Origin of the sequence: Chlamydia sp. 04-14, from assembly GCF_036632095.1 — a bacterium.
Taxonomy (GTDB): domain Bacteria; phylum Chlamydiota; class Chlamydiia; order Chlamydiales; family Chlamydiaceae; genus Chlamydia.
The window spans coordinates 1-57,671 of sequence record NZ_JAPYKW010000001.1; the positions used below are offsets into that span (position 1 = coordinate 1).

The following is a 57,671-nucleotide window of genomic DNA, read 5'->3' on the forward strand; positions in this document are numbered from 1 at the left end:
GGGGGGGGGGGGGTTACGCCCTCTTCGACTGCTAAAGTCTATTCTCAAACCGCAAGTCAAGACATTACTGTCACAGCTATAAGCTTTGTTGACGAAGATGGCAACGGTTACGAGTATCCCATATTCTCCAAAACTCGCGATTTTGCAAATACCATAACACTTCAAGCTACTACCGCACCAACAGCACCACAAACTCCTTCCATACCACAAACTCCATCAACCCATTATGGCTATCAAGGAAATTGGACTATTGCTTGGGCTAGTGGAACCAGTAATGATCAGCTAGCCACCCTAACCTGGACAGAAACAGGCTATCTCCCCAACCCTGAACGTCAAGCGCAGTTAGTTCCTAATACCTTATGGGGATCTTTCACGGACATGCGCGCGTTGCATCAACTTATGAGCATAAGCGCTACAGGTTTAGAACACGAACGTGGTCTTTGGGGAGCTGCTATTACAGATTTCTTACACAGAAAAAAAACAACGACAAGCAAGAAATACCGTCACGTTGGTGTTGGCTATGCTGTAGGCGCTAGCGTACAAACACCAACTGAAGATCTATTTTCTTTAGCTTTTTGTCAGCTCTTTGATCATGATAAGGATTATGTAGTATCTAAAAACCGTACACATGTGTATGCGGGTTCTTTGTTCTTTGAACATTTTCATATGCTACATCCTCAAGCCTACTTCATTAAAGCGGGATCGAAATTTCCTTCTTCGTTCTTAGCGAAACTTCCTGAAGATGTTCCTATGATTTTCAACATACTGTTTAGCTACAGCCATGCTGAAAATGATATGAAAACACGCTACACAAAGCGTTATTCTCCTAAACCTCTTACATATCCCGAGGTTAAAGGTAGCTGGGGAACTAATTGCTTCGCTGGTGAAATTAGCGGGAGTTTCCCCATGGAGCTTCCTGATTCCTACATCTTTGAGAGATTTGTTCCTTTCATGAAGGTACAGATGATCTACGGTGAACAGGAGAGCTTCCAAGAACCTACAAGTGAAGGACGTTCTTTTGAAAATAGCCATCTTGTGAACTTAGCTTTACCTATCGGAGTGAAGTTTGAAAATGTATCTTCAAATAACAAAGATACTTTCGATCTTACACTTGCCTATTCTCCAGATGTCTATAGGGATAATCCCCACTGCGCAACTTCTTTAGTTGTTACAGGAGCTGCTTGGGAAACAAAAGCTACCAACTTAGCTCGTCATGCTTTTGTAGTTCGTGCTGCTAATAACTTTACCTATTCAGAACATGTAGAGTTATTTGGACACGGAGGATTCGAACTTCGTGGATCTGCATATAGCTACAACTTTGATCTTGGTGGAAAAGTCCGCTTCTAAGATTTTTAATATTCCCTGCTTAACCTAAGCAGGGAATATCCCCCATATTTTCCACATCACTATATAGCAACTCTTGCTTTATTTTCGGATTTCCCCTATGTCCTGTAGAGCCGCAAAATATGCAGGGAATACTAATGAAAAACTCTATTTATGGGGTTTTACTGTTTTCCTCTTTTGCCTTGTCCATTGCTACCGAACTTCTTGCAGATGCCGATACTGTCAATCTTGCAGCTGGATTCAACGGCTCCTCTAGTGAAACTTTCGATGTAAAACAAACAAATAATGCTGACGGAACTACATACAATCTATCCAGTGCGATTTCGTTCTTAAACGTAAGCAAGTTAAATCCAGCAAATACAAGCTGCTTTGCCAATTCCGCTGGAGACCTTACGTTTACGGGGAATCGTCGTCTTCTCTATTTCGATGATATTATATCAACAGCAAAAGGTGCTGCCATCAGCACTACTGCAGATGCTAAGACTCTTACCATATCGGGATGTTTGAGATTAATTTTCCATGCGTGCCCTAGAGCAGAAATAGGAAATGGAGCGATTTATTCAAATAGCTCCATGTTAATAGAAAGCAATCTTGAAGGAAGCTTTGGATATAATAAATCTTCAGGGAAAGGCGGTGTTATTTGTTGTGAGAAAAGCACAACTGTAGGCGCAACATCACCTACATTAACAATGCAAAATAATGGTGAGCTTCTCTTCTTAGGGAACCTAGCCACATCTTCAGGTGGGGCAATTTATGCAGAAAAAATGCTTCTATCTACCGCAGGCAATACGGTTTTTCAATCTAACGTTACTAAAGATAAGGGCGGAGCTATTGCCATTGCTGCTAACGGAGAAATCAGCCTGTCTGCAGATAATGGCAATCTGACTTTTGAGAGAAATATCATAATCACAAATAATCAAACTATCCGTAATGCTATTCATCTAGAAGACGGAGCAAAGTTTCTTCAGCTACGCGCTGCTAAGAATAGATCCATTTACTTCTATGATCCGATTACTACTACAGGAGATATAGCTGATCGCTTAACTATCAATGCCCCTAACGGAGCTAATCCCTATGAAGGGACAGTTGTATTTTCCTCAGCAACATCTTATGTAGATTCACCTATTTCTAAACTCACCTCATTCTCTCAAGATCTTACACTAGCAGCAGGATCCTTAATTTTAGAAAAAGAAGTAAGCATAAAGGCAAAATCTTTCGAGCAGAATCCACAGTCCCTATTGTTCATGCATCCTGGAACCAAATTAGAGACCGTCAATAATATCTCAATAAAGAATCTTCATTTAGATCTTAAAGATATCGCAAATGCTCCTGCAATACTAACCGCAACTGCTGACGGTGCTGCTATTAATATCCGTGGGCCTGTGGTTATGCACCTCAATGATGAGATTTTTTATAATCAGGAAGCTTTGGCTAACACATTATCTTTTGAATGTTTAAATGTTGGTGCACAACATTTGGACAACATTATTATTGATGATATTCCTGACATTCCTACGATCACAATGGAAACTCATCGTGGATATCAAGGGAAATGGACGCTTTCTTGGGAAGAACAACCTGAAATTGTTATTGGTAACGTTGCATTACAACCTAATAAAAAGATGTCTTTAGTTTGGAAACCTTCTGGTTACATTCCTTTTGTAGGAGGCACAGGAGAGTTTAGCTCATCTTTAGTTCCTAATAGCTTATGGAATCTCTTTTTAGATACACGCTTTGCCCAACAGGCTATAGAAACCAACGCTCAATCATCAGGTAATAACCTTTGGATTTCATCACTCACCAACTCTTTCCGTAAAGGCTCTACTGACAATAACCATGGGTTTCGTCATAAGAGTTCGGGATATATTGCAGGAGGGAAACTACACACTCCTCAAGATGATATATTTAGCATAGGGATCTGTCAGCTATTTGGAAGATCTAAAGATTTTGGATCTGCAAAATCTAAAGATAAATTCTTCTCAGGATCATTATATGCTCAGCACTCGAGATATTTACTTCCTATTGCACGTTTCCTTGCGGGAACATCAACATACAAACCAAGATTCTTATTAAATATCCCTAAGGACTTCCCTATCAACTTTGATGCTCTCATAGGCTATAGCTATGGTAGAAATCATATGACAGTAAAATACTCTGATCGCACACGAACAACAAGTTCATGGAATACCTACGGGTATTCTGCCCAAATTGGAAGTTCTTTACCGTTTGCTTTGGATGTTTCCCATACATTTTTCCAATACATCTCTCCATTTATCAAATTACATTGGATTTATGCACATCAAGTCCAATTTCAAGAACAAGGAATAAAACGACGCTCTTTTAGTAATAGTAATTTAAAAAATCTCTCATTGCCAATTGGTTTAAAAATCCAAGGACAATCACTACATCGTCTCTCTTATGAACTCACTGGGATGTATATTGCCGATCTCTATCGTTGCAATCCTGAGAGTGTGACTTCATTAATATCTGGAGGCTTGCTCCCCTGGACAACAACAGCGACAAATCTTGGTAAACAAGCTGCTCTGTTGCAAGGATCAGGCAACCTCTCCCTTACATCACACATCAATATCTTTGCTCAAGGAACTGTAGAATTTCGCCGTTCCTCCTATAGCTACAACATGGATTTTGGCAGTAGGGTGCATTTTTAACAGTGTAAATCCCTGATATCAGGGATCTACACTCTTAATGACACCTTTGATACCGAATTAATCTGCTTTTTTGAGTAGGCATAACTGCTAAGGTTATGCCCACTCCTAAAAGCAGAAAACATTTTTTCCTATAAAACAACAGGGAATATACTATGAAAAACTCTCTCTACGGGTTTTTAATCTTTTCTTCTTTTACCGCATCTATGGCGTTTGCAGACGCTACCGACTTACCATCTTCGACGAGTTTTGATGGTTCTACAGGAGCTGGACAATTTACTCCGAAAGAAACAACAGCCTCTGGAGGAACTAACTTCACACTCACCGGTGACATAACCATTCAACATGTTAAATCAACAACACCAGCAAATACAAGTTGCTTTAAAAATTCTACAGGGAACATTACCTTCGCAGGAGCAAACTATTCTTTAATATTTGAAGATATCATTTCCACAGCTAAAGGAGCTGCTATCAGTAATAATACTGATGCAAAAACACTTACAATGTCAGGATTTAACATCTTATCCTTTATTGCTGCTCCAAAAGCAACCACAGGAAATGCAGCTATTTATAGTGTGGCATCAACAACTATCAAAGAAAATAAGAAGTTAACTTTTGATACAAACCACTCTATAGCAGCAGGCGGAGCTATCCATTGTGCAAAAACAGGATCAACAGCGGCAACGCTAACTCTTCAGCAAAATGAATCTATGATATTCAAAAACAACTCCTCAGCAACTACAGGAGGAGCTATTCATGCGGAGAAACTCGTCCTTAAAGCTGGCGGAGCTACCCTATTTGAAAATAATCACGCCACGCAAAAAGGCGGGGCAATTTCCATTGCTGGATCTGGAGAGATTAGCCTATCTGCAGATGACGGAAGTATTATCTTTAAAGGAAATACCATTACTGACGCAGGAAATAAGGTAAATAACGCAATTCATGTAGGAGCTAACGGGAAATTTTTAAAACTAGAAGCTAAAGAATCTCAGTCTATTCTATTCTATGATCCTGTGGTTGTTGAAGGAACAGCTGCTGATAATTTAGAAATTAATAAAACTTCAGGAGCAACCACCTACACAGGATCTATAATCTTTTCGGGAAGATATATAGAGAGTCCTCACAAAAGGAGAAAACACATTTCTAAATTCACACAACCTCTGACTCTATCCGCAGGATCTTTGGTTTTAGAAAAAGGTGCGCATTTAGAAGCTAAATCTCTAACACAAACTGCAGGATCTAAAGTTATCTTAGATCAAACGTCAAGTATAGAAACTAAAGAAAATATAGATATTAAAGAACTTTGGCTACGTCTTGATGAGTTCAAAAATCCTACAACAGCAACTATCTCCACAACAGGAAGTGCTCATACTGTCACTGTTAAAGGACCTTTAGGTATTTTTGCAGATCATGAAACCTTCTATGACAATCATGCTCTTGCCTATGACGTAAATCAAGAAGTCCTACAACTCTCTGATAAAGATATATCAAAAATTGCTTTAGTAGACATCCCCCAAGCAGTTAGGAAAAATATCGCTTCGCATCGTGGATATCAAGGCGATTGGACTATAGATTGGAAAACGATTCCAGGTTCTACAAATGCAGGCGTTACAACTTTAGGGACAAAAATAGCAACGATACATTGGAGACCTACAGGCTATATCCCTTTTGGAGGAGCTCAAGAAATCACCACTCCTTTAGTGGTTAACACTCTATGGGGAAATTTCTCAGACATTCGTAATTTAGAAAGAACAGTAGAGTCCTTAGCAACAAATTCTCTATCCTCTGAAGGATTCTGGGCTGCAGGAATTAAAAACTTCCTACATTCTAATAGCTCTGCAAAAAATTATGTCTTCCAACATAACAATGCTGGCTATGTCATTGGTATGAATAAACATACACTATCAGACAATGTATTTTCTGCAGCATTTTCCCAGCTATTTGGTAAGGATAGAGATGACGCTAATGGTCAAGTAGATCATCAAACACTTTCAGGATCTTTTTATGCACATCACGTAGGCTCGCTACCTATGTTGCGCTTCCTTTGTGGGGGATCTACAGATTGCCCTCCTGAACTTCAAGCATCTCCGTCTATCCCTGTTATTGTAAACGCTCAGCTAAGCTATAGCCATAGCAATAACCACCTTATAATAAATCACACAGACACAACGAAAACAACAGGCATGTGGTCTAACTATTCCTTAGCTACAGAACTAGGATCGACATTCATCTATACTCTGAGCAAATGCCCTTCTATACTTAAACACATATCTCCATTTGTTAAACTCCAAGGAGTATATTCTGAACAAAGGAAATTCACAGAAGAAGGACTACGTCGCTGCTTATTCTCGAGTACATATCTAGCTAACCTAGCTCTTCCCCTAGGGATTAAGATCCATGGAGTATGTCCTAGAGAACTCCTCGCCTATGATCTATCCGCTATGTATGTCCATGATGTATTTCGCATCGATCCTGAAAGTATGACACTATTTCTAATTGGAGGCTTGGCTCCTTGGGCTACACAAGCCACCAACTTAGATACCAAAGCTGTGGTCGTTCAAGGTTCTGGAAGATTCGCTGTTAGACCAAACATCGAAATTTTCGCAGAAGGTAACTGTGAACTACGCTCCTCATCTCATAGTTATAACTATGATTTTGGCGCTAAAATACATTTCTAGATCTCCCTTACTTCCTGCTCTTTAAGAGCAGGAAGTCCCCCCTTCTCCCCACAAACTCTCTTTGATAAGCTTGAAATTTTTTATTTTTTTATCTATTTCGCGAGATAGTCCCTCATAACCCAAGATACCTTCATGAAACTCTCTGTTTATGGGTTTTTACTCTCGTCATCCTTGCTATCCACCCACATAGCATTTGCTGAGAATGCCTCAGTATCCCCAGCAGTTCCGCAAAATGTTCCCGCAGCAGGAGCTAGTAAAACCATCACTGAGCTAACTGAAGGTTTCGATGGGTCTGTGAATCCACCAAAAGAATTCACATCGAAAGCAACAAGTAATGCGGCAGGGACAACTTATAGCCTAACTACTGATATTTCTTTCACGAATATTACAACACTTACTCCTACGCCTCCTCCACAACCAGCATCTGGGAGTAAAACTAATGAAGGAAGCTGCTTCAGTAATACTGCTGGAGATTTAACTTTTTCAGGAGCCACTCACTCACTCACATTTGAAAATATCTCCCTAACAGCAAAGGGTGCTGCCATTAGCAACACAGCATCTGGAACAACACTACAGTTAACCAATCTTACTAATCTTACTTTCTCCAATTCTCCAGGATCTTCTGTTTCTACAGGTAAGGGAGCTATTTATTGTGAAGGATCCTCACTTAAAGTAATTAACAACGGAAACGTTACGTTTTCAAATAATCATTCCGAAGAAAATGGTGGAGCAATTTGTTATAAAGCAGCAACCGTTTCTCCACCAGTCTCTCCTCCTCCGCAACCTCAGCCACAGCCACAACCATCTCCCATAACAACTGTAACTACGCCCCCAACAACAATTGCACTACCAAATACTCCTATTCTCTCGTCTTCCACTGCACCAACACAACCTCCCGGAGGTAGTGGGAGTCCTGGTAGCCCTAGTGGTCCTGCTCCAGCCCCCGATGTTCCAGGTTCTGGAGCACAACAAGCAGCTCAAAATACATTCACCTTCGGTGGTAATGATAGTCTAACATTTTCAGGCAATTCGTCTGATAAATGTGGTGGGGCGATCTATGCTCATGATTTAATCATTACCGCTACTGGTCAGACATTATTTACTAATAATACCGCTAAAGAGAAGGGTGGCGCCATTGCTATTGCTGATGGAGGTACAATTTACTTATCAGCAGAGGGGGGCGATATTATCTTTGAGGGAAATACAGCAAAAGACAATACGCCCAATGCTATAGATCTTGGATCTACTGCTAAATTTGGAGATTTATGTGCTTTAAAAGGTCGCTCTATAATCTTCTATGACCCAATTACATCAAACGGTACAGATGTTTCTGATAAATTAATAATCAACGGTCCGGTTACACAGCCTGCTCCCTCTCGCGGAGGTTCTTCAACACCAACTGTGAGATCCGCAGCAGCTGTTCAACCAGTACCTAGACTTTATGAAGGCACTATAGTTTTCTCAGGTAAAAAGCAAAATACATCGAAGACTAAAGCATTAACTAATGCCTCTAGCTTAAAACAACCTGTAGAACTAGCTGCTGGAACACTTGTCCTAGAAGATGGAGCTCTATTTTCTGCAAAATCTTTCTCTCAAAAAGATACTACTTCAACAGTTGTATTAGAACAAAACACGCAATTACAGGCATCCGATTCAATAGATTTGAAAAACCTATGGATAGGAGTTACAAATGTAAATTCACCAGATTTTGCAAGAGTTAGTACTACAGGAAGTACCGGAACTGTCAAAGTTACAGGAGCTATCACACTTGCTGTTTCTGATCCTAAATTTTATGAAAATCCAGATCTTGCTAAACAGCTTAATAAAGAATTCATAAAAATATCAGCACAGGGAAGTGTCACTATTACCGACAGCCCTAACACACCTAATCAAGATATCTCCTCACACCTAGGTTATCAGGGTGTGTGGCAATTGACCTGGGCAGATGTTCCATCTGGAGGCTCAGGTCAACCAACTGAAAAAGTAGCCACCTTAGGTTGGCAACCCCAAGGTTACCTCCCCACTCCTGGAGATACACAAAGCTACACCTCTTTAGTTCCTAATAGCTTGTGGGGAATGGTTTCTGATGTTGCTGCTATCCAACGTTTAATTGAAGGAGAAGCAAATTCCGCACAGGGCAAGGACATCTGGGGTGCAGGATTATCTAACTTCTTAAAAGGTAAGAAAACAGATAAGAATCGCAAGTTCAGAAATTTCAGCTCTGGCTATGCTGTAGGAACAAGCTCTCAATCCCTTCATGGTTTTAAATTCAGCTTTGGTTTTTGCCAGCTATTTGGAAGAGCTAAAGATTACGCAGGTGCAAGGATTCATGAGAAAATTCTTTCAGGATCTTTGTATACACAATATGACACAGAGCTATTACCTATTTTAAAATTCCTTGCAGGAACGTCCGTATTCAGACCAAAAATTTTAAAACAGATAACTGATGATTTTCCAGTAACCTTCCAAGCACAATTTGGTTATTTTTACGGAGACAACTCCATGAAAATAAAATACCTCGATGCTACACAAACAAACAGCTCTTGGGAAAACCATTGTTACTCTGGAGATATTGGTACATCTATAGCTATTCCTATACAGAGTAAAGATGGCATTATCCAAATGGCATCGCCGTTTGTAAAAGTACAAAGTGTCTACGTATATCAAAAAGGATTCCATGAAAAAGGCTTAAGACGTAGAGCTTTTGATCATACCTATTTGACAAATATCTCTATACCTTTAGGGCTGAAAGTTTATGGAGATTCTGTATCTAAAGATCTCCATTACGAACTCTCTGCAGCTTATGTAGGTGATGCTTACCGTCATAATCCTAAAAATACAACAACACCAATTGTAACGAATGTTGTTGCTACACCATGGATAACAACCGCCACAAATCTACAAAGACATGCAGCAAGATTCCAAGGTGCTGGAGATTATGCCCTAACCTCATATATCCAGCTATTTGCTCAAGGAAGTATCGAGCTACGTAAATCTGCAAGAAGCTATCACGCTAATGCAGGTAGCTCTATCCATTTCTAAAGGATTTCCTCTGCTCTATAGGAGCAGGGGAAATATATTCATGAAAAATCTATCTGCTCTAATCCTTTAGATATAAATATCTTTAGAAAAACATCCCCTATTAATCTTGATTAATTTCAGAAATTTTTCTATGTGAGGAAAGGCTTTTTCTCATTTCCCTCCCCTAAGCAAAAAAAACATTCTAAAAATATACTTTTATACCATATGACGCAAAGACCTAACCCATGGATTTTTTGCTGCTGTGCTATGTCCTGTTTGTGTTTTTCACCAGCATACTCTGCTGTGTTAAAAACACTCACCTCTGCTGATAATTTTAACGGCATAAACAATGCGGCTTTTTCTATTAAAGCTTCTGACAATGACGAAGGAACAACCTACATCTTATCCGACAATATTTTAATACAAAATGTCGCCGTTACTAAACCTGAAAATAGTAGCTGTTTTAAAAATACCAAAGGAGACCTAATCTTTAATGGCAATAACCGAAATTTAACCTTCGATAAAATTACCACTACAGCCGAAGGGAAAATGATTTGCAATTCTGCGGGAACCTTCCTTACCTTATCATGCTTCTCCAAGCTTGCGTTTTTAGAATCTAACAACTTAAGAACAGGGAAAAGCGCAATCAGATCTAAAGGATCTTTAATGTTTAGATCCAATGATCAGATCATCTTCTCAGAGTGTTACTCATCAGATAAAGGGGGTGCTATCCATTGTATACCTACTCCAGGATCACGAAACACATGTTCCTTATCATTTCATAGAAATCGCGGGATAACATTTTCTAATAATACATCCGTTCAGGGTGGTGGAGCTATTTATGCTAAACAAATGCGTCTAACCGCTATGGGCCCCACTCTATTTCTTAATAATACAGCTTCAGGAGATGTCAACTCAAGACCCGCCGGGGGCGCTATTGCCATTGCTCCTAATGGAGAGCTTTCTTTATTTGCTGAGGAAGGAGATATTATCTTCGAGGGAAATAGGACAATAAGAGGCGGTCATGGCGGCCATATTGAAAGAAATGCTATTCATTTAGAAAATGATGCATTTATTAGCTATATAGGTGCTGCTGAAGGGAAAATCATTAAATTCTATGATGCTATTACTGCCACGTCTTCTTCTGATGTTCCCCTCCTAATCAATCAAATAACAGGCGGGGCCATCTATAAGGGCACAGTGTTTTTCTCTTCAGGGGCATGTACTCATACTTGTTCTTCACTGGCTTCCATAAATATGTCTAGAATTTTACAGGATGTAATACTAGCAGGAGGCACTCTAGACTTAAGTTCAGGTGCCATTCTTGGAGTTTTGAACTTTATTCAACGTCCTGACACAACATTTATTCTAGACCAAAGTACCATGCTTAGAGTACACGGAAACGCTGAACTTTTAAATATTACTATTCCTGTGAAACTTTCTATTTTAAATCCGAAACCAAAAGATCCGAAAATAAAGTTTCATTCCTTATCATATCGACAACCGGGGCAGATTTTAATTCTATCAGGAGATAAGAAAATATCTCTATCGGGATCTATGAATATCGATATTCAAGATGAAGATTTCTATGAAAATATAGAGTTAGCAAAATCTGTAAAAATTCCCCTAATTAAAATTGAAACTCGTGAATTAGATCTTGCACATACAGAAGTTAATCGTATTAATGTTTCAATGGATCCCTATGGGTATCAAGGATCTTGGAAACTCGAATGGTTAGAACAAGCACCGAAACCAATAAATACACGTTCAAGAACGAATGCAGAAAAAATTGCTCATCTTGTCTGGACACCTAAACATTATCGACCACGTCTGATTGATTCCCAGGGAAATTCCTTAGTCCCCAATAGTCTGTGGAATGCTTTCGTAGATATCCGCGGTATCCATAACCTTATGGACACCGTTTCTGATGGCAGCTTATATCGCAATGGCTTATGGGTTTCAGAAATCTCTAATTATTTCCATAAAGATCATCATAAAGATAACCACGGCTTCCGTCATACCAGCGGAGGCTATGCTTTAGGGCTATCACAACAAACTCCCTCTAAGGATATTTTTAGCATAGGCTTTTTCCAAATGTTCGGGGTTTCTAAAGATGCCTCTTTAGCAAAAAATCGTGAAAATATTCTCGCAGGATCTGCATATTTGCAGCATAGCACACCTATAAAACCTATCCTAAATTGGTCTTTAGGGAACCTGTTTGCTCGTCCTGAATTCTTATCCAAGATTTCTTCAGATCTCCCATTAATTTTAAATCTTCAAGCAACGTACAGCCATAGTAAAAATAAACTCACGATAACACGAAAATCTTCAGAAATTACTCATGGGTATTGGAATACCCATTGTGTAGGTGCTGAACTAGGATCTTCTCTATCCTTTGATTTCCACGAAGAGCATAATATCTTCCATCACATCCTTCCCTTTATGAATCTTCAAGGTGTCTATGCCTATCAAAGGAAATTTAAAGAAGAAGGAGAGAAAAAACATGAAATTACCAGTAGTAAATTAGGAAATGTCTCTCTACCTATCGGTATACGTTTGGAAGGACATAACTCGCGTTGGCCTATTTTCTATTCGACATCTGTAGCCTTCATTGCAGATCTATTCCGACAAAATCCATGTTCTACAATTACCTCCACCTACGCACCTTTTGCTACATGGAAAACTTCAGGAACAAATCTCTCAAGGCAAGCACTAGCAGCGCAATTGTCGATGCATTGTGCAATCTTAGATAACATTACGCTATTTTCAAAATGCTGTGCAGAGATACGCAAATCTTCACAATACTATTTAGGAGATATCGGTAGTCAGTTCTTATTTTAAGACATAACATTTAAAAAGCATGACATCTTAAGAAATTCAGAAAAATTTTTTATAAAAAAATTTCTGAATTTCTTCTATGGCTCAACTTGCAATATTTTCGGAAGAATCTCTCATGTAATGATCATTCTCACAGAGAGAAAATCAATAAAAACTCCCATCTACACAATAGATTATCAAACAATATAAAGCTTTTAATGCTAAGCATTTCATTGAAATGCTTTCCTATCCTATTGATCTTTTAATACTTTTTATTTATTAGCAAAATCAATCTTGTTGCATCCTCTTGAGCAAATGAAAGCGTCTCTCCGTAAGTTTCTAATTTCAACAACGCTAACACTTCCTTGTTCATTCCAAGCCTTTTCTTTGGAAATCGTAGTTCCTAACGGAACTTACGATGGTAACCTTAGAGAAATGTTTCCCTATACGATTACATCAAATGCTGAGGGAACTACGGCGATATTGTCAGGAAATCTGAATCTTTTAAATCTTGACAATTCAATGGTAGCAACACCTTCAAGTTGTTTTTTCAACTCCGTTGGGCCCATGACAATTGTGGGTAAAAACCATAATCTAACATTTACAAACCTGCGCACATCGGTAAACGGTGCTGCCCTAAGCTCTATTCCGGCAACAACTCCCGAATCGTTCCCTTATACGATTACGGGGATGAATACCCTGTCGTTTTCTAACTGCGTAGCCTTAATGGCTCGTACCACTCCTGCAAATACTCCAACGAATCCAAAAGGCGGGGCGTTATACTCCAAAGCTCCTGTATTTCTACAGAATATTCAGAATCTGATATTTAAAAATAATAGCGCTGCAGATAATGGTGGTGCTCTATGGGCACAAGTAGTAGGAATTAGCAATATCAAAAAATCTATGCAATTCCTTAGCAACGTCGGTGCAAACGGCGGAGCTATCGGTGCATCTAAAAGTCTAGATGTTACACAATGCCCTTCTATTCTCTTCAGATCAAACTCTGCTGAGAAACTTGGCGGTGCTATTCATTCGGTTGATCCCACTACAGCAGGAAGTCCTCCTCCTCCAGCAAACGGACCAGTAAATACTGTCGTCAGTTTTTCAGGAAATGGTGCCATACAATTTGACGCGAATAATGCGAAATCCGGTGGAGCTATTTATTCCAAAGGGAACATCAACTTCACAAATAACGCACAATTACTCATGCAGAATAACTCTGCATCTCCTGAAGTTGCTGATAATAATGAAGTATTAGGACAAGGTGGGGCTATTTTCTGTATAAAACAGACTACAACACCTCCTGCTCCCACCTCTCCAGAGTTCACAGGATTAACTATAAGCAATCAAAACGAAATCTTCTTTGCTAATAACTTCGCTGCAACCGCAGGTGGAGCTATTTATGGAGAAAAAGTCAGCATTACCTCTTCAGGAAAAACGGTGTTTACAAACAACATCTCAAAAGATGGTGGTGCCATCTATATCCCCTCTGGAGGAACTCTAAGCTTATCTGCTGATTATGGGGATATGATTTTCTATGAAAATCTAAAAAATGATGGCAGTACTACCACAAGAAATGCCATCAACTTAGAAAAGGGAGCAACCATTACATTATTAGCGGCCTCTGGAGATCATAAACTCTGTTTTTATGATCCTATTGTGACTACACTTCCAGAAACAGCTCCTAACGGCAATAATACTCTAACTATCAACCAAGATAGACAACAGAATACTCCTTTTACTAACTACATCGGAACCGTACTATTCTCTGGAGCCCATGTAACTTCTGCGACGGACACAAAGAATTTTGAGTCAACTATCTATCAAAAAGTGGTTCTAGGTGGCGGGAAACTTGTTTTAGCTGATAAAGCAAACCTATCCGTTGTTTCCTTTGAACAAGAAGCTGATTCTATTCTCTTAATGGATAATGGAACTACCCTAGCAATTACAGAGCATTCTCACACAACTGCTGCTGCCGCGGGAGGTGGTGGAGGTGGTGCTGGAGCAGGCGGTGCCGCAGCTCCCACCAATCAAGATAATGCTAACGGAACCATCTCAATAAAAGATCTCCATATCAACGTTAGTTCTCTTACACAACCCGGTGAAGGAGCTAAAATTGAAACAAAAAATACTGCAGGATCTATTACATTAACAGGCCATATATCCCTAGATGATGTCTCAGGAACTGCTTACGAAAATCACGATCTTTTCAATAAAGATACTATTACTCTCAAAGTGCTTTCTCTTTCTACAGCAGGGGATAATAAAACTACTACAGATGCTCTTACACTCACTCCTAGAGGAGATGCTGAGCCACAATATGGCTATCAAGGATCTTGGAAACTTACATGGGAAGACGGTACAGGTAGTGATTTAAATAAAAAGAAAACTCTAAAAGCTGTTTGGACAAAAACAGGATTCATTCCTAGTCCTGAACGTCAAGCATCTTTAGTCCCTAATAGCTTATGGGGAGCTTTCATAGACCTACGCTCTATGAATGCCCTAGCTACAGCAAGCTGTGATGGCTTTGGCTACGGTAAGGGATTATGGGTGGCTGGACTTTCGAATGTCTTCCATCATGATCGCAACAGCGTATCCCATGGTTTCCGACGTATTAGTGGTGGCTACGTTATTGGAGCAAATTCACAAACAATTTCTGATTCTGTATTTGGAGTAGCCTTCTCCCAGGTATTCGGTAAATCTAAAGATTACGTAGTCTCCACAACAAAATCACAAGCTATAGTAGGTAGTGCCTACCTATCCATAAAACATCCGTTAAGCAACACTATCTTCACATCCTTTGCTGCAAGAATTAACTACAGCCATACTAACGAAGATATGAAAACACGCTATACCTTCATGCCTGAAGAAGATGGCAATTGGGATAACAATTGTTGGTTAGGAGAAATAGGTGGAAGCTTACCTATTGTTTTACAAACCACTAAATTACATCTAAATCAATTTGTTCCTTTTGTGAATGTTCAGCTTGGCTATGCTGAACATGGATCCTTTAGAGAAAAACTTGCAGAAGCACGCTCATTCTGTTCGTCTCGTTTGATTAACTTAGCGATTCCTTGTGGATTTAAAATTGATAGGCGTTCCCACTCCCATCCGGATTTTTATAGCTTAGCTATATCCTACGTTCCTGATGTATGGAGAAGGAATCCAGGATGTGACACTTTATTACTTGCAAACGGATTCCGCTGGAAAACACCTGCAACAAATCTAGATAGACATGGTTTATTGATGCAAGGATCCACACATACAGCTGTGAACAATAATATTGAAATCTTTAGCCATGGCAGTTGCGAATTACGTAGATCCTCACGCAACTACAATATAAATGTAGGAAGTAAATTTCGATTCTAAATACTACTAACGATAGGGTTGAGGCATGCCTCTTTCTTTAAGATCTTCTTCTTTTTGCTTTTTGGCTTGCTTATGCAGCTCGGGGTGGGTTTCTGCCCAAACCATAAATCAAGCTAAGCTTACGCCTCCTTTGTATGATATAGGAGAAGCTTTCCACCTGACTTCGAATTGTTTCATTGAAGATGCCTATGGAGCTAAGTTCCCCTCATCTTTCTTAGGATCGAGCACAAACTTCACTATATTCGGAAGAAATCGCTCACTAACATTTGCGCAATGTCATGCTCCTGTAAAAGAAGGTTCATCGTTAATCTCAGCTACAGAAGCACTGACATTGACAAATCTTTCTAAGCTTGTTCTTAACGAAAACGTCTCTACAGGAAAGAATGGCCTTATCTCAGGGAAAAATATCTCAGTCACTTCCTCAAGATCCGTAATAGTTACAAATAACAGAACCCCCTATACTCCTGTAGTTACTAGCGTTACCACTCCTAACGCCTCAACCACAGTAAACTGTTTTTGCGGTTCTGCAATTCGTACAGAGACAAAATTAGATATTACGAAAATTCGTGGTAATATTACCTTTGATAGCAACTCCGGAAACTTCGGAGCAGCTCTCCTTAATGATACGGCAGCCACCTGCAACATTGAGAATAACTCCGCAGCAATCTCTTTCTCTCAAAACTTTGCTGCTTGTGGTGGAGGAGCTATTTATGACGGAACGATTACCTTTAAGAATAACTCCGGACCGATTACCCTAGCGGGAAACACTGCAGCAAATGGATTACTAACAACTACTCCCACTCCTGCTAAAGTTATAGGTGCAGGTTGTGGAGGTGCGATTTGCGCACCAACAAAGTCTGTGAGCTTTGCTAATAATACTGGTGAGTGTGCCATAAATTATAACCTTGCTGAAAAAGACGGCGGGGCAATTTATGCGACTACATGTGATCTTACAACTAGTTCTAATACCTATTTAAATAAAAATGCTGCCAAAGGAAACGGTGGAGCTATCTGTACAAAGGCTCTTACTATAAATTCTAAAGGCCCTATGGTGTTCTTTAACAACAGGGCAGAGAAAGGTGGGGCTATTTATGTTGCTTCTACTGTTGGTGAAACTAATAATCCTCCAAATTCAACGTTAAGTTTAACAGCAAGTTCTGGGGATATGGTCTTTATCGGCAATATGCTCGACAATCGTCCAGGAACACGTAATGCTATCCAAGTTGAAGGAGATGGTAAAATCACCTCTCTTAATGCTACAGGATTATCTAATATAATCTTTCATGATCCTATTACAAATAAGGGTCCCACAACTACAAATCCCACAACTTTAGACACGATTAAAATCAACTCTACTGGCTTTGCTGGATCAGTAAAATTCACTTCAGAGACACTTACCATATCAGAGAAGTTAAACCCAGCAAACTCTACAACTTCCTTATTTGGTAAAGTTGTTATTGAAGACGGTCAACTTGTTGTAACTAACAATGCTACAGTCAATGTTCTTGGTTTAACTGCAGAAACAGGCAGACTAACTTTAGGTTCTGGAGCATCTGTTGGCTTGCTTACAACAACAAATAATCAGCCTACTCCAGAAAACTTTAGCATTAAAAAATTAGGTTTTGATGTTAAGTCTTATCTAAATCCCAATTATACCACCGCCACTGTCACAACATCTAATAGTAAGACAATTACATTAGAAGGTTCTTTAGATGTTGTTTCTGAGGATAACGAAGATCTCTATGATAATCCCTTATTGTTAGCCTCATTGTCTATTCCTATAGCTACCTTCACAAGTAATAACGGTAGCGCTACTGATCCAATAAAAACGAACTTCACCGTAGGAGATCTTGCTGTTTCTCAACATTACGGCTATCAAGGAGTGTGGTCATCTACATGGACAACACCATTACTAGCTCCTACACCTAATGGCGGCATCCCAACAGGAACAAATAATCGTACTCTCTATGTTGTATGGAGACCAGATCCCGCCTACCATGCTCCCTATGTTTTAGATCCTGAACGTCGTGGAGAACTTGTATCCAATACCCTATGGACTTCCTTCTTAGCAACGCAGGCATTCTCAGAAGCTTTAGAAGAAACCTTCCTTTCTGAACACGAAGGTGTTCTTGTTTCTGCAAAAGCTATCGGTAGCTATGTCCGTCATCCTGTACAGAAGACACATGATGGATTTAAAGGAAGATACGGAGGTTATCAAGCCTCTATTGGTATCCATTATCCTGATGATGCTTCTGTAGGCTTAGCTTTTGGTCAGCTTTATGGTCAGGTAAAGAGCAAACCTTACGATGCACAAAGTACAGAACAAATCAGTTTAGTTGCTTTCTTCGGGAAATTCCCCGTTGTTACAGAAAATACTGCAACGAGCATCTCCTGGGAAGCTTCATATGGTTACGCAGTAAACCATATGAAAACAAATTACCTAAACTCCATCACGCAAAGAACCAGAAAGTCTAAGGGACGTTGGCATAACAATACATACTATGCTTCCGTATCTGTAGAACATCCGTTCTTAACATGGTGCACTCTTACACGTAAAGTTGCTCGTGATCTTGAGCTCTCAGGATTTATATCCGCAGAGTTTATGGGTGGTTGGCAAAATGCATTTTCTGAAAAAGGTGCGCTACCACGTAGTTTTTCTAGAGGTCGTGGGCACAACATTACCCTACCTATTGGATTTACTTCCGAATGGTACACACCATTTAAAAAGGCACCTTCAACTCTGACATTAAAACTCGCTTATAAGCCTGATGTCTATAGAGTGAACCCACATAACGTAATCACTATCTTAGCTAACGGTGAGAGTATTCCTATAACGGGAGCACAAATCCCTCGTAATGGATTCTACCTACAGATGCATGACAGTGTAGAACTCTCCCAACACGCTACAGGATTCGTAGATTACGTATTTGATTCGAAAAAATCTTATGCAGGCCATCGCATCACGACAGGACTGCAAGGAAGATTTTAAACACCTACCGAGAGAAATTTTCTTTGCCCTAGGGGAATTTCTCTCTCTTTCTTCTGCTTCATTCAACACTCTTTTAATTCACAAGTTACCCGTAATACCACAGAAAATTTAGCTGTTTTTCTCTAACCTTTTGCTAGCAAAGTAAATATCTTCAGTAGGCACTAGACAAAGATCCAAAAAAACTTTATATAGCGGGAAACCATATCCTCTACGACCTTCTCAGATATGTATTTAGCGCCTCTCTCTTTAGTTTTGTTCCTTTGTTTCTGCTCTTACGGATACGGAAAAGAGCATTCTACAACGGATGATAATTCTTCTCTTTCTCATTTCGACTTTCCTATTCCTATGAGGGAATATTCTCCGATAGACAAACGTTTATCGAGAGATGTCTCTAAAGATCTGTCAATATCGAATTATCTTCAGACGGAATTCTTCTCTGATCAATCTAACAGAGATAAGGGGGGCGCGGTTACCTGCAAATCTCTGAATCTAACGAACAATCTGGGGACCATTTTCTTTGTAGGAAATAGGGCTTTACAAAACGGTGGAGCCGTTTATGCTGTAGAAAACGTTTCAATATCTAAAAATACCAGTGTTGTTTTTTCCAAAAATAATTCTTTAGATTTATTTTCTACACCGATGAGTTCTACTTGTTTTGGAGGAGCGATAGCCACGAAAAATTTTGAGGCTTCTTACAACACGAAATCCTTAGAATTCATTGCCAATAGTGCGAAAATGTATGGCGGGGCTATTTATGCAGAAAAAACATGTTCTTTTTCTAATAACTCCGCTGATCTTCTCTTTAAAGGAAATCTCTCTACATTCATGCCTAGTTTTGGCGGGGCTATTTACACTGAGACCTGTGAGATTGCCAATAATTCAGGGAAAATTACCTTCATTAACAATGCCGGACAGGGTGGTGCTATTCAAGCCACCACATCAACAACTATTAAAGATAATACGGGAACGATTATTTTTATGAATAATCGTGGGTCTATCTCTCAAAGGAACCCTTTCACAGTTGAAGATGAATATTCCGAGGGCGGAGGCATTCTCAGTCCAAAAATCACTATAGAAAACAATACCGGACCTATTTACTTCGATGGAAATATGGCTTCTGCTTATGGAGGAGCACTAGATTATACCAACCTTACTATCAAAAATAATGGGCCTATATATTTCTTAAACAACAGTGCTCACCAGGGGGCCGCTTTATATGTGAAAAATGCAGGAGGTACTACTACCATCTCTGCGGATAATGGAGATATTATTTTTGATAATAACGTTATGAATGAAGGCAATCGTCTTCGACGTTCCATAAATTATTTTCGAGGTGCTCATACTCTATCCTTAGGAGCAAGCCAAAACTACAAAATATGTCTCTATGATACGATAAATACCACTAATCTTACGACTCTATCTCTCAATCCCGAATCCTACCATACAGGTGCAGTTGTCTTTTCAGGAAAGCATGTACAGCCTGCCTTAGCTAATGATCTACAGAATTTTCAAACCAGCTATAATAATGAAATCACCGTTAAATATGGCACTCTAGCCATAAAGAGCGGGGCTCAACTTTCTGCATATAAAATCACACAAGATAATTCTACCTACCTAGCTTTAGGGAAAAATACTGTTATTAAGACTCAACAAAAAGATGACTCAACTAAAGATAGTAATCTACAACTGAAGAATCTCCTCATTGATCTTCCAGAAGTTTTAAGTCCTCAATCTGAACCTCCGATGATCTGGATTTATCCAGATACAGCTAGTAGTAAATTTACGGAAAATGCTACGGCGAAAATCACGATAACAGGCTCTGTGGAGCTTTACGACGGGAAAGAAAAAGATTTTTACGACAATTTAGATCTCTCACAACCCATCAATGGCGTAGCTTTGCTACACCTTTCCGAGACTTCAGGCAATCCCATTACAACTACAGATTTGAATATCCAAACGATAAATCCTGGTGAGCACTACGGTTATCAAGGTCTTTGGTCTCCCTATTGGGGAGAAATTACAACAGTAACAAACGATGCTAGTGCAGCTACAGCTAATACTAAACATAGATATCTCTATGCCGATTGGACACCGTTAGGCTACACGCCAAATCCTTTATACAAAGGCGATCTTGTCCCTAATCTCCTTTGGCAATCTGCCTACCTTATAGCAAATATCCCCTCCTCTATGCCTAAAAGCAATCTCGAAGAAAATATGTTTATCGAGGGAGAAGGATTAGGACTCTATATCCATCAAAGGAATAAATACGGAAATTCAGGGTTTTCCTCCCGAGCCTATGGTTATACTGTTAGAGGACAAGCTAAATCAGTAACAAATCAGTGCTTCGCTTTATCTTTTGCTCAAATCATTGACAAAACTTTAGAAAACGAAACGGATCATAAAAGTAACTCCCATAGCTACCTTGCTAGTCTTTCCTGGCACATTCCTTGGTTTAATGAGTCTTTAATCACATCAGCATCTTTTAGATACTGCTATTCAGATCACCATCTGAAAAACTCTTACAATGATGGGCAAGAAAAATCACAAGCTGAGTTTTATAATCACGCTTTATGTGCAGTTTTCGGATGGGCTTTACCCGAATGGTATGCTTTTTCTCATTTTTCAATCACACCATTCATGCAAATGATTGCTCTACAAGTAGAGCAAACAAATATAAAAGAAGTTGGGGATCATGCGCGTACATTTTCTAATCAAAATCCTCTAAGAAATATAGCCTTACCTATAGGAGGAGAACTTTCAGGTTCTTCATACTCTAAAATTCCTACAACATGGGAATTAGAATTTTCCTATCAGCCAACAATCTATAGAAATAAGCCCAAAGTACTCACCGCATTATTAGCAAGTAAAGGATCCTGGACATCTTCAGCAACTTCCGTAGAGAAAAATGCCTTCCATGCCAAAGGAAAATATTCTATCGATCCTTTCTCTAATTTACGTATTTTCCTGAACTACCAACTCGACCTATCTTCATCTACAACAGCACATTATATACATGCAGGAAGTAGGTGGTTATTTTAAATTATGAAGCTTAAAAAGATCCCCATGCGCAATTACTCTCTACGTCTACTTGCTTTCTCCTCTCTCGCTTTTATTACCTCCTTAGAAGCTAGAGATCTATCTTTCCCCTTCATTGTTCCCTCCATCAATCTTCCTTCTTCAGAGATACTAAAATCTTATGTAGAGGAGACAAATTTATTGGGAAATACACGTGGGATAGCTTCACTTACACTAGATGGTTATCAAAAGCTTATTGCCTCTTCACAGATAACAATAGAACAAGGTGCTGTTTTAAACTGTTTCGACTTAAACATTTGCAATACACAAGGCCCTATGATTTTTGTAAACAATAGTACTCAAAAAAGAGGGGGAACATTTCAAACAGAAAATTTGCAAATAGACAATAATAATGGCTTTATTTTATTTTCCAATAACTCAGCAAAAAATAGTAATACTAATATCAATGCCAGCATATCCTCACCTGGAGGAGCTATCCGAACAGAACGACTTAGAATAACAAACAACAAACGGCCTATCTATTTCTTAATGAACTCCTCATCTACTGATGGAGGAGCTATCCGAACAACGAATATCATATTATCAAATAATGAAGCTCCCTGTCTGTTTTATAGTAATGTATCCCTTTGGGATACGGGTGGTGGTGGAGCCATAATGACAAATAGTTTTGAAAGCTCAAACAATTCTGATGATATTTTATTCATCGATAATCGTGCAGGAACAGGAGGAGGAATTATCTCATACGGAGGCTGTTCTTTTTCTAGAAACCAAGGGAATATCGTCTTTTCAAATAATGTAACTTCAAATCTAAGTGAGGTTAACAATTCTAATGGGGGTGGTATAACAGCATCCTCTCTAGCATTTACTGGAAATTCTGGAAAAATCATTTTCCAAAATAATTCCTCGACAGGATTAGGAGGAGCTTGTCAATGCAGCTCTTTAAATATTAGCGAAAATCATGACATATATTTCCTTGATAATTCTGCAGAAAAAGGCGGAGCCATAAGCAGTGGATCCCTATCTATATCCGCAGATTATGGCAATGTAACTTTCAGCAATAACCTTTGCCTTCCTGCTAGCGGGGATATCTATAGAAATGCCATAAATGTAGGGAACAACTCTAAAATAGAGTTAGGAGCGAAATATTCCCGATCCATTCTTTTTTATGATCCTATAGAATACGATAATACAGGATCAAATCATATGATCATCAATCCCCAAAGCGATCATCAAGGCTGTGTAGTCTTTTCAGGAGCTACTGTCTACGATGATCTGAAAACAGAAAAGAATCTGTTTTCACAATCTAAAACTAAAGTAGAGCTTAAAAATGGGGTTCTTGCCATCGAAGATGGCGCCGGAATAGCTACCTATCAATTTGAGCAAACCGGAGGTAGGTTATGTCTTGGAAGCGGAGGAACCCTCGCAGCAAAAGAACAAAGTAGCAGCGTAAAAAATGCTACAGCGACAATAACAGATCTTGGTCTGAATCTTCCTTCACTACTCTCAGGATCACAACCTGCAAAATTATGGATCTATCCTTCAGCTACAACAACTGCTGGGGCCGCAACAACATTTGCAGAAAATACTGATGCTTCCATCACCTTATCAGGAAATCTTACATTAACTGATGAAGAAGGCAATAGCCCCTACGATACTCTAGACTTATCTCAAGGTAGGAATCATATTCCCCTGCTCTATCTTTGTGATAATACAGCTCCAAAAATCAACCTGTCTAATCTCAATGTCAATGCCATTAACGATACAGAGCATTACGGTTATCAGGGATTATGGGCTTTAAAATGGGAAGAAAAGACAACTGCTACAGGAACTTCTTCAGCAGATAAAGCCAATACGAATCATAAATACTTGTATGGAGATTGGACACCAACGCACTACCTTCCCAATCCGAAATACCAAACAGCACTTGTTGCTAATGCTCTTTGGGAGACTTTCTATACAACGATGTCAAGCATGCGTACGTTTCCTGATATCATGGAAATTCCCGCTATCTTTGAACTTCAAGGGCAAGGATTAATAACATCGATTCATCAAGATAATCGTCTGAAGAAACCAGGATTCCGCATGGAATCCTCAGGATATGCTGTAGGCACATCCTCAGCAAAAGAAACACAACAGAGAATTTCTTTTTCTTTTGCTCAGCATTTTGCCCATCTTAAAGAAAAAGAATCAGAAAATAAGCTTTCTTCGAAAAACTATGTTGCAGGTATGCAGCTGCGCCTTCCTTGGTTTGACAAAGATGTAATCACGACCACAACATTAATTTATAACTACGGTGCTCACAATACAAAACATAACTATAGAAAAGAGAATAAAATCTCTCATGGAGATTTCTATAGCCATAGCTTTGCAGCATCTTTTAACACCACATTTGATCTAAACCCAATTTATGAAGATTTTGACTGCGCTATATTCGTAGAAGCTATGGCCTTCAGAGGATCGTTATCTAGTTTCTCAGAAATCGGAGATTATGCAAGAAGCTTTGCAGTTATTCACCCACTATATAATGTTACCCTACCTATGGGGATTCTCTGCCAATGGTCACATGATGTACATCTAGTATCCTCTTGGAAACTACAACTTGCTTACCACCCTGTGATCTATAGACACTATCCTGAATTGCGTACTACTTTGATAACAAGTAAAGGATCTTGGGAATCTGAAGGCACTCATGTTGCACGTAATGCACTAGCGTTTGCTATAGGTAATGAAACCTACCTATTCTCAAATCTAAAAGTCTTTCTAGATTATCAAGCAAACTTCTCCTCTTCTACATTCTGTAACTACCTAAAAGCAGGAAGTGCTCTAGAATTTTAAGAAAAGCGAATCGTGCTATAGAGAAGTGTTGTTTATTCCAAATGAAAAAAGAGCAGAGGATCTCAAGAATCTCTTATGAATCAAAAGTTAATACTTTCTAAAGTCTTATAGTAACATAGAGATCCTCTTCACAAAATACACAATAAAAACATCTATTTAAAAAGAATAAAATATAATCTATGTATTCCCAAAATGTTTGATTATCTGTAGATTATTTAGAGTAAATCCCCCATCTCGATTACACGAAACTCTAAATACTACGGGGATTATGTTCGCAATCTACATAAGCCCCGAGAGAATGATATGGGATCTAAATTAACGAAATACTTCGCATCTATAAGTCTTACTCTTGCACTATTTAGCAATGCATATGCTGATGATGCAACTCAAACCTCTACAAATCCAACAACTAAAGAAAGTGAAATAAAGACAGATCGCAAAGGAGATTTCGTAGCGAATATCTTTTGGCAATCTACCTATGCTGCCACATCTGGAATGAACGCATCTAGATTATCTTTAGAATCTCTAAGTGATAAATCCTTTTATTTTGATCTTGAAGGTGGTGCTTTAGGTCTCTGTCTTTATCAACAAGATATCGGGGAAAAAGTAGGATTCCATATGGATGGTACAGGATACTATACTGGTATCTCCTTTGGATCTCCTTCCCTTTACAAAATTGGTTTTAAATTTGCTTCCCAGCATACCAATGCTAATGCTAATATTGGTCATAATGAAGTAGCATCAGATTATTTATCCTTAGGAAGTTACTGGGAAATCCATTGCTTTAAAGGGAAATTCATTATCTCAGGAAATTATCTCTATACCCAAGGTCTTCATGAGCTAAACTATACGCATCGCCAGCTTTTAGGAGCTTGCTATGGCTCATTCGAAAGTCAAACCGTAGGTAGCGCTCTCTCCTTTTACTTTCCTTTAAAAGCTAGAACAAATGATCGTCTGACTATCATTCCATTTTTCCGCTATCAAGCCTATATCTCAAAACAAGATAGCTTCACAGAAGACGGTGCTCGCGTACGTACTTTCGTAACACCTGATGATCTTGTTGATGTCAGCCTACCCTTCGGATTGCATAATAAATTAGCCTTCCATGGATGCTGCCCATCCATTTGGGAATTAGAAGTTGCTTATAGACCAACACTCCTAAGAAAAACACCTTTAGTGGGTTCCGTATTAGTAGCAGATAACGGCTCTTGGATTTCTTCACCTACAGATGTGAACTATCATGCTTTTTCTATAAATCTTAAAAATGAAACGCGATTATTCAAACATCTACATATAAACTTTGATTATCAATGTGATATCTCTTCATCTACATGTAGCCATTACATACTGGGTGGAGGGAAACTCTCTTTCTAAAACTATAAAGATAAAGTTTAGGAAGCTCTCAATCTGCTAATTTATTTTTAAAAATAAACGATATTAGAAGGTTTGTTTTACTAAAAACAAACCTTCTTCATTTATAGAATAATATTAAAGAAATAGCCTTATATTCTAACAACAAAAGAAACTGGTACTTATCTTTTTATATCTACAATATCAGCAGTAAATTCGTATAGAAATTCTAGACAAAGATAAAAGAAGTATTTTATAGGAGGGAAAACCATATCATAACTCTATTTCCCTAGATATGTTTTCAAAATCTCTTCTCTATTCTCTTATCTTATCTACCTGTGTATACAGAGTTATCTATAGTGAAGGAATTGCACTATCTTCTGAGGATAATTCTCAAAAATTTTCTTATTTAGATTTTCCACTAACACTTACAAATCAAGCTTATCCAGAAAATAGCTATGGATTGATGCATGATACTTCGGAAGATATTGTCATCTCTAATGATAAACAACCTAAAGTATTCATATCTTTATCCAACGTAGAAAATGGCGGTGTGATTAGTTGTAGGTCTTGCCATCTCACAAACAACACTCAACCTGTTTTCTTTGGAGATAATAGAGCTACCAATAATGGTGGAGCGATTTCCTCTACTGAAAATGTAATTATATCAAAAAATGCTCGTATTATCTTTTACCAAAATAGTGCTTTTAATCAGAAGAATGCTTCCGGGAACAGCGCCGGAGGTGCTGTATATGGGAAAAATTTCGAAGCCTCTTTTAATAATAAAGAGTTTTTTTTCATCTCTAACTTAACTAAAACAAATGGCGGCGCTATTTGTTCTTCAGAAACATGTAAATTTCTCGATAATGCTTCCACGATGCGATTTGATAACAACCGCGGTTATCACATAAATGGACTCGGAGGAGCGATTTATACAAAATCCTGTGAATTTACTCGCAACACTGGAGAAATCCTATTTAACAGCAATAAGGCTGGAAAAGGCGGAGCCATTTACTCTACTACTTCTACAAGTATTACCGACAACTATGCGCCTATTACGTTTTTTAGTAACGCTGCTTGTAACGGTACGTCTAATGCAAATGGAAATGGCGGAGCTATCAATAGTGTCTCACTAATCACGATCAAAAATAACAAACAATCTTTGATATTTGATGGAAACTCAGCTGCTCACGCTGGAGGAGCCCTTTCCTATCAGAATTTAACCATCGAAAATAATGGTCCTGTCTACTTTTTCAATAATACGGCTTGTTGGGGAGGTGCATTTTACGGACAAACAGACAACGGCACTACTAAGATCTCAGCTGATCATGGCAATATAATTTTTGATAACAACATTGCAATAGATAGAGTTGGTGTCTGGAGATCAGCTATGTTTTTCTCCTCTAATCATACCCTATCTTTAGGCGCCACTCAAAATCAACATATTTACCTTTTCGATACAATAGATACTAGAAATTTGACTTCTTTTATCATTAACCCTGAAGCCAAGCATACAGGGGCTGTGGTTTTTTCAGGCGCTAAGGTTCAATCTAACTTATCTACAAACGTTAGAAATGTTCAAACTAGCTATGGTGATGAACTGACAATTAAACATGGTATTATATCTGTAGAAAATGGAGCCAGGCTATCAGTATATAAAATTACATCAGAGGACAATACACATTTTTGTTTGGGCAGAGATGTTACCATTAAAACTCAACAAAAAAGCGACGCAATAAAAGACAGTAATCTACAAATAAAAAATGTTGCCATTCTCCTTACGGAAGTTTTGAACAGCAATAGTCCTCCAACTATTTGGATTTATCCAGGAGGATCATCAGGTAGATACACTGAGAATACCGATGCAAAGATTTCCATATTGGGTTCTTTATCTCTTTGGAATGAATATTATCGTGATCCCTATGATAGCGTGGACCTCTCTCAATCCATAGACAGGGTTCCTCTTCTACATCTCTCTGAAATACCAAACAATTTAATCACAACTAACGATTTTGATATTCACTCAATAAATTCTCACAAACATTATGGTCATCAAGGCATATGGACTCCATATTGGGAAGAAATCATAGTACCATCCATCACAACATCATTAGATACGACAAACTCAAAACATAGGTATCTTTATGCTAATTGGATGCCAACAGGATATACAGTCAATCCTCAACACCGTGCTGATTTGGTGGCAAACACTCTCTGGCAAACAGCCTATAGCGCTACAGCTTTCTATCCTTCATTAATAAACGAGTCTTCCCCGTCTTTTTATTTGCAAGGTCAAGGACTAGGAACGCATAGATATCAAAAAGATAAAGATACAATTTTAGGATTCTCCTCGAGATCTTTAGGGTATAGTGGCGAATGTCTTCTTTCTTCAGAAACTAATTGTAGGTTCTTACTCACATTCTCACAAATAAGTGGGAAGATGAAAGAACACATATCAAAAAATAAAATTGACTCTCATAGCTATCTCTTAGGCTTATCTTTGCAAATGCCCTGGTTTAATGAACACCTTATAACTACAGCTTCTCTAAGCTATTGTTATGGCGATCATCATATGCAAAGTTTTTATACACAAAATAAACAATCCAAAACGGAATTTAGAGATCACGCTCTCAGTGCACGTATAGGCTGCTATCTTCATGAAAAGCTTGCTTTTTTGAATCACTACTTCACACCATTTATTCAACTAAGAGGCGTACGCGTAGAGCAAACGAAAATCAATGAAACTGGAGATTTTCCTAGAAAATTCTCTAATCAACACCCATTGATTGACATAGCTTTGCCTATAGGAATACAAACTTTCTGGCTTTCAGATACCTATTTAGCAAATCTTTGGGAATTCCAACTCGCCTATCAGCCCTCAATCTATAGACAAAAGCCAAAAGTCCTCACAACACTACTGGCAAGTAATGGATCCTGGACAACCTCAGGATCCCCAGTAGCACGTCATAACTTGCATGTTGAAGGAAGAAACTCTATCCATCTATTACACAATATAATTGCTTTCTTGAACTACCAACTGGATCTATCTTCATCCACAACCTCCCATTATGTAAACGCCGGGAGTAGAGTGGTATTTTAACAAATTGAGAACTTGAGAAAACTTACTATGAAACATAAGTTTATTAACAATCTTATTCTTTCCACATCATGGTTGGCTTATTTTTATAGTATAGATGCTAGAGAAATAGTTCTTCCCTATCCCACAACCTCTGTAGAATCTCTATATATCCCCAAATCTATAGAGCTATTGCTACAGAAAACAAACTTAACGGGAAAAACGCACTCCTCGGATTCATTGACATTACAAAATTACCCAGAGATATTTTCTATTTCTCAGATTACCAATGACTCAGCAGGAGCTAGTTTAAGATGTAATAAGCTCTACATTCAAGATACTCAAGGACCAATTATCTTAATTGGCAATATTACTCCACGTTCAGGAGGTGGAATTTATACCGATAATAACTTAGAGATCACGAATAGTGATAAGTCCATTATTTTCTCAAATAATCTAGCTAGAAGCACAGCTGTAGAAGTCCGTTCGAATCATGGCGGCGCAATACACACAAGATACCTTGATATTAAAAACAATAAAGAACCTATCTACTTCCTTAGGAACTCAACTTCCGCAAGTGGTGGGGCAATTATGGCAGCGAAGATCTTTAATCTATCGGACAATAAATCTTCCTGTATTTTTTATGATAATCAATCCTTATCAGATACTGGTCTAGGGGGAGCTTTACGACTAGAACACTTTAATTGCACGAATAACTATGGTGATACGCTATTCGTCAATAATCAATCTGGAACAGGCGGGGCGATCTCTGCAATCTATGATTGTCTGTTCTCAGGTAATCAAGGAAACATCATCTTTAAAAATAATGTAGCCTTTTCAACAGGAAATAATGACATTTCTGGTGGAGCTATAGCAGCAAGAAATGTCACCTTAGAAAATAATACAGGAATTACATCTTTCCATAATAATTCTTCCGCAGTTCACGGAGGTGCTTGCAGATGTGTAAAATTTATAGTTCGCAATAGCAATGATGTCTATTTTACAAATAACTCCTCTCAATTAGGAGGAGCGATAATTGTAATGGATAGTGGCTGCGGTATCGAACTATCCGCAGATAAGGGAAATATTGTTTTCAATAATAACTTATCTATAACCCCGACAGATATAATTCGCAGGAACTCTATATATATAGGAAGTAGTAATTCTAGCATTGTTCGATTTGGAGCAAAACTAGGACACCACATTCTTTTCTATGATCCTATTGAACACGAGTTGCCCACCTCTAATAATATGATCATTAATCCTAATATTGAAGACCAAGGCTGTGTGATCTTTTCAGGGGCTACAGTTAGTGATGCTATTAAGACTGAGAATAATTTATTTTCAAAATGCAAAAACACCATAGAGCTTAAAAACGGAGTACTGGCAATCGAAAATGATGCTGCGCTTGCAACATTTAAATTTATACAAACAGGAGGAATCATTTGTTTAGGAACAGGAGGAACTTTAACAACAAGAGAAAAGGACACCAATAATAAAGCTGCCGATCTTCAACTAAGCAACCTGGGATTAATCCTCCCTCAATTACTTACAAGTAAAGCAAAAGCTGCAAAATTATGGATTTATCCAACAAAAACTACACAAAATTCTACCGACTCTTTTCAAGAAAATACAGCAGCAGCCATCTATGTTTCAGGAGATCTTCTACTGACTAATGAAGAAGGACATAGCCCATATGATGATACGGATCTCTCTAGAGGTATCACGCGAATTCCTCTTCTTTATCTTTGTGATAACGCCACAAAGAAAATTAATATCGACTCTCTAAATATTCATGCTATTAATCAAAAAGCTCATTATGGTTATCAAGGCATATGGTCTACTTACTGGGAAGAATACACAACAACAGCAAATTCCACATCAGCATTAACAGCAAATACTTCTCATCGTATACTTTATGCTGACTGGACACCAACAGGCTATGTTCCCAATCCAAAATATACATCAGCTCTAGTCGCTAATGCCCTTTGGGGATCTGTCTATACTACACTCTCAGGAATGCGCACATTACCTTCTCCAGTAAACGCTCGTTCACATTTTGAATTCGGTGGTCAGGGATTGGGAATGACTATTCATCAACGCAATCGCCTGGGCGTGCGTGGATTCCATATGGAATCTGCAGGCTATGCAGCAACCTCGTCTGCTGTCACAAAGATAAATCATAAAATCTCATTTTCATTCTCCCAACAAATTTCTCATATTAAAGAACGTGCGTCATCTAATAAAATCTCCTCGAAAAACTATTTCGGAGGTATGCAGCTGCGTCTTCCCTGGCTAAATGATAGTTTCGTTACTACAGGGTCACTAGCATATAATTATGGGGACCATACAGCAAAACACTTCTATACAGAAGAAAACAAAGCTTCTGAAGGATATTTCTATAGCCATACACTCGGAGCTTGTCTGAGTTGCATATTACAGCTAAGTCCAACAAATCGAGCATTGTCTGTAGCTCCATTTATAGAAGCTTTAGCTTTTAGAGCTACGCTCTCAAGCTTTATAGAACAGGGAGATTTTCCACGGAAATTTACTGTAAATCAGCCTCTACTTAATGTTACTCTTCCTGTGGGAGTATTTATGCAATGGGTTCGTAATGTACATTTACCAACTCTATGGCAAATACAGATCGCTTATCACCCTGTTATTTACAGAGATTATCCTCAGATATTGGCGACATTAACTGCAAGCAATGGAACATGGCCAATACTTGGAACACCTATTACACGCCATGCTCTCGCTTATAAAATAGGAAATGAAACCAAGATCTTTTCTCATTTGAAAGTCTTTCTCAATTATCAAGGAAATATCTCCTCGTCAACCTTTTGCAACTATCTAAAAGCTGGGAGCACATTAGCATTTTGAAAGAATAGTTTTCTCAAAGAAACACAACAATAATCTATTAAGATAAACTTATTAAGTCTCCTATCTATGGATACCTAGAATTAAGAAAACAAATTGCTCATTAACTCTGAATATCTCTGTTTTATAAAAATCTAGACAATCTTACGTTTCTTCGCGTATAGGGAATGGCATGTGTGGTCTCTGATCTTTATTATCCCAGTATGCGCCCCTACACCTATTCATTTTTATGCTTAATTAGCCTGAGTATTTGCTCACAGAAACTCATCTGTCTTGCCAAAGAAAAGAAAGCATGTTCTTTCCACGAGATCACAGAATCTGGCCATATTTGCCCGTGGTCAAGTCCTTATGGAATTGATCAGGTTCTTAAAACATCCCCCATGTCTCATGGGGAACTACATAATAGCAGTGCTGATATAGATATCTCTGGAAAAAAGTATTTCTGTGTCAATTATCAATACAATAGAGGAAGCGGCGGGGCTGTTACAGCTAGAACGCTAAATATCACAAAGAATATCGGGCCTATAGTATTTCGAGAAAATATCTCCAATGATAATGGAGGAGCTGTATCTTCGACAAATTGCAACATTACCTATAATAAACAAGAGTGTTGTTTTATTAATAACATGGCCAATGTTCTGATTGATCAAGCGAATGCTAAATCTGGTGGAGCGATTAAATGCACGCAACTTGAGATCTCTAATAATACTGGAGTTTGTCAATTTTTAAATAATACAGCTTCCCTTTCAGGAGGAGCAATCTTAGCGGATAACAACGTAAACATTTCTAACAATTACGGCGCAATAATTTTAAGAAATAACAAATGCTTAAAAGAAGAAAGTCAGGGTGGATGTATTTATAGTGCTAATTGCTCTATTACATCTAATTATGCTCCCATAACTTTTATAGATAATCAGGCTGGTTCTACCGGAGCTATATATGTGACCGGAGCGTGTACGATCTCTCATAACTCAGGCATCATTAAGTTCCTTAATAATAGCTCAACGCGCCAAAATAATCCTGCTGGAGGAGGGGCTATTTACTCCACCTCTTGCACGATTACTAATAATCCTAAAGGTGTGATTTTTCAAAATAATGCTTCAAAATGCAATGCAGGTTCTATCTATACTCAAAATCTCACTATCAAAGATAATGGACCCATTCTATTTATAAATAACTCCTCAACATGGGGAGCTGCTATTCAAAATCGTGATAGTGGAAATTTTTATCTTTCAGCAGATTATGGGGATATAATATTTAAAAGAAATTTTTGTCTCAACTCCTCAGGAAGTTATAGAAACGCTCTCCACTCAACTCCCAACTTAAATTTACAAATAGGAGCAAGGCAGGGTTATAGCGTTAAATTTTATGATCCTATTGAAAATGGACATCCTTCATCCACGGTTCTTATATTTAATCCAGAAAATTACCATTTAGGAACTGTTTTATTTTCTGGAGCTGATGTATCTCCAAATAACACCAATCTCTCTGATCTCCAAAGTCAAATGAGAAATACGTGTAAAATTGCTCACGGTGTGCTTGCTGTTGAAGATAAAGCTGCTTTGGCAATTTATAAAATTACACAAGATGAAGGAATCTTACGCCTAGGGAATAGCGCAGTTATTACCACTATAAAAAATGCCGCTAATAATCAACAAACAACGGTTGGCTGTACACTCACAATTACTAAACTTGCCCTAAACCTTCCTTCTATTTTAGCAAAAGGTGCTCAAGCTCCTAAAATCTGGATCTATCCTTCTGTTAGTAGCAATAACTATACAGAAGACGACAATCCCACAATCACTATTTCTGGACCTCTAACCCTATTAAATAGTAATAATGAGGATCCCTACGACTCTTTAAATCTTTCAAGCGGTATTACACGTATCCCATTTCTTTATCTTTGTGATACAACCACCAAGAAAATTACCGTGGATGATCTAAACATTGAAGCCATCAATGATAAACAACATTATGGCCATCAAGGAGTCTGGTCTCCTTATTGGGAAGAATATACAACAACAACAAATCCCTCATCCGCATTAACAGCAAATACACATCATAAATATCTCTATGCTGACTGGACACCTACTGGTTATATTCCTAATCCAGAATATCGTGGTGATCTCGTTGCTAATGCTCTCTGGCAATCCGCATACAACGTAATCACCGGTCTACATAACCTACCCCCCCCCCCCCAAACGCAAGCCGTTTAGGGTTTGCTGGAGGTGGATCAGGGGCGTATGTCTCTCAGAAGACTCGCAACTTAAAACCGGGGTTTGATTTATTCTCTAAGGGTTACTCTGCTCGAGCTTCTCGTTCTACAGAAACAAATCATAACTTTGCATTAAGCTTCTCTCAATTCCATAGTGAAATAAAAGAGTCTAAATCGAAAAACAAAGTCTCTTCCAACTATTACTTTGCTGGAACTCAGCTACAAATCCCCTGGTTTGATGAAAATATCCTCACGTCAGCTTCCTTGGGTTACGCTTATTCACACAGTCGTGTAGAAACAAAAAATCAAACTACAAATACCTCTTCCAAAGGACATTTTCATGGGCATACCCTAGGAAGTGAGCTGTGCTGTATGCTGCCTGAAGGCAAAATCTCAAATTTACAATTTCGACCTTTCATAAAAACCTTAGGCATACATGCTGTTCAAGAAAGCTTTACGGAAACTGGAGAACAAATCCGCAGTTTTGAAACAAAAGATCCTCTAATTAACGTGACCTTACCTTTGGGAATTTATTGCTATACGGAAAATGAAGCAAATTTAAAAACGTGTTGGGAAATCCAACTTGCCTATACTCCAACTATCTACAGACAAAAACCTAAAATCACTACTACACGATTGATAAGTAAAGGTTCGTGGATCACCTCAGGAACTCCTGTGGATCATCATGCCGGATCCCTCTCTATGAAAAACACTACAACTTTATTGAACACCATAAGTTTGAGCATTAACTATCATGGAGATTTCTCAAAATCTACATTGTGTAACTTCCTAAACATAACGAGTGAAATCAAATTTTAGACTTAGAAAATAAGTACCTCTATGAAAATATTGCCTTCTATTCTCTTCAGCACTTATCTTCTGACTTCTTCATTTGCTGGTTTATCACTTGTCTTAGAAGCCTCCTCAAAAAAATCTACATGCCCATTTCAGAGTTTCGGTTACGAGCAACTCCTCTGTCCAGAAATCTTCCCTGATATTCCTGATGAACAAAATACTCTTGAAGGGCTCTCACGTTCAACAGGAACTATCACCGTTGAAAACTACAAGAATATTATCTGTTCTCAGCAACTCTCTAATAAAAGTGGCGGGGTTTTCGATGCTGCGTCAGTAATTTTACGAAACATCACAGACGATATAAAATTTATTTCAAACATAACAGCACAAAAAGGTGGTGCTATCTATACTACAGGCAACTGTAGCATTACTGAAAACTCAGCAAAACAATATTTTATTAGCAACCAATCTATTGCCCCAGCTACTACGAGTTCCTCAACAAACTATGGCGGAGCTATCTGTTGTGGAGGAACTCTTGAATTATCTAAGAATCGTGGAGCTATCTGTTTTGCTTATAATACAGCTAGAATTCGCGGAGGAGCCATCTCATCAGATAGAGATTTTAAGATATCAGGAAATTCCGCTCCTATTTTGTTAATGAACAATTTAGCTTTTCATCTTGTTTACGTAAGCAGCGGCAATAAAACAACTAATGCTCAAGGTGGTGCAATCTATTGTCAAAATTGCGAAATTTCAGACAATTCTGCTCCGGTATGTATCACTTCTAATACCTCTCCTGTTGGAGGTGCCTGTCATGCCACCTCTACCGTCACAATTAAAAATAATTCTGATTTGATTTTCTTCGCGAACAATTCTGGTGTATGTGATCGCCCCCTGGGGGCCATAAGCTCAGGTGGAGCTATTTCTGCTACAACTATAAAAATAGAAGATAATTCCGGGCCTATTTGCTTTAACAATAATATTGTAGATCGCAATGGTGGTGCTTTATGGTGCCAAACTTTAACCATTAAAAATAATAGTTCTGTTCAATTTATCAACAACCGAAGTAAATGGGGCGCTGCCTTTCTAATTAAAAATAATGGGACCTGCGATCTATCCGCAGATAATGGGGATATTATCTTTGATAACAATTGTGGAATTACAGGGAATAATCAACTGTATAGAAACACCATACATTGCACGACAGGAACAACGTTAAAAGTCGGTGCAAGAAAAAATTACTGTGTTAAATTCTATGATCCTATTGAGTGTGTGTATCAATCCCCCTTGGTTTCATTTAATGGCGAAGAATATCATGAGGGAACAATTTTATTATCCGGGGTATTCGTTCCTGATTCTTTCAAGGGAGAAGGAAACTTCATTAGCTATATAAGAAATCCTATAACGATCAAAAAAGGTGTTCTTGCAATCGAAGATCGTGCCGGTCTAGCGGTTTATAAGATCACTCAAGAAAACAGCACTTTAAGACTAGGTAATGGTGCTATTCTCAGGACAAATATACAAGCTACTGCAAATAATCAGAATCAAACTACCGCAGGCTCAGAATTCGCAATCACAAGTCTTGCTTTAAATCTCCCTTCTCTTTTACAAAAAGGTGCTCAGGCTCCAAAAATCTGGATCTATCCTACAAGCACTACAAATAGTGGTAATACTACCTATACTGAAGATAATAATCCTGTCGTTACCCTTTCTGGTCCCTTACAACTATTCAATAGTGATAATGAAGACCCCTATGATTCTTTAGATCTCTCTAGTGGAATTACACGTGTACCCTTCTTATATCTTTGCGATAATGCAACGAAAAAAATTACAGCGACAAACTTAGATATCGAAGCTATTAACAAAGCCAAGCGCTACGGTTATCAAGGAGTCTGGTCTCCTTACTGGGAAGAGTATACAACAACAGCAAATACTACATCGGCAGAAACAACAAATACCTCTCACCGTATACTTTATGCAGATTGGACCCCTACAGGGTACATCCCTAATCCAAAGTATAAAACTCCCCTAATTGCTAATGCTCTTTGGGGATCTGTATACTCAACTCTTTCAGGAATGCGTACTCTCCCTTCTCCAATAGCTAATCCTAATTATTTTGAACTCGGTGGTCAGGGATTACTCATGACTGTCCATCAACGCAATCGCCTAGGAATCTGTGGATTCCATATGGAATCTGCCGGTTATGCGGCAACCTCATCGGCTGCAACAGAGACAAATCACAAAATCTCCTTGGCATTTTCTCAGCAAATGTTGCACATCAAAGAGCATGCAACATCTAATAAAGTCTCGTCGAAAAACTACTTTGGAGGCATACAACTGCGTCTCCCTTGGTTAGAAGATGCTTTGGTCACCACAGGATCTCTAGCCTACAATTACGGAGACCATACAGCAAAGCACTTCTATTCAGACAATAATAAGGATTCTGAAGGGTATTTCTATAGCCATACATTCGGAGCTTCTCTAAATTGCATTCTGAATCTCAGCCCAATTAACAATGCTTTTTCCGTATCGCCATTCATAGAAGCTCTAGCCTTTAGAGCTACGCTGTCAAGCTTTATAGAACAGGGTGATTTTGCACGAAAATTTACTGTGAATAGGCCTTTAGAAACTATCACATTGCCTATCGGAATCGTTATGCAATGGAAACGTGATGTACACTTACCAACAATCTGGCAAGTGCAACTTGCTTATCATCCTGTCGTCTATAGACACTACCCTAAGGTGTTGACAACACTACTAGCAAGTAGTGGAACTTGGCCCTCTCTAGGAACACCAATCACACGCCATGCTCTCGCTTATAAAATAGGAAATGAAACTAAGATCTTCTCTCACTTAAAAATCTTCCTAAATTATCAAGGAGAGTTTTCCTCTTCCACCTTCTCTAATTACCTAAAAGCAGGAAGCGCTTTAACTTTTTAAAAAAATAAGGCTATAAATCTCTTTATAGCCTTTTACCAGCACACCTTGATGTCTTACTGCTTATCCTTACGTTGATCTCTAAAAATTTTTGCCCTCTCTTGTACTAGTCTCATCATCTGCATCATTCTACCACTTCCATAAGGAGTCTCTGGGGGGTTTTGCAAAGGAGGAGGCACAGGCAAAGGACGGTTAGTGTTAGGATCATAAGGTCCCTCAGGTCTAGGAGGTAAAGGACGATTAGCTCGAGGATCAAATATTGGAGGTACAGGAACAGAAGGTAAAGGACCACGATTTGTAGCGCCCTCTGCTCTCATTCTAGTTTCTTCAATTAAATTATCAATTTGTTCTGCAAAAGAAACTGCTCCTACGCCATTTCCAAATCCTGGAGTCACTCCAAGAGCAAATCCTAATTGATCGTCTGGAACCATATAGCCATCATCATAAATCTGATTAAATATCTCAGGCCCAGTTCTTGGAGCATCATAGACATTATCCTGAGTTCCTCTTCTTGATGAGCTTATCGGCGTACCATCAGCACCAGGTCGTGGCATGTCATAAATATTGTTGTCATCGTCACCACGTTTTATGGACATTCTATTTTGAAGACTTGGAAGATCATAAATGTGTTCTTCATCTTTTTTACGACGACTCCCTCTTATCTTATCGTATATAGATCCACCGATGTTACGATTTCTATTTACTCTTGTATAAAGACCTTCGGGATCAGGACGTCCTGCCATATTTTCATAATCTGTATCATTTGGATGATTGTCTGGTAAAACAGGACGCATATCCTCATAGCCAGTATTCCCATATGGCAACCAGCTAGCACCGATTATCTCGTACATCCCTTCACGATCATTAACTCGAGTTCTCACAATTTCATGACCAAGAATTCCTCTAACATCAGTAATATAAACAACCTCAGGTTGTCCATTTACCCAAGCGTTCACCATGGAATCAGGAATTATAAGAGTGCCGGGATCATAGGGATCGTCTGATTCGGTGTGTTTCTGAATAAATCTTGCGACTTCCTCAGCATACTCTTGATCTCCGGGGAGGAAGCTATAATGACCGTGTTTACGAACGCAACAGCGCTTTACAAGCTCTCCAAGAGATCGAAGACCTTTTCTTACTAAACGCGCTAGAGCTACCAAGTTAAGTTTAATAATGGTAAGTATGTTGATAATCCCTTGACGCAACTTCTCAAGAGCAGCTTTAATACGCTCTCTTAATGTAGGTGTTACGCTTTCGGATATTCCTGCGTCAAATTGTAAACGCAGTTTATTAGCTTCTTCTAGTACTCGTTTTGCTTCAGGACTGATATCTCCTAAGATACTATCGGCATCATCGCCCTTTTCTACATCATCTAAAAGCACTTCTTCAAATACACTGGATAAATCTGTATCCATATCTAAAAATACAGCTTCTCCAACGCCATCGTTATACTTTTTAGAAGAAGACCTACTTGTATCAATAGAGTCGTCTAACGGATTGAACCTATCTGTAAGTGAGCTAGCTCCTGCACTCAACATCTCATTAACACGAGCTTGATATGCATCACGGTACTTGGTGAACTCCTTCTGCTCTTTTTTATTGTCCGTTTCGGCAATCATCCGATCATACGTTCTGACCATATCGACTAACTCACCAAGAGTCATACCGGTAACTCCATCGGCAGGGGACTCCTGTTTCCTAGTGGCGTAATCCCACCAACCACGAACACGAGCTGCTAATCCACTAGCACCGGATCTTACTGAGGATGTAGAAGCTCTGGAGCTATCTTCTGTATCAATATCTACTAGACGCCCTACAGGAACTTCATCAGTCACATCCGTAACATCTGTATCTCCAGTATCTACTTCTATTGTTGTGTCTGTAGAATCTATTGAAGAACTATCTTGAGAACTTTGATTCCAATATGCTTGCATTGCTCGAGCTTCAGGAAGACGCACCCCATGCTGTTTATATCCCGGAATGATAGGTGAGGAAATTTCCATAGGCTTTTGAGTTTCTTCACTCTTTTTCCCACCTGTGAATATCCCCTTAACAGCTGACCATATACGAGAAAAGAAGCCAGGTTTTGATGTTCCTTCTGGAGAAATAGATGATCTCTGAGTTTCTTCTACCTCTTCAGGAGTAAGCACTTGAAAACCACTCTCCATGAGCATACGAGTTCTTTCCTCTATTGAGCTATCACTACTCGAGCTGCTTGATCTAGAGTGATTACCATCCCCATAAACTATATTATGGCCTCCGAAACTGGCTGATCCAGATTTTTTATCATCATCATTGCCATGAGGAGGGATTTTTCCTGGCCCACCGCCACCTCCAATTCCGCTTACCCCAGCCATATTCGTGCCTCTTTTATATTAAATCTAAAAAATTAAATTATTATAATTTTAATTTTATCAACTTTTTAAAAATTAACAAAACAAAGACGGCACATTTATTTTTAAATAATAATTAAATATAAAAGGATTACCTATTTACAATAACAAAGAGAGAAAAGAAAAGATCTAGTATATTTTTAACGCAAGTCACAAACAGACAAGAGTTTATTCTTCGAAAGCATCGGCAAACACATCGTCATCTCCAACCTCAAGATCAAAATCATCAAAGTTCGCATCAACAACGAGATCTTCTGTAGAGATTTGTAATTTTCCAGAAATATCATTTAGATAGGTTCTTCGTGAACGTAAACGCTCTCTTAGCATAACTAGCTGATCATAGAGCCATGCCGTAAGCTTTTGTAAATACATAGCAGCTCCAATCGTAACTAACGTTGAACCGATCGCCAATACTCCGGCAATAATCGGAGCTAATGCAGGAATCAGAGTAAGGAGCATGACTCCGACACCTGTAGCAATAAAAATTCCCGCAACGATCACACTATTAACACCACGACCTTTTTCAAAAGCGGTAATTTCTTCACGAATAGCACGATCAGTTTCAAGAATCGTATCTTTCCCAACATGTAGCCAAGCTTTATCAATATCTGCTTTAGGGAGATCCGAAGCATTGGCTATGCGTTTTGCAAATTTTGATTTGGCCCTGGCCTCTTTCCAACGCAGTTTAGCAATGCTTAATCGGGACTTACATTGAAATACATTATAAACCAAACCTGAAGAGGCCATAGGCAATACTGTAGAAGCAACCGAAGAACCTACAGCAGCAATAAGAAGTACTTGCAATGCAGGCAATCCTGCAAATCCTGCAGCAACGACAGCAGCCAACCCCGCAAGGACGAGCAATACAGATAAAGCAAATATCACCTTTTGTCTGGGAGTTAGAGATAAACGTTTATCCACTTCCTCAGCGGTAATTCTCTTATTTTCGAAAATCTCTTCAGGATTCTCAACGGTAGAAACCTTCTCTTCTTCTATCTCAATCTCTTTCCTAGAAATCTCTTCTAACGGCTCTTCAACAAGCTCTTTTACAGCTATATCTTCATTACGAATGTTTTTTAACCCTGTATCGGCAAAAAGCATCTGACCTTTTTGCGCTTCTAAAAAGCTCTTCCATTTCCCAATGCTACTATGCAATAACGTCTGAAGAATTAATCCTATTCCTATAGAAATAAAAGGAGGAGCGAGAACAATCAAAGCTGTAGCAGGTGCTCCCCCCAAAAGAATAGTACCCACGATAGCAAGGGCTACCCCCAAAATCACAAAACCAGTACCTATTACTAAAAGACTTAAGCTGATGCGATGTAGCTTCTTAGCCTCTTGCATAATCTCTATACGCGATAAAGGCTCTCCAGAAGCAGCTTTTTCAGAACGGGAAAACTTTACATATATGTAATGCGTGATACTTGCGAATCCCGACTGGCTGCCTTTAGAATACGCAGCTCCTCCCAGGTTCCCGACGACACCTCCGTACCCTCCAGGAATGAAACTCGCACCTACTTTCATAGCCAATCCTAATCCAGTAAATCCAAGCCCTACACCTGCAGCACTTTTTAACCTCTGCCTCTCTGACATTTTAGGAGCGAAAAGATCCCGAACCTTATTAACCACGTTTTTCATAACTGCAAAGCCACCTAGAGATACCCCAGATAAAGCTAACGCTAATACAATACCTTGAGGAACTCCAGGAGCTAAACATGTCAAAGCCACAACAACGATAACCATAGCTAAGGCAAAGACCATCAATCCCGCTAGCAACCCTACAGAATGAGAAAATCTCCTCTTATCCATAGCTGTATTTTCAATACGCATAGGACGGTGTAGGTGTGCACCTACCGTATTACCCTGAGATACTTGAGGGGAAGCTCCCGCTCTTATAAGCCCGGAACGTCTATGATCATCGCCTGGAACTTTAGAAACTGACATAAATTAAAAAACAAAAAATAAAATTCGTTGTTAATTAATTATAATCACAAATTCAGATATCAAACATTGACCAATTAATTAAATAAAACGCAACAAAATCAATGAAAATTATTTAAATATAATTAAAAAATAAAAACGTCTTATTTTGAAAAGACAACTTGAAAAATTAAAGTTGCTAGAGGGGGAAGCTCTATAGCGATTCCCCAAGGAAAGTCATGATCTATACAGAGTATAGGCAAGCGATTGCCTTTTCCTGAGCCACCAAAACTTATATCATCACTATTAAAGAGCAACTTACATGTTTTAATGCCTTGGCAGTGTAAAACATAGGAAGGAAAATATCCTGAGCTAAAATGGTGAATGCAGAGTAATGCACTACTACGATCCTCTCCTGAAAACCTGTAATAAGAAATTACATTATTTTCGGTATCTTTAAAATCTACCCAGAGGAAAGACTCTTGTTTACCATCTCCTTTCCAAAAGTAGGGAAGATCACAGTATAAAGCGTTCATCTTGGCTACACATTTATGCAAAGATGCGTGATAAGGATTGTCTAATAAATGCCAATCTAGAGGGCTATCGGGAGACCACTCTCTCCATTGGGCAAATTCCCCTCCCATAAATACGAGTTTTTTCCCTGGCTGACATAATTGATAGCTTAGCAACAAACGCATATGGGCAAATTTTGTCCAAGTATCTCCGGAGATTTTTTGTAATAGGCTTCCCTTACCGTGAACAACTTCATCGTGAGAGAGAGGCAGAAGGTATCTTTCATTAAAGGCATACCATAGACTAAATGTCAGATCATTATGATGATAAGAACGGAATAAAGGATCCACTTTGATATAGCGAAACGTATCGTGCATCCATCCTAAATTCCATTTATAATCAAATCCTAAACCTCCAGAATTTACGGATTCTGTAACCTTAGGAAAATCTGTAGACTCTTCGGCAAACGTCAACACTCCAGGAAATTCTCTATGCACTACAGAGTTAAAATGTTTAATAAATTCAATAGCATCAAGATTTTCTTTTCCCCCATAAATATTTGGGGACCACTCACCTTCTTTTCTCCCATAGTCTAAATATAGCATCGAGGTCACAGCATCCACACGTAAACCGTCGATATGCATTTTATCTAGCCAAAACAAAGCACTTCCTAAAAGGAAGTTCACAACCTCACTACAGCGATAATCGAAAGTATAAGTATGCCAATGGGGATGTAAGGGTTCTTTATGATCTACCGATTCATAAAGAGCTTCCCCATCGAAAGAAGCTAAAGCAAAAGAATCTGTAGGAAAATGACCTGGCACCCAATCTAAAATTACGCCAATACCCTCACTATGGAGATGGTCCACAAAAAATTGAAAATCTTGGAAAGATCCATACCGCCACGTAGGTGCATAGTATCCCGTTACCTGATAACCCCAAGACTCATTTAAAGGATGCTCCGTAATTGGCAATAGCTCAACATGCGTATAGTGCATTTCTTTACAATATTGGGCCAATCTCTTCGCTAGTTCTCGATAACCTAGAGGTCTACCATCATCCCATTGCCAAGAGCCCACATGCACCTCGTAAATAGCTAAAGGTTGGTCCTTTGCATTGCTACGGCTTTCCATCCATTCTGTATCGTGCCATGTATAGCGATCGCTATTTACAACTCGTGATGTAACTTGGGGAGGGATATCAAAACCTTTCCCGTAAGGATCAGTTTTGATAAGAATTTCTCCGGAAGGACTAATAATTTCCCACTTATACAGCGTTCCTTCATCAAGACCAGGAATAAATAATTCCCAAACTCCAGAATTAGAAACCTTACGTAAAGGATTAACCAAACCATTCCAATAGTTAAAATCTCCAATTACAGAAACACGTTGTGCATGGGGAGCCCATACAACGAAAAGCACTCCTGAAATTCCTCGAACATCACAAGGAATAGCTCCCATATGCTCATAAATTTTATAGTGTGTACCCTGATGAAATAAAAAGGAGTCCATCTCTCCCCATAAAGGAGAAAAAGCATAGGGATCGTGAGCTAATAAGCCATTTTGATGATAAATACGATAATCATGAGGGAGAGTCCCCTTAGGAGTAGCTAGAGAAAATATTCCTGAATGATGATGTGTAGCATGCTCGATATTTCCTTGAAGCTCCACAGCTACAGAATGTGCTCCAGGTCGAAAAAGAATGATTCTATCTTGTGAAGAACTTTCAGAAATAATCCCTAGAAACTTATGAGGATTACTTTGCCTGCCAGAAATTAATAAGGAAATATCTTCAGAATTTAAAATCCTCTCGACCATCAGGAAACTATCTTACTTATGGAAACAATCCCATAAATACGTAGTTCCTGCTTTTATCTCCATACTTTCTCCTAAGCAAATCTTAGAAGAATTTACTAGCTGCTTCTTTTCCCATTGTCGTAAACGACAATGAGATAATTCTGGAGAGAAACCTAAAAGTAGAGGCGTTGCTTCCTGAGCATACAAACAAACACGACGGATTGTCTTTTTACTCCACTCCAAAGAGAACTTTCCTATTCCCTGAAGATACACATTGACGAACCTCCCACAGGGAAACTCTGGAGGTAAGGAGGGAAGGATTTCTACAATTTCTCGATCACGAAAAATAAAGAGATCACGCAGCATAGCCATGCTATAGACAAGCAATGCAAAAGGAATATTCTCGCGTATAGTTTTTTCAGGAAGCTCATTAAGAATTCCCTGATATTCAGTATCGTATACCCTGGGCAAAAGATTCTCAGAAAACCCTGCGAGATATAAAGAAGATAATGCTGAATAGATCTCCATCTTCTTTCTTGCTTGAATCTTTTCATAAGCATCAACGAATAAGATCCCACTTCCCTTCTTTAAATACTCCTCACCTCTTGAAGAAGCGGGAGTAAGAGAACTAAGTCGTAGCAATAAAGGAAGAACCTCTTTTAGATCCCTGCGATAGCGAATCTTATGTAGATCTGCGTGTTTATATACCCCTAAAGAAAGTAGGGGTTCTGCGGAATCTGCACAGGGTAGATGCCCTTTCAAAGAATCTACCTTTTCCCCGGAAGGAAGAATGTAGTATTTATACTGCTCAGAAGCAACAGTTAAACCTCCACGATGCAAATCTTGGAAAACAGCAAAGCGTTTTAAAGGTCCCTGAGCGTCTACGTAACCTTCATTAAGAAGTTCATGAGAAGCTGAAAATACACGCCATAACGTAGGGAATATCTGAGCATAAAGCTCAGATCCTGGAATAGGCATAAATGTTCCTGGGATCAACGTATAAGGCTTAAAACTCTGAGTTATTTTAATCATACACGTTTTCCTTTAAGTACATCTTCTTCGACAGCATCTATACATACATCTATTAACGTATTCACAGCTACATTACGATCTGCAGGAAAGCCTACCATATCAAAATATGGAGAATGACCGTAGGCTATCCCCTCATCAATTCTTTCAACAAGTACAGAAAGCGTTTCTCCAATACGCTGCGCCATCTCCTTATGGGCAACTTCTTTTGCCACACGAGCAAGGTGCTTCTTTCTTTCATTAATTACAGACTGGGGTAGTTGAGAAGAAAACGTGTAAGCCTTTGTTCGTTCTCTAGGACTGAAAGGGAAAATATGTACTTTGATAAAACCCACATCTTCAATAATCCGTAGGGTATCTTCAAAATCCTGATCTGTCTCACCCGGAAAGCCGACAATGACATCTGTCGTGAAAGCATATTTAGGATCCACAGAACGTAAAGCATCTACACAATCTAAAAAATCACTTCTTGAATATTTGCGATTCATGCGTTTTAAAATCGCATTAGATCCCGATTGCAAAACGAGATGCGAAGAATGGCATGTATGTCTTCCTGAAAGCAAAATATCTCTAAGATCTTCCTGAACATCTTCGGGATCTATAGAAGAAATCCGTATTCTTTCTATACCTTCAATCTCGTCTACCTGACGGATAAGATGTGCTAAAGACTTTCCCTCATCTTGATAATCACCAACGTTAATTCCAGCAATTACAACTTCTCGGTACCCCTGAGAAACTAATCCAGAAATCTCCTCAAGGATTTCCTGAATAGGTCGTGAACGTGATCTACCACGCAAATAAGGAATAATACAATACGAACAAAAGGAATTGCACCCATCCTGAACTTTAATGAAAGCTCGAGATTTCCCCTCAAAACTACGAATACGAAACTCAGGAAGATCTTGAATAGAAGGGAAAATCTTCTCCATTAATTGATGTTTTTCCTTATTGGACACAAGAAGGCATTGCCTTTCTAAAGAATTAAAAAATTCTTTATCAGCTTCTCCTAAACAGCCTGTAACGACTAAGAAAGCATCGGGATTCTGTCTACAAACTTGACGTACAGCATGACGTCCTGAACTCTCTGCAGATCCTGTAACAGCACACGTATTGACAATACATAGGTCACAAGGCACCTCAGGATCGGTAATTTCGCGATAGCCTAAGAAATTCAGCTGATCTCGATAACTTTGAATTTCATATTGATTTACACGACATCCTAAACAAACAAGCTTAAACGTTCCCTTTACTTCTACAACTGTCATAAGTTTCTAGTGAGATCTGAAAAAAATAAGAAAACAGTATTCTAAAGTATCCCTACTTTTACTCACTAATCAAAGATTCTCTTTTTCTTATTAGCCTGTAAAAAACTTCCTAGAAAAATCTAATCTTCTTTTTTCTTTTGAGAAGAACGAGAAATAAACGGTTGGTACTTCTTCTCCAATTCTTTTGGTAAATAACTCTCTACAATTAAAATATCATCTTTACAACGATGTGAAAGTACTAATCCTGCATCATAAAGCTCGGTAAATTTCCCATAGTCTTTATAAGAAAATTTTAATGTTACTTCGGGGCATCCTTCGGTAATAATATCTGTCATTACTTCAAGAAGATTTTGAATCCCTTCTCCTGTTTTTGCAGAAACTAACACAGCACGTGGGGATAATAAACGAAGCTTCGTGGATGCTTTACCATCAGGAAGCTCATCGATCTTATTCAATACTGTAATAATTTTAGGATGATCAATTCCCAATTCTTGTAATATTGCTTTCGTTGTTTCTATATGCTCAAAAGCTAGGGGATGTGAAGCATCGACAACATGAAGTAAAACATCTTCATGTAAAGCAGCTTCTAAAGTGCTTTTAAATGCTGCAACAAGAGTGTGGGGTAATTTACGGATAAATCCTACTGTATCTGTAACGAGAACACGCTGCCCGCTGGGAAGAATACATCTACGAGTTTTAGGATCTAGAGTAGCAAATAGTTTGTCTTCTGCATAGGTTTCTGCAGATGTTAAAAGATTCAATAACGTGCTCTTTCCAGAGTTGGTATAACCAATCAAAGCAAACGAAGGAATTCCGCGTTTTTCCTTAGCCTTACGACGCTCTTTCCTTTGCTTTTCTACGGTTTTAAGATCGGAAGTTAATTTGTGAATTCTTTCACGAATCATCCTTCTATCGAGTTCGATTTGTTTCTCTCCCTCTCCTTTAACAAACCCTCCGCCGCTACTACCTCCTGATTTTTGACGTGATAAGTGACCCCACATTCTTTTTAACCGAGGAAGAAGATAACGCGCACGTGCTAACTCTACTTGAAGTCCTGCTTCTGCTGTAAAAGCACGACTAGCGAAGATCTCTAGTATCAACTCTGTACGATCTAAGACAACAAGACCTAAACGTTTTTCCAGATTTCTCTGCTGTGAAGCTGTGATCTCTTCATCAATTATCAATGTGCCAATAGTAGGAAATTCCTTTAGAATCTCTTCTATTTCTAAAAGCTTACCCTCATTTAAGTATGTTGAAGATGAAGGCATACGTAAAATCCACGAATGCGTATCTAAAACTGTGATATCACAAGATTCAGCGAGAGAAACTAACTCATCACTATGTTCCTGGACATTTTTTTGATCAGCTTTTCCTGTATAACAGGAAACTGCTAAAGCTTGAGAAGGATCTTGCTCTTCTCTAGGAAGAGAAAAACGCCATCCTAAAGCGCTCTCACGACTCTTTTTCTCTTCTTTAGGCTTTTTTTTCATTATCTATCCTTATAAAGACCAGGAAACTTCCATACCATCATAAGCACACACCTTATCAGAATAATCTGCGAGCTCTTTTTGTAAATTATGACTAATATGCGTGATTATTAATTTCTTCGCTCCTACATAAGACGCAAAATCTTCCGCCTGACTCATAGTAAAATGTGCATGTCCACGTCCGTAAAAAGCTGGAGGAGGCTGACTAGGAGAAGCTGATAAAATTAAAGTTTCTACACCAGAAAGATAACTGAAAATTTCCTGATCATATCTATTCATATCGGTAAGATACGCGAGATTTCCAAAACGGTATCCCATAACCTCACAAGATTTCTGATAATAGGAAACGTAAGTATAGGGAAGATCTAAAAATGTATTCTCACCATAGGCTTCATTTAAAATAGTGAAATCTAAAGAAGCGGAAAGAGTGGCATCGCCACCTTGGGGGAAAACAATATACTCACGAGACTTACAGAGATATTTATAAGTGTATGCGGAAAGGACAACAGGAAGGGAACGTTGATGCACCACATACCAAACACGCAAATCGTCAATACCTCCAATATGATCGTAATGAGGGTGGGTAAGGAGTACCCCATCGAGTTTTTGAATGTTATTTTCTAACATCTGTTGTCGAAAATCTGGACCAACATCAATAAGAAAATTCTTCCCTGCCCACTCAATAAGCACTGAAGAACGCAAGCGTCGTACTTGTTTTCCTGCACAAATCTCACAGGAACAAAAGGCAACGGGAATCCCTTCGGGATTTCCTGATCCTAAAAAGGTTAATTTACCTGATGAAAAATCTCCCTTAATCTCTTTCTCCACAGACAATCCTCAGCATATTGGCAAAAAATAAAATTGTAGCTGTCTAGAAAATTAAGAAAAAGAAGAAGCAGATTCAGAAATAGGTAGAGGAATCGCTGGAGGAGGAAGAGAATTGTTAGCTAATATAGGATCCAACAAATGACATGATGGGGGAAAATCTGTAAGCACAACATACTTTTCTGTACCATCTTGAACATGAACAAGTTCACAACGTTCTGTATAATCTTTTGAAAGGCTTAGCCATTCCCTTACACGCGCCCGTGAAAAATAATTAAGAATGGCTCCAACTAAACATAGGATTAAGCCAACACCTAATAAAATGGCTGGGAAACACCAATGATGTAAACCAGGGATTACAGGGGAGGAAACAATCACACCAAGAATAATTCCTGAGAGAAATAACACTCCTCCCCCAAGAAAACTCAATAAAGAGCAGATATCTAGATTACGCACTCGAAAACATACATTGCGCATTTGCTCACGAACAGCAATAGCATCGGCATCTTTAGGATGCAACCCCCACAATGTTGTCAAAGGCCCTGAAGAATATGTCCCCTTAATCGGATGTTCTTTACACCGCAAAATAGGAGCCACACCACTAGGATGACCATCACCACCCACGACAAGGACAGAAACCTCACTGGGTTGCACAACACTCTCACAAGAAGAACAGTAAAAATGCGTGTTAGCATACTGAGCGCTATCCTTGAAACCAGGATAACACGGGAAGGAACCAAACATACACAGCCCCTTAAAATAATCAGGAAGAAAAAATAACAAAAAGAACAGAAAAGATCAAATTATAAGAGTTTATAAAAATATACGAATTAATTTTATATAAGATAAGAAACTTAAGAAATAAAAATCAGAATATAAATTTAAAAAGAAAATTACTATTTAAAAGATAGATAAGAAGAATCTTCTAAACCGAAGATTCTTCTTAACAAAAAACGTTAAAAGTTTTTTTGATCCAAACCCCATTTCTTTTCTAGCTCACGAATGGTTCCGTCTGCTTGTAGCTCATCCAAAACCTTTTGGACTTCCTTTACGTGTTCAGGACGATCTTTCGCAATTCCTAAGCCACAACCTAAAACCCACCAATCTTCAGGAAGATCTATAGTTGTCGTATATAAGTCAGGGAACTCTTTCAATACTACACGAGCAACCGAAGGTTCAAGAACAGCTACGGGAGATTTTTTACAACCAACTTCCATCAGCACTTCTAAAGTACTGTCGAAAGAACGCACACAAACCCCAGGTAAAGATAATAGGTAGTCTTCATGGAAAGTTCCTGTTTGTACGGCAACTGAGGAATATCTAGATAGTGGAAGAACATCTTCTTTCCCTATGGGTTGTTTGGACACAATGGTCAACTCACAAACACCCTCTCCATGATAAGGAATCATAGCAATTTCTTTTTGACGCGATCTGGTAATCGACATTCCCGCTAAAATGGCATCTATACGGTGTTTTTTCAAATTTAGGATTAATGCGTCAAAAGAGAATTCCATGACTTTCAATTGCTTATCTAGCCTTTTGCTAATAGCTTCGGCTAGATCCATATCAAAACCCACAACCTTGCCGTTTTCATCGATAAATTCAAAAGGTGGGTAGGTTGCATTCGTCCCTACTATCCAAATTTTATCCCTCTCAGTAGAAGAACTGCAACCCACTAAGAGTAAACAAAATACACAAAACAAGGCTCGGAGGCAAAAAGTAAACTGTTTCATAAAAACTATGCTAGAATAACTAAAAATATGCTATACTTTACATAGAGAATAATAAATCATCAAACTCGAATATGCTTTTAAATTAATTGACATCGATAGCGAGTAAGTATGTAGTTATATAAAAAAATTCAATTATGAGCTCACCATCCTCCACTCCTCCTTCCTGCCCTCCTCCAGGAAGAAATAATCTTTATCATTTACAAACCAATCCACAAGATCCTTTGTGTATCAGGGCCCTGCGTCTGGTAGCCTATGTATTGCTGCATATTATTACCTTAGGCCTTCTTTTGCTTTTTCACTATTGCTCACACCATGCAATAGAAGAGATCACTACACCCGTTATTCCTGTGCAACCACAGCAATCCCCAACACAATCTCCGGGAGCCTCCCCTACCTCTCCAAGGAGAGGGCCAACACCTCCTCCACAACCAGTAGAGACAACGCCTCCTACAGTTCCACCAGCGGACTCTCTTCCAGCAATACAAGCACCAACTCAACCCGCTACACCTCCAACGATACCACAGCCAGCAGACACAACACCACCTGCTCCAGCACCCATTACGAAAGCTTCTCTGGATCTTCCTCCCACACTGCAGCCAACAGATACCACGCAGCCTCCTACAGTTCCACCAGCGGACTCTCTTCCAGCAATACAAGCACCAACTCAACCCACTACGCCTCCAACGATACCACAGCCGGTAGACACAACACCTCCTACGATTCCACCCGCGGACCCTCTTCCAACAATACCAGCGCCGACAACTCCCCGACCGGTAAAAGGGTTGCCTACTTTAAGCGAGATTTTAGATCGCACGCAAAGGCTAGGGGTCTTACCTCCGGGTGTAGACCGAAAATCCTTAGAAGCTATGGCTAATTTTAATGAACAAGGGTTAGCTCCGAATAGCGCGCGTTTAACTATCACACCAGCGCAAATTCTTAACCCCCTATTCGTAGCTACATATCCTAAACGCATTAAATCGAACTTCGCAAATATAATGAAAAATTGGGCAGACATTATAAAGGAAGACCAAGCAAGTCCTCAGGCTGAAAATACCCAAGTCGCTCATCTATTGTTAAATCAATTAAAGCACTTAGATGCCAACTATTATCTTGTCGATGTCCCAGGAGACGGGAACTGTTTCTACCGTTCTTTCTATATAGGCTGGATATGTTCTTTAAACCGATCTGCCAATCCTCAAGCATTCGAAAACGAGGCTCAACGTATTTTAGGGCTACCTTTTGCGCAATCATCAATAAGGAACCGCTTGTTATCCGAGCAAATGGCTCGAATTATTCACTCATGCCAAGGCTATCAAAGTTTCAAGGATCTTTACGATCATATTCTTCTTTCTCCTTTGCATACGCCCGTGGCTATTTCTTATTTAAAAAATCTTGCTCTTTTCACCATGGATGAAAACCGTATAACAAGTATGGGAGGAGAAGAAAACGTTCGTGCTGTAATCTTAAGTCAGATGACAGAAGCTCCAGAGTTGTTAGCGGATTCTTTAAGGAAGATTATCCAAGTAGAACCATCTAGTCCTATTTTAAATCATATCTTCCGCGGCAATACATTGCCGGTTATAGAAGCTGCAAAACAGGGAGAACTTGCTTTAGAGTTCCTATCGCAATTCCTACTCAATGATCAAGATATTCAACAACTACCCCAGGAACAACAGCAGACAGCCGCGCAATTTCAAGCATCATTAAATAAGCTTATGGATACCATGTCTACCGTCTTAGTTGCTGGAAATTTAACTGAAGCAGATATTGCACCCATAATACAAAATTTCCCTCAAGAAATTCAAGGACACTACCAGAAATTCTCTCGCGCTATTGCTGCAACAAGACCCGACATTCAGCTACCTACACAGCTAATTCTTTTTTCTTTCCTTCTTTCTCATCCTTCGTGTGCAGCAAATAACAATCTATGTTCTGACTTCCTAAGACAAGCGAAAACCGTATTTACAAGCCTTTTGGGAGATAATCAAACCCTAACAGAATTTTTAGGATGGCACGGAGAAAAAGCTGCAGCACTTAACGCAAAGTTGCAAGCCTGCTGGTCTCAGAAACAGGCTGGAAGTCTGATTGAGACTGCCCTTGCTCTCTGTGATGGATTCAAGTCTTCAGGAACCATTGTACAATTAGGTTTCACCTATAGAATCATTGCTAAATTAATGCAAGTTACGCCGCAAACTCTTCCTGAAGCACAGTTAAGAACTACTTTAGACACTATTTTGGATTACATTAACCAAAGTGAGAGTTTAGGAACATCATATCTTGAAATGAGCGCATCCCCAATATTTGCGGGATCAGAACTAGAAGCTTCAGCAAACTCTCAAGATAAGGTATATGCAGAGGGAATAAAGATGTTCTTCTTCCTATTGCAATACCCTTCCTTACTTCAAAATCAAGCTACAGAAAATGCTGCAAAGCAAATTATGTTGCTTTATCACCCGCATCTACAACAAGCGTTGCGAAAGAATACGAATTCTCATCGCGTTTTATCTACAGGAGGAAGTATTTTCGGAACCTTCTGCTGGTCTGGTCCTGTATTTGGAAATGACGTTAATACTCAAACTATTGAAGCAACTCTATCTTTCCTAGTTAGAGACCCTACAGCTCTTTCTCTTTGCCAAAGCATGAGAAACGATTTCTTCCAAACTATGGATTTGGGGAATCCAGCAAAAACCTCCGCCTTACTTCAAGATGTACAGACAAACTATCCTGAGCTATGGGAAAACTTTATTCAGCATCTAGATATAGTAGGGCATAAAACCACTCCTCAAAATGCTAACAGACCGTTCAGTCAAACACTTAGTTCGGACATCTTACTCTATAGCTTCTTGAATACACATCCTCAGATTTTAGATAATAATACAGAATTGACAACCAGATTAACTGCTTATATTACTGAGCAAACAACCCGAATTAAAACGAGTATTGTGGACAACTTTGATCGCTGGGTTGTATTGTTCTGGGCAAACTTTGAGAAAATAACCACCTATAATAATTTGCAAAGAGCCTTCCTATTTTCGTTAGTACGCCGAGGAAATGCATACCCAGAAGCATCTCAATCCTTCATCCATGACCTGAGCAATATGGACCTTCGAGATCTTATGCGTATGTTTAACTCAGTAAATACCCAAGCAGAAGATGAGCATATTTCGGCTATTTCTTCCGCTTTAGGCTCTCTAGCACTCTGTCAATATTTAGCAGATGGAAGTTTAACACAAACTGTACGCCAATTGACACCGCTGGCAAATAGCTACGGGTTCTTCCAGGGAGGCCTCACCCCAGAACAACAAGCACAGATTTTTGTTCTGCGTGCTGACAACCATTACAACTGTTTATTACCAAAAGATCCTAACGATACTACAAGAGTAGGAAATACTGGAAATCCATAGAATCAATCATAAATTAAGGGAAGCTTTCTTATTCTTACGACCACCTATCCTCTACCTCACACACTAAAACGATCCCCTAAAGATCCAAATACCATTCTTCCCCTATCTTCGGAAATATCCGTAGGGGAGGGCAACCCTCTCCTCATTGCAGGTCCATGCACACTAGAAAGTTATGAACACACAGTAGCCATAGGCCTTACTGCTAAGGCAGCGGGTGCTACCGTATTGCGAGGATCAATAAGGAAACCTAGAACGAGCCCTTACACCTTCCAAGGGTGGGAAAAAGAAAGAGTTATCTGGCATAAAGAAGCTCAGCGTATTCATGGATTACTCACAGAAACGGAAGTTTTAGACGTCCGAGATATAGAGATCACAGCAGAAAATGTGGATATTCTTCGTATAGGGGCAAGGAATATGCAAAATTTTGTTTTACTTCAAGAAGCTAGCCAAAGTCACCGCCCAATTATCCTCAAACGTCACCCCTCTGCAACCATAGAAGAATGGCTATCCTCAGCTGAATATCTCCTCAACTCTCCGACATGTCCCGGAGTAATTCTTTGTGAGCGCGGTATACGTACTTTTGAAATGTCCACACGTTACACACTAGATCTCAATACCGTTGCCCTACTTAAAGAGATTTGTCCTCTTCCAGTAATTGTTGATCCCTCTCACGCTGCAGGAAAACACTCATTAGTAGTGCCTCTTGCAAAAGCTGCTATGGCTGTGGGTGCTAATGGATTAATGATAGAAATGCATGAATGTCCAGAAAAAGCTCTTTGTGATGGGAAACAGCATATCACTCCCAAAGAACTTACGGCTCTATTCTCCTCTATAAGAGAAGAATACGCTGATACTATGTACCAAAATATTGAGAATTAAAAAAAATCCTCTCATCCCCTATTCAATCTTTAGAAAAGATCTACCTAACCTAGCCCTGCTTATAATTAAATAGAATTAATTTTTAAAAACAATTTAAATTGAAATCGATAATATTAAATCTATTTTAAAAGAAAAATTTAGATTTTTAAATAATTGAATTGAAAAATTTTGTTTGTTTTAACTATTGATTGCCAAACAACAATGAAGAAATAAGAGTATTTTCTTCATGGAGGTATATGGTAACACAAACATGCAAACTCTATCTTTTACAATGTCTATTTTACGCTTTATACTGGCTGATTTACTATTGTAGAAAATTACTCAGAGGCATCCCCGACCATCCCGATGAACCTTTGTTCCAAGCCTTCTTATCCTCTCTTATAGATCTTCTTTCTAGCTTAAAACAACTCCCGAATTCTGATGTAAGATAACCTAATTAATGAAACTCACCTTCTTGTTGAAAAACAAGAAGGTGAACTCAGAGAATATTCTTATTCGCAAGATCAAATTAAGATCTATCTAGAAAAAGACTAAGCTTTCCCCTCCGAAAGCTTTCTACTATATACATAGAAAATTTCAACAAAGACAAATGCTAGCAATGAACATAACCAGGAAATCAAATCTCTAGAGAAAGGGATGGTGATGAAATATCCACAACTATATACGCCTCCGCCTATAAGAACCGCTGCCCAAGCTGCTGCAGAACTAGCTTGATAACGTGTGAGAAGGGCTGCACCTATCGGGACGGAAAGACAACATACTGAAAGGCTATAACTTAATATCAGCAAATCTACGATATTACTAAAGCCCATAGCGGTAAGAGGCGCTAACACAGCAATAACACAAATTAAATAACGATAGTTTATCGAAGATATCTTAGGGACCTCTTCACTGACAAGCTGTGCAACAGCACTGATCAATGAATCTGCTGTAGAAAGTATTGCTACACCAATTGCAGCTGCCATAACAGCTGCTAGTGATGGACCACTAATATAGGCTACAGTATCAATAAGCACGCAACCCTGAGCAATACCAAGTCTTGCTCCTAAAGATCCTAAAAATAAAGGGATAAAGTTGAATAAAAGAATTACAATCCCTGCAAATATTGCTGCCCATTGCAAACGTCGTGGTGATGATGCTGCTACACAACGTTGTGCCATATCTTGTTCAACAATCATGAATACCATGGGCATGAAAATCCATCCTGGAAGCTTACTCGTTGGTAAAGGCTCGAATGTAGAGTTAGAAAGTATGGGGGTAAACTCAGAAGAGCCATACCAAACAGAAATAGCGCAAGTAATCACAGCAATAAGAAGGAAAATTGCTTGAATGATATCTGTTCTTACTACTCCTCGAAATCCTCCTGTGGATGTGTAAAACACTAATGTAATCCAAAAAATAGCTGTTAGATACTTACCATAAGTAAAAACACTGAACAGTTTATCTAAAGCAACAATCTGTGCCACAAGAATAAAAAATAAGGATAGTGCCGAAAGAAGAAAGGCTATTGTGCGTAGCTTTTTTGACTTATAAACACTTTCAAAAAGTGTCACAACAGTGACAATAGATCCTGAAGCCAATTTCCTTCCGGGACCAACACCAAGTAGTATTAATCCTAAAGCCACTCCTAAAGGGTACAAGATCACCATGTAACCATAACGCGCAGCTTCTTCAGCAGCACCCAATAAAACTCCGCCACCAATTTGGGTAGCAATAAATGTCATTGTTAATGAAAACGTTTTTAAACTTCTTCCTGCTAGGAAATATCCCTCACGATCTTGAACCGTAGAACTACCTCTACGACCTACAAATAAACAAAAAGCTTGAACTCCAAGCAAACAACCTAAAAATAATCCAAAATTCATTTCGAAACTCTCAACTGTAAAAAATAAATAGGCCGAAGAGCAACTGTCAAAATAGGACAGAAACAATACAAATCTTCAGCAAAAAAATTACTTTAAAAAACAGTTTAGATTCGATGGAGATAGCGACCGGAATACCGAAAGCTTAAAGAAAATAAAGAAGCGCGAAGCATTTTCAAAGAAAAAGACGATGTTTGCATATCTAAAAATCCTAGCGCTTTAGACTTTCATATAAATGTAAAACAATTACTCTTAAAAATCTATAAAAACTTATAGATTCTCTTTGTATATTAAAAAATATAGAAAAAAATCTTTATTATTTTAAATAAAAGAAGAAAGAAACAAATTAAAATTAATTTATGAAGAATAAAAACATTAAAAAGAATTCTGGAATTTATTTAAAAAAATTTATTTATAATATTATTCATCTTGTAGATGGTTTTTTAGAAGCTCTAGAAAAACAGTGTAAATCTTTATTTTCTAAAGAAGAGTGCGATAGTGCTCTATCTTCATTGATTGAAGAGTTACAAAAGTATAAAGAAAATCTAGATACTGTA

The 57,671-nt window shown here is 38.7% G+C and carries 27 protein-coding genes and 1 pseudogene (1 of these 28 running past the window's edge); 18 read left to right on the forward strand and 10 right to left on the reverse strand.

What is annotated here, in order from left to right; all coding sequences use genetic code 11:
- The 14 genes and pseudogenes from O6937_RS00005 to O6937_RS00070 all read left to right on the forward strand — a co-directional run.
- Positions 1–1,347: autotransporter domain-containing protein (locus O6937_RS00005; protein ID WP_332389735.1), on the forward strand; the 1,347-nt coding region annotated here is incomplete at its 5' end.
- A gap of 134 nt (positions 1,348–1,481) precedes the next feature.
- On the forward strand, positions 1,482–4,013 hold the full coding sequence (locus O6937_RS00010; protein WP_213240485.1) for an autotransporter domain-containing protein: 2,532 nt from the start codon (positions 1,482–1,484) through the stop codon (positions 4,011–4,013).
- 152 nt (positions 4,014–4,165) lie between these two features.
- The gene (locus O6937_RS00015) at positions 4,166–6,688 is read left to right on the forward strand and encodes a polymorphic outer membrane protein middle domain-containing protein (RefSeq protein ID WP_213240483.1); all 2,523 of its coding nucleotides are present in this window, start codon (positions 4,166–4,168) and stop codon (positions 6,686–6,688) included.
- Between the two features lie 132 nt (positions 6,689–6,820).
- Positions 6,821–9,730, forward strand: coding sequence for a polymorphic outer membrane protein middle domain-containing protein (locus tag O6937_RS00020; RefSeq protein ID WP_332389736.1), 2,910 nt, complete (start codon positions 6,821–6,823; stop codon positions 9,728–9,730).
- A 255-nt stretch (positions 9,731–9,985) separates the two neighbouring features.
- Positions 9,986–12,550: a polymorphic outer membrane protein middle domain-containing protein gene (locus tag O6937_RS00025; protein ID WP_249324531.1), complete on the forward strand. Its 2,565-nt coding sequence runs from the start codon at positions 9,986–9,988 to the stop codon at positions 12,548–12,550.
- 291 nt (positions 12,551–12,841) lie between these two features.
- Positions 12,842–15,895 carry a polymorphic outer membrane protein middle domain-containing protein gene (locus O6937_RS00030; protein WP_332389737.1) on the forward strand — a complete coding sequence of 1,018 codons (3,054 nt, stop codon included), beginning with the start codon at positions 12,842–12,844 and terminating at the stop codon, positions 15,893–15,895.
- A gap of 25 nt (positions 15,896–15,920) precedes the next feature.
- Positions 15,921–18,884, forward strand: a complete 2,964-nt coding sequence (locus tag O6937_RS00035; RefSeq protein WP_213240475.1) for a polymorphic outer membrane protein middle domain-containing protein — start codon at positions 15,921–15,923, stop codon at positions 18,882–18,884.
- A gap of 225 nt (positions 18,885–19,109) precedes the next feature.
- On the forward strand, positions 19,110–21,923 hold the full coding sequence (locus O6937_RS00040) for a polymorphic outer membrane protein middle domain-containing protein (protein ID WP_332389738.1): 2,814 nt from the start codon (positions 19,110–19,112) through the stop codon (positions 21,921–21,923).
- Positions 21,924–21,926: 3 nt separating this feature from the next.
- On the forward strand, positions 21,927–24,755 hold the full coding sequence (locus O6937_RS00045) for a polymorphic outer membrane protein middle domain-containing protein (RefSeq protein ID WP_332389739.1): 2,829 nt from the start codon (positions 21,927–21,929) through the stop codon (positions 24,753–24,755).
- 303 nt (positions 24,756–25,058) lie between these two features.
- Positions 25,059–26,129 carry an autotransporter outer membrane beta-barrel domain-containing protein gene (locus tag O6937_RS00050; RefSeq protein WP_332389740.1) on the forward strand — a complete coding sequence of 357 codons (1,071 nt, stop codon included), beginning with the start codon at positions 25,059–25,061 and terminating at the stop codon, positions 26,127–26,129.
- Between the two features lie 271 nt (positions 26,130–26,400).
- Positions 26,401–29,205, forward strand: a complete 2,805-nt coding sequence (locus O6937_RS00055) for a polymorphic outer membrane protein middle domain-containing protein (RefSeq protein WP_332389741.1) — start codon at positions 26,401–26,403, stop codon at positions 29,203–29,205.
- A 27-nt stretch (positions 29,206–29,232) separates the two neighbouring features.
- Positions 29,233–32,064: a polymorphic outer membrane protein middle domain-containing protein gene (locus O6937_RS00060; protein WP_213240464.1), complete on the forward strand. Its 2,832-nt coding sequence runs from the start codon at positions 29,233–29,235 to the stop codon at positions 32,062–32,064.
- A 173-nt stretch (positions 32,065–32,237) separates the two neighbouring features.
- Positions 32,238–35,095 (forward strand): annotated as a pseudogene (locus O6937_RS00065) (polymorphic outer membrane protein middle domain-containing protein).
- 21 nt (positions 35,096–35,116) lie between these two features.
- Positions 35,117–38,011, forward strand: coding sequence for a polymorphic outer membrane protein middle domain-containing protein (locus O6937_RS00070; RefSeq protein ID WP_213240462.1), 2,895 nt, complete (start codon positions 35,117–35,119; stop codon positions 38,009–38,011).
- Positions 38,012–38,064: 53 nt separating this feature from the next.
- Here the strand turns inward: O6937_RS00070 and O6937_RS00075 are convergent, their stop codons facing one another.
- The 9 genes from O6937_RS00075 to O6937_RS00115 all read right to left on the reverse strand — a co-directional run bounded on the left by O6937_RS00075 (position 38,065) and on the right by O6937_RS00115 (position 50,969).
- Complete coding sequence (locus tag O6937_RS00075) at positions 38,065–40,365, reverse strand: hypothetical protein (protein WP_213240460.1); 2,301 nt, start codon at positions 40,363–40,365, stop codon at positions 38,065–38,067.
- Between the two features lie 204 nt (positions 40,366–40,569).
- Positions 40,570–42,345 (reverse strand): hypothetical protein, encoded by a 1,776-nt coding sequence (locus O6937_RS00080; protein WP_213240458.1) that lies wholly within the window; start codon positions 42,343–42,345, stop codon positions 40,570–40,572.
- A 140-nt stretch (positions 42,346–42,485) separates the two neighbouring features.
- Complete coding sequence (gene glgB / locus O6937_RS00085; protein WP_213240456.1) at positions 42,486–44,651, reverse strand: 1,4-alpha-glucan branching protein GlgB; 2,166 nt, start codon at positions 44,649–44,651, stop codon at positions 42,486–42,488.
- Positions 44,652–44,663: 12 nt separating this feature from the next.
- Complete coding sequence (locus O6937_RS00090; protein WP_213240453.1) at positions 44,664–45,662, reverse strand: hypothetical protein; 999 nt, start codon at positions 45,660–45,662, stop codon at positions 44,664–44,666.
- The gene (gene mtaB, locus O6937_RS00095; RefSeq protein ID WP_213240451.1) at positions 45,659–46,924 is read right to left on the reverse strand and encodes a tRNA (N(6)-L-threonylcarbamoyladenosine(37)-C(2))-methylthiotransferase MtaB; all 1,266 of its coding nucleotides are present in this window, start codon (positions 46,922–46,924) and stop codon (positions 45,659–45,661) included. The genes O6937_RS00090 and mtaB overlap by 4 nt, the downstream gene beginning before the upstream one ends.
- A 119-nt stretch (positions 46,925–47,043) precedes the next feature.
- The gene (gene hflX, locus O6937_RS00100; protein ID WP_213240449.1) at positions 47,044–48,414 is read right to left on the reverse strand and encodes a GTPase HflX; all 1,371 of its coding nucleotides are present in this window, start codon (positions 48,412–48,414) and stop codon (positions 47,044–47,046) included.
- 9 nt (positions 48,415–48,423) lie between these two features.
- Complete coding sequence (locus tag O6937_RS00105; RefSeq protein ID WP_213240447.1) at positions 48,424–49,239, reverse strand: MBL fold metallo-hydrolase; 816 nt, start codon at positions 49,237–49,239, stop codon at positions 48,424–48,426.
- A gap of 51 nt (positions 49,240–49,290) precedes the next feature.
- Positions 49,291–49,980 carry a hypothetical protein gene (locus O6937_RS00110; RefSeq protein WP_213240445.1) on the reverse strand — a complete coding sequence of 230 codons (690 nt, stop codon included), beginning with the start codon at positions 49,978–49,980 and terminating at the stop codon, positions 49,291–49,293.
- 212 nt (positions 49,981–50,192) lie between these two features.
- Positions 50,193–50,969, reverse strand: a complete 777-nt coding sequence (locus O6937_RS00115) for a transporter substrate-binding domain-containing protein (RefSeq protein WP_213240443.1) — start codon at positions 50,967–50,969, stop codon at positions 50,193–50,195.
- Between the two features lie 134 nt (positions 50,970–51,103).
- Here O6937_RS00115 and O6937_RS00120 point away from each other — a divergent pair, with 134 nt between their 5' ends.
- From O6937_RS00120 to O6937_RS00130, 3 genes are all read left to right on the forward strand, one after another.
- Positions 51,104–54,373 (forward strand): hypothetical protein, encoded by a 3,270-nt coding sequence (locus tag O6937_RS00120; RefSeq protein WP_213240441.1) that lies wholly within the window; start codon positions 51,104–51,106, stop codon positions 54,371–54,373.
- 30 nt (positions 54,374–54,403) lie between these two features.
- Positions 54,404–55,252: a 3-deoxy-7-phosphoheptulonate synthase gene (gene aroF, locus O6937_RS00125; RefSeq protein WP_213242049.1), complete on the forward strand. Its 849-nt coding sequence runs from the start codon at positions 54,404–54,406 to the stop codon at positions 55,250–55,252.
- Positions 55,253–55,488: 236 nt separating this feature from the next.
- On the forward strand, positions 55,489–55,683 hold the full coding sequence (locus tag O6937_RS00130) for a hypothetical protein (protein ID WP_213240439.1): 195 nt from the start codon (positions 55,489–55,491) through the stop codon (positions 55,681–55,683).
- 99 nt (positions 55,684–55,782) lie between these two features.
- Here the strand turns inward: O6937_RS00130 and O6937_RS00135 are convergent, their stop codons facing one another.
- Positions 55,783–57,117: a sodium:solute symporter family protein gene (locus O6937_RS00135; protein WP_213240437.1), complete on the reverse strand. Its 1,335-nt coding sequence runs from the start codon at positions 57,115–57,117 to the stop codon at positions 55,783–55,785.
- Between the two features lie 356 nt (positions 57,118–57,473).
- On the opposite strand from O6937_RS00135, the gene O6937_RS00140 reads away from it, so the two are divergent.
- Positions 57,474–57,671, forward strand: the 5' portion of a protein-coding gene (locus O6937_RS00140) for a hypothetical protein (RefSeq protein WP_213240435.1). Its footprint extends 66 nt past the window's final position; the window shows 198 of its 264 coding nt (coding positions 1–198); its start codon is at positions 57,474–57,476; its stop codon lies beyond the right edge, outside the window.

Bases quoted from the DNA above. Each gene is read 5' to 3' on its own strand.
- O6937_RS00010 (WP_213240485.1), top strand. From the start codon at position 1,482: ATGAAAAACTCTATTTATGGGGTTTTACTGTTTTCCTCTTTTGCCTTG.
- O6937_RS00015 (WP_213240483.1), top strand. From the start codon at position 4,166: ATGAAAAACTCTCTCTACGGGTTTTTAATCTTTTCTTCTTTTACCGCA.
- O6937_RS00020 (WP_332389736.1), top strand. From the start codon at position 6,821: ATGAAACTCTCTGTTTATGGGTTTTTACTCTCGTCATCCTTGCTATCC.
- O6937_RS00030 (WP_332389737.1), top strand. From the start codon at position 12,842: ATGAAAGCGTCTCTCCGTAAGTTTCTAATTTCAACAACGCTAACACTT.
- O6937_RS00035 (WP_213240475.1), top strand. From the start codon at position 15,921: ATGCCTCTTTCTTTAAGATCTTCTTCTTTTTGCTTTTTGGCTTGCTTA.
- O6937_RS00040 (WP_332389738.1), top strand. From the start codon at position 19,110: ATGTATTTAGCGCCTCTCTCTTTAGTTTTGTTCCTTTGTTTCTGCTCT.
- O6937_RS00045 (WP_332389739.1), top strand. From the start codon at position 21,927: ATGAAGCTTAAAAAGATCCCCATGCGCAATTACTCTCTACGTCTACTT.
- O6937_RS00050 (WP_332389740.1), top strand. From the start codon at position 25,059: ATGGGATCTAAATTAACGAAATACTTCGCATCTATAAGTCTTACTCTT.
- O6937_RS00055 (WP_332389741.1), top strand. From the start codon at position 26,401: ATGTTTTCAAAATCTCTTCTCTATTCTCTTATCTTATCTACCTGTGTA.
- O6937_RS00060 (WP_213240464.1), top strand. From the start codon at position 29,233: ATGAAACATAAGTTTATTAACAATCTTATTCTTTCCACATCATGGTTG.
- O6937_RS00070 (WP_213240462.1), top strand. From the start codon at position 35,117: ATGAAAATATTGCCTTCTATTCTCTTCAGCACTTATCTTCTGACTTCT.
- O6937_RS00075 (WP_213240460.1), bottom strand. From the start codon at position 40,365: ATGGCTGGGGTAAGCGGAATTGGAGGTGGCGGTGGGCCAGGAAAAATC.
- O6937_RS00080 (WP_213240458.1), bottom strand. From the start codon at position 42,345: ATGTCAGTTTCTAAAGTTCCAGGCGATGATCATAGACGTTCCGGGCTT.
- glgB (WP_213240456.1), bottom strand. From the start codon at position 44,651: ATGGTCGAGAGGATTTTAAATTCTGAAGATATTTCCTTATTAATTTCT.
- O6937_RS00090 (WP_213240453.1), bottom strand. From the start codon at position 45,662: ATGATTAAAATAACTCAGAGTTTTAAGCCTTATACGTTGATCCCAGGA.
- mtaB (WP_213240451.1), bottom strand. From the start codon at position 46,924: ATGACAGTTGTAGAAGTAAAGGGAACGTTTAAGCTTGTTTGTTTAGGA.
- hflX (WP_213240449.1), bottom strand. From the start codon at position 48,414: ATGAAAAAAAAGCCTAAAGAAGAGAAAAAGAGTCGTGAGAGCGCTTTA.
- O6937_RS00110 (WP_213240445.1), bottom strand. From the start codon at position 49,980: ATGTTTGGTTCCTTCCCGTGTTATCCTGGTTTCAAGGATAGCGCTCAG.
- O6937_RS00115 (WP_213240443.1), bottom strand. From the start codon at position 50,969: ATGAAACAGTTTACTTTTTGCCTCCGAGCCTTGTTTTGTGTATTTTGT.
- O6937_RS00120 (WP_213240441.1), top strand. From the start codon at position 51,104: ATGAGCTCACCATCCTCCACTCCTCCTTCCTGCCCTCCTCCAGGAAGA.
- O6937_RS00130 (WP_213240439.1), top strand. From the start codon at position 55,489: ATGGTAACACAAACATGCAAACTCTATCTTTTACAATGTCTATTTTAC.
- O6937_RS00135 (WP_213240437.1), bottom strand. From the start codon at position 57,117: ATGAATTTTGGATTATTTTTAGGTTGTTTGCTTGGAGTTCAAGCTTTT.